This window comes from Streptomyces sp. NPDC048436 (assembly GCF_043200355.1).
Classification (GTDB): Bacteria; Actinomycetota; Actinomycetes; order Streptomycetales; family Streptomycetaceae; genus Streptomyces.
The window spans coordinates 1-55,986 of the sequence record NZ_JBICXP010000010.1; the positions used below are offsets into that span (position 1 = coordinate 1).

Below are 55,986 nucleotides of genomic sequence, written 5' to 3' on the forward strand. Positions count from 1 at the left end.
GACGGTCAGGTCATCGGCGAAGTGCCGGTCGCCGGTGGCGTCAGGCACGTACTTCACGGTGACAACGATCCTCAAGCTCACGCCGGCTCTCCTACTGCATCGTCTTTACTGGGCTGCTGCCTTGCTCTGGCCACTGCCTTCTTGCAGGCAGCATAGGCGCCTGAAGGGGCGGATCCCGGTCAGGGCGGCCCGCGCTCCGACCAGAATATTACTCGCCAGTACACCCAGTACATTCCCACTGAGCAAGCGCTTTGAACTGTGACCTTCCCAACGCTCTGTAATCAACGCCGGGAAGGTCATCCGGGAACTCTCAGTCGCGCAGGACGTTGAAGCGACCCTGGTGGTACAGCAGTGGCCGGCCCGCGCCCGACGGGTCCCCCACGACCGCTTCCGCGAGGACGATCCGGTGGTCACCGGCAGGCACGCGCGCCGCGACCCTGCAGACCAGCCAGGCCAGCGCCCCGTCGAGCACGGGCACTCCCTGCGGCCCCTCGTACCAGCGGGTGGGTGCGCCGAAACGGTCGGCGCCGCTGCGCGCGAAGGTCGCGGCGAGGTCGAGCTGGTGCTCGCCGAGTATGTGGACGCCGACGTGTTCGGCCTCCGAGACCGCGGGCCAGCTGGAGGCTCCCGTACCGATGCCGAACGAGAGCATCGGGGGCTCGGCGGAGACCGAGACGAGCGAGGTGGCGGTGAAGCCGACCGGCCCGGAGGGGCCCTGGGCGGTGATCACCGCGACCCCCGCCGCGTGCTGCCGGAAGACGGAGCGCAGGAGGTCGGGGGAGGCGAGCTGGGGCGTGCGGAGTTCGGGCGTGGCCGTCATGGGCTGTCCTTCTGCAGGAGGTACGAGCGGTTCCGTGGCTGCTCAGCAGCCCGGACAGCGCGCACTTGCATGACGGGCGAGGTCCACGTGGACGCGCTCGTAGAGAAGGAGCTCCGGAGGCATGGGAGCAGGCTGACGATAGGTGCCGCGTGCAGTCAAGTCCGTTCCGCGATGTGAAAGAGACCCCGCGACACCCTGCCGGTGCGTCGCCGTGACGTCCTGACCCCGCTCCATCGCCGTCTCCCTCCCGTGTGTCACTCCACCCCTCCCCCGTGCCACGCGGACTCACACGGCCTTGCCGAGGGCGGCGATCACATCGACTTTGCGCGGCTGCCCGGTCGCGCGCAGGACGAGCTGTCCGTCCGCGTCGAGCACCAGCACCGTCGGGGTCTTGAGAATGCGCAGTTCTCGTACGAGATCGAGTTCCGCCTCGGCGTCGATCTCCAGGTGGGAGACGCCGGGGACCATATCGGCCACTTCGGCGAGGACTCGGCGGGTCGCCCGGCAGGGCTGGCAGAAAGCGCTGGAGAACTGCACGAGCGTGGCGCGCTCCCCCAGCCGGTCCGCCAGCCGGTCCCTCAGCTGCACGTCAGTCTCCCGCCCCTTCGCCATGGTCCGACTTTCCCCGACTTCAGCGTCCGCGCGCCCGCAGAGATTCCCGGAGGTTCCCAACGTGACGAGAATCTCGCGGTTGCGGGGCACGATGGGTGGTCACCCGTCCGTTCTTGGGGCACGATCTGCGCAACGCCGAAAAACCTACGGCTGCGTAACTTCCCGCCGGGAACCCCCTCCCCAGGCAGAAACGAAGGGTCCTCCCCACCCATGGCAGAGCTTGTCTACCCTCCGGTCATCGGTGCCGCGAAAACCCTGTTCAAGGCATGGGACCTGAAGATTGACTGCAAAGGGTCCGAGAACATCCCACGCTCCGGCGGCGCGGTACTCGTCAGCAACCACATCAGCTATCTCGACTTCATCTTCGACGGCCTCGCGGCTCTCCCGCAGAAGCGGCTCGTGCGCTTCATGGCCAAGGAATCGGTGTTCCGGCACAAGATCTCCGGTCCGCTGATGCGCGGGATGAAGCACATCCCCGTGGACCGCAAGCAGGGCGAGGCGGCGTACCAGCATGCCCTCGAATCACTGCGTGCCGGGGAGATCATCGGTGTCTTCCCCGAGGCGACGATCTCTCCGTCGTTCACGCTGAAGTCGTTCAAGTCGGGCGCGGCGCGCATGGCGCAGGAGGCCGGGGTCCCGCTGATCCCGATGGCGCTGTGGGGCACGCAGCGGCTGTGGACCAAGGGCCAGCCGCGCAACTTCAAGCGCAGCCACATCCCGATCACGATCCGGGTCGGCGAGCCGGTGGAGGCCCCGAAGGACCAGTTCGCGGGCGCCATCACGCGCCGGTTGCGCGAGCGCTGCCAGGAGCTTCTCGAAGCCGCTCAGCGCGCGTATCCCGTACGCCCCAAGGGGCCGGACGACACGTGGTGGATGCCCGCGCACCTCGGCGGCACCGCGCCGACTCCCGCCGAGGTGAAGGCCGCCGAGACCGGCTGATCGACCTGGCCGAACCGACCAGCTGAATCGATTACTCCGGCGCGTGGACGGCGATCCGCGCGCCGGGGCTGAACTTCTCCAGCAGCTCCGCGAGTTCGGCGCCCGCGGCCTCGACGCCGGAGTCCGGCCCCATGCCTTCCAGCAGGAAGATGGCGTTGACCGACTCCTCCGTGAGGCGGGTGCGCGGTCCCTGGCGCCAGTTCCAGCGGCGGCACGTGACGCCTTCGTCGTCGCACCAGACGACCTCGCCCGTGTCGGGGTGCTCGACGGCCTGCTCCCCCGCGGCCATGGTCACGAAGTCCTCGCCGCCGGTGGCCCGCACCAGGCGCATGCCGCCCTTGATGTGGTCCAGGTCCTCGCCGCCGACCGGGATCAGATGGGCGACGCTGATCGCGTTGTAGATGTCGACGAGTGCGTTGATCCGCGGGAGCCCGCCGTCGGCGAGAGCGCGCTTGGCCAGCGCCTCGGCGGAGTTGCGCGTACGGGAGGGCTTCGAGCCGAAGGCCGTGTAGGCCGCGCGCCAGGCCGCCATGTGGGGGTCCTCGTGCGGGGCGCGGCCCCCTAGGCGCTCGGCGAGGCGGCGCGCGGCGCCGTCGAGGAGCGCCGAGGTCTCGTCGGTGCTCGGCCCGTTGGCGAGTCCGTATGCCTCGATGGCGACGTGGGTGAAGCCGGGCGCGAGGGCGCGCACGTCGTCGGACACGGTGATCTGGAAGGTCATCGTCTGCCTTGCGTTCGGGGTGCGGCGGTGTTCAGGGTGCGGCGGTTCAGAGTGCGTCGGGGAGGTTCTCCCACAGGTACGGCCGGTCCGGGGCGTCCTTCAGGGCGCGCAGGACCGCCGGGTGCGGTGCATCGTAGAGTACTGGATAGTCCACCTCACTGCACTTGTCGTCCGCCACGAAGGCCAGCCGCTCACCGCCGAGGGAGAACTGGGCGTCGACCCCGGCCTTGTTCCCCCGGCAGTCCTGCCGGTGCCAGGCGCCCTGGAAGCGGACGGCGACCATGCCGTGCACGACGTGCCCCGTACCCGCGTCATGTGTGAGCCGCTGGTAGCAGAACGCGGTGGGGATGTCCTCGGCGCGCAGCAGCGCGGCCAGCGCGTGGGCCTTGGCGTGACAGATGCCGGTGCGCTGCTCCAGGACATCGGAGGCCCGCCAGGTCACGCGGAGGTCGCCGCTGTCGGCGGAGTGCGGGATGGCGTCCCGCACATACTCATAGGCCGCGCGAGCGTATGCGTATGAATCGGCGGCATCGGAGGCGAGTCGCGTCGCCGTCTCGCGGACGAGCGGATGATGGTGGTCGATGACCTCGTCCGCGGCCAAGTAGGCGGACAGGTCAGGGTTCTGCTGGATCAGCTGCATGGCACGGGAGCATAGAAATGCGACCGACCGCGAGTCAATGCTTTTACGGTCGATCGCATATCTATGCAGTATTCAAGGAGACAGTGTTCAAGGGGGCAGTGGTCAAGAGAACCTAGCGCGCCATCTCTTCCTTCAGCGCCGCCACGAACCCGTCCACGTCCTCCTCGCGCGTGTCGAACGCGCACATCCAGCGGACGTCGCCCGCCGCCTCGTCCCAGAAGTAGAAGCGGTACTGCTTCTGCAGTCGCTTGCTCACGTCGTGCGGCAGCCGCGCGAAGACCGCGTTGGCCTGCACCGGGTAGAGGATCTCCACGCCATGGACGGCGCGCACCCCCTCGGCGAGGCGCTGCGCCATCTCGTTGGCGTGCCGGGCATTGCGCAGCCAGAGGTCCTTGGCGAGCAGGGCCTCCAACTGCACCGAAACGAAACGCATCTTGGAGGCGAGCTGCATGGACAGCTTGCGCAGGTGCTTCATGTGGCTGACGGCGTCCTGGTTGAGGACGACGACGGCCTCACCGAAGAGCGCGCCGTTCTTCGTGCCGCCCAGGGACAGGATGTCCACGCCGACCGCGTTCGTGAACGTCCGCATGGGGACGTCGAGCGACGCGGCGGCGTTGGATATCCGCGAGCCGTCGAGGTGCACCTTCATGCCGAGCCCATGGGCGTGGTCGCAGATGGCGCGGATCTCGTCGGGCGTGTAGAGCGTGCCGAGTTCGGTGTTCTGCGCGATCGAGACGACCTGCGGCATCGCCCGGTGCTCGTCGTCCCAGCCGAAGGCCTGCCTGTCGATCAGCTCCGGCGTGAGCTTGCCGTCCGGTGTCGCCACCGTGAGCAGCTTCAGGCCGCCCATGCGCTCGGGGGCGCCGCCCTCGTCCACGTTGATGTGCGCGGACTCGGCGCAGATCACCGCGCCCCAGCGGTCGGTGATCGCCTGGAGCGCGACGACGTTGGCGCCCGTGCCGTTGAAGACCGGGAACGCCTCGGCCGTGGGGCCGAAGTGGCCCCGGATGACCTGCTGGAGGTTGGCCGTGTAGTCGTCCTCGCCGTACGCGATCTGGTGACCGCCGTTGGCGAGGGCGATGGCGGCGAGCACCTCCGGGTGGGCGCCCGCGTAGTTGTCGCTCGCGAAACCCCGTACGTCGGGATCGTGATGACGGCGCGCGTCGGTCCTCGGAGGGTTCACGGCTTCTCGGTCAGCCACAGGCGGGTTCCGTTCACTTCTCCGGCGGGCCGCTCCCAGACTCCGGCGATGGCCTCGGCCAGCTCCTTGACGTCCGTGAAGCCCGCGAACTTCGCGCTTGGCCGCTCCGCGCGCATCGCGTCGTGCACCAGCGCCTTGACCACCAGGATGGCAGCCGCCGACGTCACGCCCTGCTCGCCCCCCGCCTTGCGGAAGGCGTCGCCGAGGGCGAGGGTCCACGCCTCGGCCGCCGCCTTGGACGCCGAGTACGCGGCGTTGCCCGCCGTCGGCTTGGAGGCGCCGGCCGCGCTGATCAGGAGGTAGCGGCCGCGGTCGCTGCGCTGCAAACCGTCCTGGAAGGCGAGCGAGGTGTGCTGCACGGTGCGGATCAGGAGCTTTTCGAGCAGGTCCCAGTCGGCGAGGTCGGTCTCGGCGAAGGAGGCGCTGCCGCGCCAGCCGCCGACGAGGTGGACCAGGCCGTCGATCCGCCCGAACTCCTTCTCGGTGCGGGTGGCCCACGCCCGGGTCGCGTCGAGGTCCAGAAGGTCGACCGTCTCGCCGATGACGGTGGCACCTCCGTGCGCGTAGCGCGCGGCGTCCACGGCCTCCGCGAGGCGCTCCACGTCGGCGTCGGACGCCACGACCGTGGCGCCGGCCTCCGCGAGCCTCAGCAGCGTGGCACGGCCTGCCGGACCGCCTGCCCCCGCGACCGCGACCACGGCTCCATCGAGTGCGGACATCGTCCTCGCCTCCTTGGTGCGGTCGCTCATGCGGCGACCTGCTCGGCGCCCGACGCGGTGATCCCCTTGGTGGAGGCGATCACGTGCTTGAGCTTCTTGGAGAGCGCCTCATAGAACATGCTGAGCGGAAACTCGTCAGGAAGCACGTCGTCGACGAGTTTCCTTGGCGGCAACTGTGTGTCCAGGGCGTCCGGGCCCTTGGCCCAGCGCGATCCGGGGTGCGGGGCGAGGTACTGGGAGACCAGGTCGTACGCGGCGAACCAGTGGACCAGCTTGGGGCGGTCGATGCCCGCGCGGTAGAGCTCCTCGATCTCGGCGCACAGCTGGTTGGTGACCCGCGGCGCGCGCTCCCAGTCGATCTTGAGCTTGTTGTCGGTCCAGCGGACGACGTCGTGCTTGTGGAGGTACGCGAAGAGCAGCTGGCCGCCGAGTCCGTCGTAGTTCTTGACGCGGTCGCCGGTGACCGGGAAGCGGAACATCCGGTCGAAGAGGACGGCGTACTGCACGTCACGCGCCTGCGGGACACCCTCGGTCTCCAGCTTCACGGCCTCCTTGAAGGCGGTGAGGTCACAGCGCAGCTCTTCGAGGCCGTACATCCAGAACGGCTGGCGCTGCTTGATCATGAAGGGGTCGAAGGGCAGGTCGCCGTGGCTGTGCGTGCGGTCGTGGACCATGTCCCACAGGACGAACGCCTGCTGGCAGCGGTCCTGGTCGCCGATCATCTCGCGGATGTCGTCGGGAAGCTCGAGGCCGAGGATGTCGACGGAGGCCTCGGTGACGCGGCGGAAGCGGGCCGCCTCGCGGTCACAGAAGATGCCGCCCCAGCTGAAGCGCTCGGGGGCCTTGCGCACGGCGATGGTCTCCGGGAAGAGCACCGCGGAGTTCGTGTCGTAGCCCGCGGTGAAGTCCTCGAAGGTGATGCCGCAGAACAGCGGGTTGTCGTAGCGCGTGCGCTCGAGCTCGGCCAGCCAGTCGGGCCAGACCATGCGCAGCACGACCGCCTCGAAGTTGCGGTCCGGGTTGCCGTTCTGCGTGTACATCGGGAAGACCACGAGGTGCTGCAGGCCGTCCTCGCGGTGCGCCGCGGGCTGGAAGGCGAGGAGCGAGTCGAGGAAGTCCGGCACCTTGAAGCCGTCATCGGCCCAGCGCCGCAGGTCCGCGCCGAGCGCCTGGTGGTACGCGGCGTCGTGCGGCAGGAGCGGGGCGAGCTGGTCGATCGCGGATATCGCGCGGTCGACGGCGAGCTCGGCCACGGACTTCGCCGGGGCGCCCTCCGCGTCGAAGTCGATCGAGCCGTCCGCGGACTGCCACGGGCGGATCTCTTCCACGGCGTCCTTGAGCATCGGCCAAGCCGGGTGCTCCACGACCCTTCCCGCGGGGGCACCCCCGCTCACGGGAGGAATCAAACCTTCCGTAACCCTCTGCACAAGAATTTCCGTCACTTGTCAACCTCCCCGGGAGAACCTCGCGTCAGAACACCGTAAGTGCGCGAGGTTCTCCACCACAAGGGGAGACTCGGGAAATTATCCTGTGATACCCCCAACATCACCGCTGTTTTTCCTGCCGGATGCGGTCGATGCGATCGCATCTGCCGCATCGGCCACCGCGGCCCGCGCATCGTCCAGGAGCCGCGGGAAGCCCAGGAAGCCGTGGAACATCTCCGGGTAGTGCCCCCGCGTCACCGGGACCCCCGCGAGGCGCAGCCTGACCGCGTAGGCGCTTCCCTCGTCGCACAGCGGATCGCAGCCCGCCGTGACGAGGTGCACGGGCGGCAGTCCTGTGACGTCGGCCCGCAGGGGTGAGGCGTAGGGGTGGGTGCCGTCGCCGTCCGGGCCGAGGTACTGCTCCCAGAACCAGCGCAGGTGCGCGGCCGTCAGGAAGTAGCCCGTCGCGTTCGACGTATACGAGTCGCTCCCCTGCCCGGCGTCGAGCACGGGGTAGATCAGCACCTGGAGCGCCACAGCGGGCCCCGAGCGGTCCCGCGCCATCAGGGCGGCGACCGTGGCGAGCCCTCCCCCGCTGCTGTCCCCGGCCGTCACGACCGCCCCCGGGTCGCCGCCGAGCGCCCCCGCCCGGGTCCGGGCGGCGGCCCAGCACAGCGCGGCGTACGCGTCGTCGGCGGCCGCCGGGAAGCGGTTCTCGGGGGCGAGGCGGTAGGCGACGGAGACCACGACGGCGTCCGCGTCGGCGCACAAGGTGCGGGCCGTGGCGTCGTGGGAGTCGAGGCCGCAGAGGGTGTAACCGCCGCCGTGGAAGAAGACCACGGTGGGGCGGGGCTCGGACGCTCGCTCGAAGCGCTCCGGGATGTAGACGCGTACAGGCAGGTCAGGAGCGTCGACCGGCCCCGGAATGGTCCGGTCCACCACCCTGCCCACCGGCACCACGGCCTTGCCCGCACCGGGCGTCGCCGCGAGGATGCGGCGGGCCTCGGCCGCGTCGGTGACGGCGGCGCCCAGGTCGGGGAAGGCGGCGCTCAGCGCGTCGACCAGCGCACGCGCCTCGGGGGCGAGTCGGTCGGTACGCGGCGCCACGCTCAGGCCCCCTGCTCCTGGGCGCGGAAGTACGGGATGACCTTCTCGCCCCACTGCCGCAGGGTCTCCATGCAGGCCTGCTGCGGGACGGTGCCCATCTGGATGAGGCACATGATCTCGTCGGCGCCCGCGTCGCGGAGCCGCTCCACGTACGCGATGGCGTCGTCGGCGGTCCCATAGGCGTGATCGGCGTTGAAGGTGGCCGTGGACGTGGGCCGTACCGGAATGTTGTGCTCGTGCAGCCGCGCGACGACCTGCTCGGCGGCCTCGCGCATCGCGGCCGCCTCGTCGGCGCCTTCGACGACGGCCTCGTCGGGGATGCCCGCGCCGCCGTACCAGTGCCCGATGGACTGTGCGAAGAACCGCTGCCCCCGGATGCCCACACGCTGGGCGGCGTCCCGGTCGTCGAGGACGATCGTCGGGCAGAGCACGGAGAAGTGGTCGTTGACGACGCGGGACACGAAGCGTTCCTCGCCACGGCCCGCGATCGCCGCGTCGTACGCCCTGCGCATCTCGGCGATCGACTCGGGGCCCGCGAAGCCCATCACCAGTGCGCCGACGCCCAGTTCGGCGGCCTGTGTCAGCGTCTCGGTCCTGCTGCAGGCCAGGAAGAGCGGCGGGTGCGGGGTCTGCTCGGGCCGGGGCAGGATCGGGTGCGGGGCGATGTCGAGCAGCGCGCCGTGGTGCTCCAACTCCTCGCTCTCCCAGGCCTTCCCGATGATCCGCAGCGCCTCCTCGACCTCTTGGGTCGTACGTTCCTTGTCCACGCCGCAGAGCGAGGTCTCCTGCACCGTGCCGCCGCGTCCCGCGCCGAGGTCGAGCCGCCCGCCGGAGAGCAGGTCGAGCGTGGCGGCGCGCTCGGCGACCCGCGCCGGATGGTTGAAGTTGAACGGCATGCAGACCACGCCGTGCCCGATCCTGATGGTGCTGGTGCGTGCGGCGACCCAGGTCAGGAAGATCTCCGGGGCGCTCATGTGGGCGTACCACTTGAGGGAGTGGTGCTCGACCGCCCAGATCCGGTCGAACCCCATCTCCTCGGCGAGCAAAGCCTGTTCGACGCTGTCGCGGAAGAGTTGATGCTCGCGCTCGACGGTGGGGTCGGCGAGCTGTGCCTCGAATATGACGGAGAACTTCACGTGCCCTCCCAGCATGGGGTCTCGTCTCGTATAACGATTAGTCACATGACTAGTCGTCACATCCTGAGAGAGCAAGGGACAGTGCTTGGTGAATTCATGGAGTGGGACTGGGCTCAGGGTGAGGGGCGGGGGGGCGGGGGGCCACGGCATCGACCGCGTGCCGGTCCAGTTCGTACGCCGTACGGATCAGCGGGACGTGCGTGAACGCCTGGGGGAAGTTGCCCAGTTGACGGCGCGCCCGCGGGTCGTACTCCTCGGCGAGCAGTCCGACGTCGTTGCGCAAGACGAGGAGCCGCTCGAAGAGTTCGCGGGCCTCCTTCTCACGGCCGATCAGTCGCAGCGCGTCCGCCAGCCAGAACGAGCAGGCGAGGAAGGCACCTTCACCCCCGGCGAGTCCGTCCGGTGAGCCGTCCTGCCCTGCCGGGTAGCGCAACACGAGTCCGTCACGCAGCAGTTCGCGCTGGACGGCCTCGACCGTGCCGATGACGCGCGGGTCGTCGGGCGGCAGGAATCCGGTCCGCGGGATGAGCAGGAGCGAGGCGTCGAGTTCACGTGAGCCGTAGGACTGGGTGAAGGTGTTGCGGTCCTGGTCGAATCCCTGGTCGCAGATCTCGCGGTGGATGCGGTCCCGGATCTCCCGCCAGTGCTCGACGGGCCCGGAACCGCCGTGGTCCTCGGCCATCCGCACCGCGCGGTCGAAGGCGACCCAGCACATCACCTTGGAGTGCACATACTGCCGCGGGGCGCCCCGCATCTCCCACAAGCCCTGGTCGGGCGCCGGCCAGGTCTCCTCCAGATGGTCGAGCACCTTGCGCCGCAGGGAGACCAGATGCCGCTCGGGGCGCAGTCCGCCGCACAGGGTCAGATGCAGGGTGTCCATCAACTCGCCCGGCACGTCGAGCTGTTGCTGGCCCACCGCCGCGTTGCCGATGCGCACCGGGCGCGAACCCTCGTATCCGGCGAGCCAGTCGGCCTCCCACTCCGGAAGCCGCCGCTCCCCCGCGATCCCGTACATGATCTGGATGTCCTGCGGCCGGCCCGCCACCGCCCGTTCGAGCCAGCCGCGCCAGGCGTCGGCCTCCTCGGTGAAGCCGCTGCGCAGCAGGGCCTCCAGGGTCATGCCCGCGTCGCGCAGCCAGCAGTAGCGGTAGTCCCAGTTGCGCGAACCGCCGATCAGTTCGGGCAGCGAGGTGGTGGGGGCGGCGAGGATGCCGCCGGTCGGCTCGTAGGTGAGGGCCTTCAGCGTGATCAGGGAGCGCAGGACCGCGTCACGGTAGGCGCCCTCGTACGAGAAGGGGCGCAGCCAGTCGGTCCAGTACGCCTCGGTGCGGCGCAGCGCGTCGAAGGCGTCCGTGTCCTCGGGGGCCGGCAGGTGGGAGGGGCTCCAGGTCAGGACGAACGGGATCTGGTCGCCGTCCCTGACCTGGAAGTCCGCGGTGTGCGCGCCGCGGCGGCCGGTGAGCGGCACGGGGGTGCGCACCCACACCGACTCGGGCCCCGCGGTCGCGGCGAGCCGGCCGCCCGTCTGGTGCACCCAGGGCACGACGTTGCCGTAGTCGAAGCGCAGCCGCAGGTCCATCCGCATGTCGACGCAGCCGGAGAGCCCCTCCACGAGCCGTACGACGCACGGGGCGCCGTCGCGGCGCGGCATGAAGTCGGTGACCTGGACCCAGCCCGTCTCGGTCTCCCACTCGGTCTCCAGGATGAGCGTGTCGCCGCGGTACCTGCGCCGGGTGCAGGCAGTGCCGTCGTCGGCGACCGCCGGTGCGATGCGCCAGCGGCCGTTGTTCTTGTCACCGAGGAGCGCGGCGAAGCACGCCGCCGAGTCGAAGCGGGGCAGGCACAGCCAGTCCAGGGAGCCGTCCCGGCCCACCAGGGCGGCGGTCAGCAGGTCCCCGATCAGCGCGTAGTCCTCGATGGCCGCCGTCATTACAGGAGTCTGGCCCCCCGCCTCGCCAGATACCTGACCGGGTTGATGTCCGAGCCGTAGCCGCGCCGCTTTCGGATCTCCAGATGGAGGTGGGGTCCGGTGGCGCGCCCCGTGGCTCCGCTGCTGCCGATCCGGTCGCCGGTGCCGACGCGTTCCCCTCGGCTTACCGAGATGCGGGACAGGTGCGCGTACAGGGCGTAATGGCCGTCCCGCAGCCGCACCGTCACCGCCTTGCCGTACGCCCCTGACCAGGCCGCGAGGACGACCGTGCCTCTGCCGACGGCGTGCACCGGGGTGCCCTGGGGGACGGCGAGGTCGATGCCGGTGTGGTGTCCGGCGATCCAGTTGCCGCGAATTCCGTAGCGGGCGCTGACGCGATAGCGCCTGCGCAGCGGCAGGGCGAACCTGCCGGGTGGTCCTTCGGGGGCGAGTGCGCGGGTTTCGGGGATGGCCTCGTCGGCTTCGGCGAGGGCTTCCTCGAACTCCGCGTCGTAGTCTGCGCCGCAGCCGTCGTCGGACTCGGCGGCGGCGTGCGGCGCGGGTCCCGCCACCGTGAAGGCGCCGCCTGCCAGGAGGACCGCGGCGACACTCAGTACGTCACGTCGTGTGGTGCCCGCTTCACGCGGGCTGTCTATGTCGTAGCCCATGAAGGCCAGCACAGTGCGGACGGGCCCGGCGCGCACTCCGACTGCGCCGCTTGGAGTAACCATCGGCACGGACGGTCGGCGGAGACACGGTCAGTCGGCGACCGGCCGGTAGACGGTGAGGGCTTCGGGCAGCTTGTCGAGCAGGAGCGCGCCGGGAGCGGGCGCGATCTCACCGTCGTACGCCATCTGCGTGTCCTCGGGCAGTCCGGAGATGACAAGGCGCTGAGCCTTGGCGGACGCGTACAGGCGGGTCTTGGCCAGCTGGCCGACCAGCGCCGCGACGAGCAGGCGGCTGCGCGCGAAGCGCCCGCCGTGCGCGATGCGGATGTCGAGCAGGCCGTCGGCCAGGTCGTGCCGCCGCACGGGGGCGATACCGGCGCTGCGGTAGGCGCCGTTGCCCGCGAAGAGCAGCCACATCGACCGGGGCTTGCCGTTCACCACCGCACGCAACGGCCGGCCCGTGTGCACGATCTGGGCGACCCCGAGCAGCGTGGCGGGCGGACCGCCGACCTTCGGGGACCATTCCTCCCTGATGCGTACGAGTTCGGGGTAGGCGCCGAGGCTGAAGGTGTTGAGGAAGTACACGGGCCCTGGATGCGTCCCGCCGTCCGCCCGGGCTCCGGCAAGTGGCCTTATCCGGCCGACATCGGCGCGTACGGCGCTGCCCTCGGCGAGGGCGGCGCAGGCGTCCGGGACCGTGTCGACGCCGAGGTCCGCGGCGAAGTGGTTGAACGTTCCGCCCGGCAGCACGAGCAGCGGCACGTCGAACCGCAGGGCCTGGGTCACGGCGGCGTTCACCGTGCCGTCGCCGCCGCAGACGCCGAAGACACCGCCGCGCCGGGAGGCGTCCCTGGCGGCTTCCTCCAGGACCTTGGGGAGCGGGCCCGCGTCCTCCTCGTACAGCACCACCTCGGCACGCGGCAGGGAGGTCTTCAACTGCCGGACCGGGTCCATGAGTTGCGGCTGGGCACCGGACGAGGGGTTCACCACCACGATGAGGCCGTCGCCGTCCGGCAGGGCGGGCGCGTCCGTACGGGGCCGGGCGGGCGGGGGCAGCTGCCCCCGCGAGGGCACCATGCCGCGCACCGCGTAGGCGGCGCCCACCCCGAGGGCGGCGCCGACCAGGACGTCGCTGGGGTAGTGCACGCCCGTGTAGACGCGGGAGAAGGCCACCGACACGGCGACCGGGGCCACGGCGGCGCCCAGGGTCCGCGATTCCAGCGCCACACCCGCGGCGAAGGCCGCCGCCGACGCCGAGTGCCCCGAGGGGAAGGAGCTGGTGATCGGCTGGCGCGCCAGATGCCGTATCACCGGCACCGTGTCCAGGACCGGCCGGGAGCGGCGCACCGCGCGCTTGCCCAGGGTGTTGACCGTGGCCGAGGCGAGGGCGAGGGAGGAGACGCCGCGCACCGCGGCGCGCCTGCCGCGTGCGCCGCCGAACGCCCACATTCCCGCGGCGATGCCGAACCACAGCACCCCGTGGTCGGCGGCCCGGCTGAGCCGCGGCAGGACCGGCTCGGCGGCCGGCCAGGAGCGGGCCGCCACGCGCTGGAACGCGAAGCGGTCGGTGGCGCTGAGAAGTCGGCGGACGCGCGGCCTCGGTAGATCACTCATGAACCCCCTATACCCCGGCATGCCGTCCCCACCGCACGGATCTTGCGCCCGCACCGTGAGATTCACTTCAATCAGGCCTATGGCAGCCCCTGGACCCACCTCACCGCAGCGGCCCGACTCACCGCGGCACCCCGGCGAGCTGCCACCGACCGCGTGGGCCGTGCTCGGCCTGCTCTCCTTCCCCGGCGAACGGACGGGGTACGAGCTGAAGAAGTGGGCGGACGCCTCGCTCGGCCACTTCTACTGGTCGCCCGCCATCAGCCAGATCTACGCGGAACTGCGCCGCCTCGAAGCGCGCGGGTACGCCACGTCGCGGCGCTCGGGACCCGAGGAGCCCCGCGCGAAGCGGTCGTACGCCATCACCGACGAGGGCCGTACGGCGCTCGCCGGATGGGCGCGGGGCGCCGGGGACGCGGGGCCGCCCGTCCTGAAGCACCCGCTGCTGCTGCGGGTCTGGCTCGGGCACCTCGCGACCCCGGACCATCTGCGGGCCCTGGTGACCGAGCACATCGCGCGGACGCGGGGCGAGTTGGAGGAGGTGCGGGACGCGCTCGCCCGCGCGGAGGGGGTCGAGGCGTGGACGCATCCGCAGATCGTCCTCCGCTGGAGCGGGCGGCGCCTTGAGGCGGAGATCGAGCTGGCGGAGGCGATGCTGGCCGACCTGTCGCAAGCGGCGGCGCCGGAGCGGCCGGCGGAAGCGGCGGGGCCCTCCGCCTCGCCCGGTCAACTCCCGGAGGACTCGCCCACCCAAGGGTGACGTGGCTCGCGGCGCGGGGCCGCCGCCCGGTAGGACGGGCGGGGTCAGCAGTCCCCGCCGTATGGAGCAGTGCACCTGTGACCACCCGTGCCGTCCTTGTCGCCGCCGTCCTCACCGGGCTCGTCCTCGGCATCGTGGGAGGCAGAGCGGACGACTCCGATTCCTCCTGGCACCCCGGCAGGAGCGGTTCCATCGCTGAGGCGGGCCGTTAGGCTTCGAGCTCCGAGCCGCCGTCGACGGAAGCGAGTGAACCTTGAACTTCCTCACCATCGGTCACCGCGGGGTCATGGGTGTCGAACCCGAGAACACCCTCCGGTCCTTCATCGCCGCGCAAGCCGCGGGCCTCGATCTCATCGAGCTCGATCTGCATCTGAGCAAGGACGGCGCCCTCGTCGTCATGCACGACGCCGACGTGGCCCGTACGACCGACGGCAAGGGACCGATCGCCGAGAAGACCCTGGCCGAGCTGCGGGAGCTCGACGCGGGACGCGGTGAGCGCGTCCCCGTCTTCGAAGAGGTCCTCGACGCCGTGAAGGCGCCGTTGCAGGCCGAGATCAAGGACGTGGCCGCCGCGCGCGCCCTCGCCGAGGTGATGCACCGGCGCGACCTGGTGGGCCGCGTGGAGGTGATCTCCTTCCACGACGAGGCGATCGCCGAGATCGCGCGCCTCGTCCCGGGCGTACGCACCGCGCTCGTCGCCAGCCGCTACGGCACCGACGTCGTGGAGCGCGCCACGACGGTCGGCGCCACCACCCTCGTACTGAACATCAGGCGCCTGACGCTCGAGATCGTCGAGCGTGCCAGGAAGGCCGACCTGCGGATCATCGGCTGGGTGGTGAACACCCAGGACGACCTGCGGCTCGTGCGCGCGCTGCAGCTCGACGGGGCGACCACGGACTATCCGGAGATCAAGCGGACGGGCCGCTTCACCGCGTGACCGGTCCCGCGCTCAGACCAGCGGCTTGACCAGCAGCTCGAACTGCAGGTCGTCCCGCTGCGGAATGCCGAAGCGCTCGTCGCCGTACGGGAAGGGCGTCATCTTTCCCGTACGGCGGTAACCGCGCCGCTCGTACCAGGCGATGAGGTCCACGCGTACGGAGATCACGGTCATGTGCATCTCCGTCACCCCCCACGCCTCGCGGGCGGTCCGTTCGGCCTCGGCGATGATCACCTTGCCAAGGCCCGCGCCCTGGAGCGCGGGGCTCACCGCGAACATCCCGAAGTAGGCGTGCTCGCCGCGGTGTTCGAGCTGGCAGCAGGCGACGACGACGCCGTCGCGCTCGACCGTCACCAGCCTGCTCGTGGGCGATTTGATGACGTCGATGACGCCCTGCGGGTCGGTCCGCTGCCCCTGGAGGATGTCCGCCTCCGTGGTCCAGCCGCTCCGGCTCGAGTCACCGCGGTACGCCGACTCGATGAGCGCGACGAGGTCGTCGATGTCCGCGTCGGTGGCGTCCCGGAAGATGAGGTCAGTCGTGGTCGGCCGCGGTGCGGTGTCCATGGCGGGGGTTCTCCGATCTTTCTGTCCGGCCCACCGCCGTCCGGCACGGGGTGAGCGGGGCACCGCCGAGGGTATCCCGCCACTAAGGTGCGGGTGCATGGTGCATGTACTGAGCAGCAGGATCCTTCTCCGCCCCACCGACCCGGAGCGCTCGCGGGCCTTCTACGGCGAGGCGCTCGGCCTCGCCGTCTACCGCGAGTTCGGTACGGGACCGGAGCGCGGCACGGTCTACTTCCTCGGCGGCGGCTACGTGGAGGTCTCCGGCCGCTCCCAGACCCCGCCCGCGCCCGGCCTCCAGCTGTGGCTGCAGGTGGCGGACGTGCGGGCGGCGCACTCCGAGCTTCTGGAGCGGGGCGTGGAGGTGGTGCGGGAGCCGGTGAAGGAGCCCTGGGGGCTTGTGGAGATGTGGATCGCGGATCCGGACGGCGTCAAGATCGTCCTCACCGAAGTCCCGGCGGACCATCCTCTGCGGTACCGGCCCGGCATCTGAGCCGTGCGCTAGGACCGCCCGCCGAACTGCCACCTGTGGACCTCGATGGCGGCGTAGCGGTCCTCGGTCAGGACGGCGCGTGCCACTTCCGGGTCCGGCGCGCGGACCAGCGCAGCGGTGCCGAGCCAGGTGGCGCCGTCGTCGGAAAGCAGCGGACCGTAGGCGATGACCTCGTCACGGCCGGGCGGCACGGCGAGGTCGGCCGCCTCTCCCGCGGCGAGGCCGAGCACCAGGTAGCGGTTGCCTTCGGTGTCGCCACCGGGGAAGTCCCACATGGTGCGCCCCAGGGTGTCGCTCCACCGGCGGAGCAGCACGTCCCGGTACACGCCGGCTTGGTAGCCCGGCTCGTCGAAGGCGAACGCGCGGGCGGCGCCGGTGTCCGGCAGGTCGAGGATGTGCAGGCTGCCGGTGGGGGTCTCCCCGTCCTCGGCGAGCGTCGGACCGCGGGCGATCATCTCTGTCGCGTACCGGTCCATGTACGACCAGTGCTCTTCCAGCAGTTCGTCGCGCAGCGCCAAGGATTCGGGCCGATCGCGGTGGTAGCAGAGGAACTCCATGGGCGCAGTGTTCACCATCGCTCGACTCCCGCGGTGACTACCTCCGGCTCAGCGGGGCAGACGGCTGTTCCGAGGGTTCGGGTGATCCGGATGGCCGGATGATCCGAGGGTTCGGGGGTACCCGGAGATCCCCGCCCGGCGCATCCGAGGTGCGCCGCCCCGACCCCCGACAGAGGATGAACCGGACCCCTCTCCGAGGAGACCCGCATGTCCCCGCCGAGCTCCCGCGCAGCGCCGCGCGGGACCTTTCGGTCGGCCGCCGGCCTCGACGCGCCCCGGCCGTCCGGACCGCACCCGACACAGTCCAACCCCTGGAGCGATCTCGTATGCAACCTCCCCGGATTCTGATCGTCGGCGGCGGATTCGCCGGCATGGAGTGCGCGCACAAGCTGGAGCGGACGCTCAAGGCGCAGGACGCCGAGCTTCGGCTGATCAGCCCGACGGACCATCAGCTCTACCTGCCCCTGCTCCCGCACGTCGCCGCCGGCGTGCTCACCCCGCAGTCCGTGGCGGTGCCGCTGCGCCGGATGCTGCGGCGTACGGCGATCGTGCCGGGCGGGGCCATCGGCGTGGACCCGCACGCGAAGGCCGTGATCGTACGGAAGATCAACGGCGAGGAGGTCGTGGAGCGTTACGACTACCTCGTCCTGACGCCGGGCAGCGTGACCCGGCAGTTCGACATCCCCGGAGTCGACACGCACGCCGTGGGCGTGAAGACGCTGGCCGAGGCCGCCTGGATCCGCGACCACGTCATCTCACAGCTCGACCTGGCGGCGGCCAGCACGGACCGCGCCGAGCGGGAGGCCCGGCTGCAGTTCGTGGTCGTCGGCGGCGGGTACGCCGGTACGGAGACCGCGGCGTGCCTGCAGCGCCTGACCTGTGCCGCCGTGAAGCGCTACCCGGGGCTCGATGTCTCGCAGGTCAAGTGGCATCTGGTCGATGTGGCGCCGAAGTTGATGCCCGAGCTGGGAGACCGGCTCGGCGAGAAGGCCCTCGCCATCTTGCAGCGGCGCGGCGTGGATGTGTCCCTCGGTGTCTCGGTGGCCAAGGCGACCGAGGACACCGTCACCCTCACCGACGGGCGCACGCTGCCCTGCCACACGCTGATCTGGACGGCCGGGGTCGCGCCGAGCCCGCTCATCGCGACGCTGGGCGCCGAGACCAACCGGGGCCGTCTGGTCGTCAAGCCGGATCTGACGGTGCCCGGACTTGACGGCGTCTTCGCGCTCGGCGACGCCGCGGCCGTGCCGGACCTCGTCAAGGGCGGCGACGCGATCTGCCCGCCGACCGCGCAGCACGCCATGAGGCAGGGCTGGGCCGCCGCGCGGAACGTCGCCGCGGCGCTGCGGGGCACGCCGCTGACCGCCTACCGGCACAAGGACATGGGCCTGGTCGTCGACCTCGGTGGCGCACAGGCCGTATCGAAGCCGATGGGGGTGCAGTTGACGGGCTTCCCCGCGCAAGTGGTCGCACGTGGCTACCACTTGGGGGCGCTGCGCACCCTGACCGCACGCTTCCGCACGGCCGCGAACTGGGGGCTCAACGCGGTCGCGGGCGACGACTACGTACGCACCGGGTTCCAGTCCCAACGTCCTGCCACGCTCAGGGACTTCGAGCAGACGGACGTCTATCTCTCGGCTGAGGAGATCCACGAGCGGGTGACGGCACAGGTGGCGGGGCGTTCGATGGCGCCGGAGAAGCCGCGGTTCGCATAACCGCGACCGGACCCCGTTCACGAGCGGCGGCCGGCGGCCGGTCGCAGGGTGATCGTCCGCCGCGTGTGCTTCTCCACCGCCTCGCGGGAGTAGAGGAGCGGGAAGGAGCCGTCGGCTGCCCAGCTCGCGAACAGGTCGTCGTAGTGCGGGCTGCCCGGAACTCCGGACTGCCCCGGCGAGTTCATCGCCACGGAGTCGTCCCAGGAGCCGACGTCCACGACGATCCGGAAGGTAGCCCCCGCGGTCTGCCTGAACCCCGGCCCGTAGCCGGCGGCTCCCACGGTGTCCCCGCTGCCGCCGCGCGGGGCGGGCCCCACGGAGGCCCACCGCGGGGCGGGGCCGTCGAGCAGGGCGGCGATGGGGTGGTGCGGGTGGGCGTGGTGGAGCGCGCCCCAGGCCCAGGCGGCGGGGTCGGCCCCCAGGAGTGCGGTGGCTTCCTCGACGGCAGCGCCGAGCGTGCTGAGCAGCAGGGCGGGGTCCGGGGCGGCGTCCAGGAGCTCAAGGTCGATGCGGGCGTCGGCTGCCGCGTCCTCGCCGGGAAGGACCCGCGCAAGGGCCCGGGCCCGCTGCTCCTCCCCCACGACCGCGCCGAGCGCCCGCTCCAGGAGGGCCGGGCGCAGGTGCCGCCGGTACCAGATCTCGAAGAGGGCGGCGGCCGGGGAGTCGGCGGTGAGGCGGGCGTCCCAGTCACGCAGGAGGGTGAGGGCACCTGCCACGGGACCCTCGCCCCGCAGCTCTGCGAGCAGCTTCTGGGCCCGGCGTCCCGGCAGGCTCACGTAGTCCGACTGCAGCCGTACGCAGTCCTCGACCGTCCAGGCCGCGTGCGCGCCCAGTTCCTCGCTGATGCGGTCGTGGCGTGTGGGTGCGTACCAGTCGTACGTCACCGTCTTCTCGGCGTTGGGATAGGTGGGCGGCAGGTTCAGCTGGTTGGCCGTGGCGAACCAGCCCTGGGCCGGGTCGCGTACCGAGGGGAGTTCCTCGACGTCCAGGAAGCCGTCCCACTCGTAGCGGCCGTCGCCGGGTACGGGGAGGGTGCCGTCCCAGCCGCGGCGGACCGGGACGCGGCCCGCGGGGCGCCAGCCGATCGTGCCGTCGGGCGACGCGTACACCTGGTTCTCGCCGGGGGCTCCCCAGCGGCGCATCGCCGCCACGAACGCGTCGGGGCTCGCCGCCCGCATGTAGTCCATGCTGCCCAGGTAGGGGGCCATGCCGGGGCCGAGCCAGGCGGCCCGGACGGCGAACGCGGCGTTCCGGGACGGGAGTTCGCGGATGACCGGGCCGTGGCGGGTGAACCACAGCTCGGCGGGGACCGCGTCGCCGCCGCGCACCGGGACCGGCTCCGTGACGCGCGTCATCGGCTCCCAGCGGCCCTGGTACCAGTACTCGTGCGGGTTGGCCGGGTTCGTGCGGTAGACGTACAGGTCCTCCTGGTCGATCGGGAAGATCGTCAGGCCGAAGGCGACGTGGCCGTTGTGGCCGATGGAGATGCCGGGCAGGGCCGGTTCGCCCGCTCCGATCACGTCGATGCCGGGCGCCGAGAGGTGCGCGAGGTAGCGCAGCGCGGGCAGGGTGATGCCGCGGTGCGGGTCGTTGGCCAGGAGGGGGCGGCCGGTGGCGGTGCGGGAGGGGGCGATGACCCAGTTGTTGGAGCCGTCCAGGCCCTGGCGGGGCGCCGCGCCCGCCGCCCACGGGGGCGTGGTGGCCATCTCGTACGCGCGGAGGACGTCGGAGGGGATGACGCTCAGGTCGAGTCCTTCGGGGACGCGCAGCCGGTGCGGCGCGGGTTCGCGGCGGCGGCGCAGGTCCTCCGCTTCGGGGCCGTGGTCGCGCAGGGTGAGGGCGCGGGCGACCTCGTCGTGGAGGTTGTACTGGAGGCCGTGGCTGCGGATGCGGGCCACGTCGGAGGGGCTCCAGTAGGCCGGTTCGTAGCCCAGGAGGCCGAATTCGGGCGGCAGTTGAGCCGGTTGTGCACGGCACAGGGACACGTACGCGTTGATGCCGTCGATGAACGCCGTCGTCACGCGCTCCGTGCCGGCTCCGTACGCGCGCCACTCCTCGGCCATGTCGCCGCGGTAGAGGAACAGCCGCGCCGCGCGGTCGTGTTCGGCGTACTCCCGCCCCAGCACCTCGGAGAGCAGGCCGAGGCCGCGCCGCCGCCACAGGTCCAGCTGGAAGAGGCGGTCGCGGGCCGCGTTGAAGCCCTGGGCGAGGAAGAGGTCGTCCTGCGACGCGGCGTACAGATGCGGGACGCCCCACCGGTCGATCCGTATCTCCACGGGTTCCCGGAGCCCCGGCACCTCGTAGAAGTCCCTGTCCGTCATTGTGGGCGTCGCCTCCATGCTCCGATTGTCTTCGTACGGGGCTCGCGCGCCGTGACGTCTCCGGCAGGGGCCGCGGCCGAGTTAACGTTCATGTGTGAGCAGCAATCATCCGCGTGAGTCCCACGATCTTGACGCCGCCGTGGTGGTGGCCTCGTCCGCAGGGGGAATCCAAGGCCTGCGGACGCTGCTGTCCGGCTTGGACGCCGGGTTCCCGGCGGCCGTGCTGGTGGCCCAGCATCTGCGCCGCGGCCGTGAGACGCGTATCGCCTCCATCCTGTCCCGGTCCACCACGCTCTCCGTCAAGCTGGCCGAGGACGGCGATCAGCCGGTGGCGGGGACCGTCTACATCGCCCCGCCCGATCACCATCTGTGTGTCCGGGACGGTGGAAAGCTGGCGCTGACCCAGGAGCGTCCGGTCAACTACGCGCGCCCGGCCGCCGACCCGCTCTTCGAGACGGCGGCGAAGACGTTCGGGCCGCTGGTGACGGCTTGTGTGCTCACCGGAGCGGACGGGGACGGCGCCCGGGGCGTGGAGGCGGTGAAGGCGCGTGGCGGCACCGTGATCGTGCAGGACCCCGATACGGCCCAGTTCCGCGGGATGCCGAAATCCGCGATCGAGACCGGCCGGGTCGACTTCGTGCTGCACGCCGAGGACATCGCGCCCCTCATCCGCCGGCTCGTGCAGGAACCCCGGGACTGAGCCGGTCAGGCCCCGGTGCGAGGCGGACCACCGACAGGAGTACGGCGAGGTTGGCGGCGAGCGCGATGATGCCGCCGTTCACGCCGTGGTACGGGTCGTTGTCCGTGGCCCACAGGAGCGTCATCACCGCCAGACCGGTCAGCATGCCCGCGACGGCGGCCCGCGCGGTCAACCGCCGCCAGAACAAGGCGAGGAGCACGACCGGGACGAGCTGCGCCAGACCCTCGTAGGAGAGGACGGAGAGCTCGACGAGGGTGTTGGGGTAGAAGAGGCTGCCCGCGAGGGCGATCAACCCGGCGATGACACAGACCAGTTGGGACAGCCGCTTGGTCCGCATGTCGTTCGCGTCGCCTGACGTGCCGGGCGCGCGACGGCGTGCCCGCGGGTCGGCGCCGTTGCCGCCGCCGAGGATCGTACGGCCCCACAGTGTGCCGATGGAGAGCATGAAGACACTCATCGGCACGATCGCCGAGAGCGCGCCCGCGACGCCGATGAGCGCGACGACGGGTGCGGGCAGCGAGTCGGTGACCAGGCTGAACAGGGCGAGGTCGGGGTTGCCGAGCGTCGGCATCACGAAGAGCGCCGTGGCGCCGACCACCATCGGTACGAACAGGAGCAGTTGGTACCAGGGCAGGAGCAGCGCGTTGCGCCGCAGCGCGTTCGGGCTCTTCGCGCTGAGGTAACCGGCCACGGTGGTCGGGAAGATGGTGATCGTGACGGCGTTCAGGACCACGGTGCTCAGGAACCACATGGCGTTGCGCCCGCCGGACTCGTGCCCGGGGAAGGTCAGCCACTCGGGCTTCTCGGTCACCATCCGCTGCATGAAGTCGCTGAACCCGCCGAGGTAGTGCATCGGGATGTACACGGCGAGGAACACCACGGCGACGATCACCAGCATGTCCTTGAGCACGCTCACCCAGGCCGAGCCGCGCAGCCCGGACACGAGGATGAACACCTCGGCCACGACGAAGGAGATGACGGCGGCGAGCTTGAGATCGACGCTGCCGTACGTCATCGCGTTCACGACGACGCCCATGCCCTGAATCTGCACCTGGATGTAGGGGACGATGAAGACCGTCGCGACGACGGCGACGAGAATCCCCACCGGCCGTGAGCGGAACCGGAATTCGGCGATGTCGGCGATCGAGATCAGGCCGTGCCGGGTCGCGTACGTCCACAGGGCGGGCCCGACGACGTACGCGACGGCGAAGCCGACGGTCAGATAGGCGACCAGGTAGAGGATGGGCGCGCCGAAGGAGTAGGACCAGCCCGCGGTGCCGAGGAACGAGAAGCTCGTGTACGTCTCGCCGGCCATGAGCAGCCAGATGAACAGGACGCCGAGTCCGCGGCTCGACACGGACCATTCGGCGAGGCCCTTGGACCGGCCGCGGGCGCTCCACACGCCGATCCCGATGGTGGCGACCATGGCGAGCCCGAAGACGGTGGTGGCGACGGCTGCGGAGCCGTTCATCGGCGGCCTCCTTCGGGGTCGGTGTCGGTGTGTACGAGATCGTCGGCGGGGATGGGTTCCACCGCGCCCGTGCGGTACGCCGGGTCGAGGCGGGCGGCGAGCCAGATCACGAGCGGGCTGATCACCGTGGCGGCGATGACCCAGGCGAGGAGGAAGGGGATGCCGAGGACGCGCGGTTCGATGCGGTTGGCCACGAACGGGGCGAGGCCGTAGAGCAGGACGGGGACGAGGAGCAGCCAGAGGGAGGGGCGGGCCACGCCGCGCAGGGTGGGCAGCCCGTCGAAGGGCGAGGCGTCGGAGGGGTGCGAGGCGTCGGGGGCAGCCTCGGCGGCTGCGTCTTCTTTCGGGCCGTCATCAGCTGTCGGGGGCATGGGGGGACTCCTTGGGGGCGGTGTGAGGGGAGCACCGGTGCGGCGTCGGCGAGCGGGAGGGTCACACGGAGGGGTCGTAACGGCCGTCGACCGCGGTCCAGCCGCCGTCGACGCTCAGCACGGTGCCGGTGACGAAGGTGGACGCGTCCGACACGAGATAGGCGACGGCTCCGGCGAGTTCGTCGGCGCGGGCCCACCGCTTGAGCGCGGAGGCCTGGGCGTAGGCATCGAACCATGCGGGGTCGGCGGCGATCTGGTCGGTGAGCGGAGTACGGACGACGCCGGGCGCGACCGCGTTGAAGCGCACGCCCTGCGGTCCCCATTCTGCCGCCGCGGTCCGCAGCAACTGGATCAGCCCCGCCTTGGACGCGGCGTACGGCCCCTGCCCGGGCTCCACCTGGAAGGCCCGCATCGAGGAGAACCCGACGACACTCCCCCGGCCGCGCTCGGCCATGCCGGGGGCGACGGCCTGGATGAGCGTGAGATAGGAGCGCAGGTTGAGGGCGATGACACGGTCGAACTCGTCGAGGCCGTAATCGGCGATGCGCTTGCGTACGTTGGCGCCGACGGTGACGACGAGCCCGTCCAGCGGCCCCCACGCGGCGACGGCGGCACGGACGGCTTCGGGGTCGAGGACGTCAAGGGGGTGGGTGACGGCGGTGCCGAGGCGGGTGCGGGCGGTGTCACCGGTGCCGGCGCTCGGGGCGGCCGGCTCCGTCGCACTCCCCGCCACCGCCAGCGCCGCCGTCTCCTGAGCGCCCTGCGTGTCCCGGTCGGCGACGATGACGTGCGCGCCCTGGGCGACCAGCGCGCGGGTGGCCTCACGGCCGATGCCGCTCGCCCCGCCCACGACCGCGACGCGGCGTCCGTCGAGCCGGAACAGATTCGCGTAATCCATGGTGGTGCTGCCTCTCTTACCGGGGGGCCTGCTTCTGCCTGACCCCGAGTCGGGCGTCAGGGCCTACGGCCGGATGACGGCCATCCGCGTCACCGTCATCTCCTCGATCGCGAACCTCGGGCCCTCGCGCCCGATGCCGGAGTCCTTGACGCCTCCGTAGGGGGCGATGTCGCTTCGGTAGCCCGGGACTTCGTTCACCACGACGCCGCCGACCTCCAGGCGGTCGACGGCCCACAGCGCCGCGCGCAGATCGCCGGTGAAGACAGCGGCGTGCAGGCCGTAGCGGCTCGCGTTGACCAGGTCGTACGCGGTGTCCAGATCCGGCACCGCGCGCAGGCAGACGACGGGACCGAAGATCTCCTCGTCCCAGGCCGGTTCGCCGTCAGGCACGTCCGCGAGCAGGGTCGGGGTGACGCACCGGCCGCCCGCGTCGCGGACTCCCCCGGCCACCACGCGCGCGCCCGCCGCCCGCGCCCGCCCGATCCAGTCGAGCACCCGCTCCGTCGCCGTCTCGTCGATCAGCGCCGATACGCGGGTCTCAGGGTCCCGCGGGTCACCGACCACCACATCCGGCAGCCGCCCCGCGAGCCTCTTCTCGAACTCCTCCGCGACCGCGGCCACGACGATGACCCGCTGTACGGAGATGCAGGCCTGCCCCGACGCGTAGAACCCGCCCCGCACCACCGCGTCGGCCGCCGCGTCGAGGTCGGCGTCGGCGGCCACGACGAGCGCCGCGTTGGAGCCGAGTTCGAGGACCACCTTGCGGGGCGCCGCGTCCCGCGCGATGCGGTGGCCGACGGCGGCGGACCCGGTGAAGGAGACCGCCGCGACCTCCGGGTGCGTGGTGAGCGTACGGCCGACTTCCACGTCACCCGTGACGAGCTGCACGGCCCCGGCGGGCGCGCCCGCCGCCACGAGCTGTTCCCGTACGAGATGGACGAGCCGCAAGGTGGCGAGCGGGGTGGCCGGTGCGGGCTTGACGATCACCGGGCAGCCCGCGGCGAGCGCCGGTGCGATCTTGTGGGAGGCGAGCAGCACCGGGTAGTTGAAGCCCGCGATGCCGACGACGACGCCGACCGGCCGCCGCGTCCAGAAGCCGAACAGGCCCTCTCCGGACGCCTGGAGGTCCAGCGGCACCGTCTCCCCGTGCAGATGGGCCACCTCGTCCGCTGCGGACTCCCACGTGGCCACGGAGCGCCGCATCTCGATGTCGCAGTCGATCCTCGGCTTCCCCGTCTCCAGGACGAGCAGGTCCACCAGCTCCGGCGCCGCTTCGGCCACCGCCGCCGCGACCCCGGCGAGCACCTGCCTGCGCACCCCCGCGGTCAGCCTGCCGACCTGTGCGCGGATCGACGCGGCGTGCTCGACGGCGCGGCCCGCGAGGTCCTCGTCGCCGACCGGCGCCGCGCCGATCTCGCTCCCGTCGTACGGAAAGCGGACGGCCTGGCTGCCGGGTGCGCTCACCCAGCCGTCCGCGATGGGCAGCCCTTCGGGATACGTCATCGTGCGCCTCCGGTGGCCGCGTTCAGGAACGAGCGGGCCGCCGCGGCGTACACCCGCGTGTACTCGACGATCTCGCGCACCTCCACGAACTCGTCCTTCTGGTGCGCGATCCACTTCCCGCCGGGGCCGTAGACGACCGTCGGCAGTCCGGCGTCGCGGGTGAGGATGGTGCCGTCCGTGGTGCCGGGCACGGCACCGAACGGCGGTGCGGCGCCGTGTACTTGACGGTGTCCGTCGACAAGGGCGGTGACCACCGGATGATCCTCGGGAAGCTCGATGGCGGGCCGGTCGTCGACGACCGTGAGCCCGACACCCACGCCCACACTCCCGGCCGCCTCAGCCGCGAACTCCCTTATACGTGCGATGAGTTCCGTGTGGTCGGTGCCGGGAATCGTGCGTACGTCGATGCCGACGAGCCCGTGGGCGGGGATGACGTTGAGCTGGTCCGGGTCACCGCCGTGCAGGACGGTGGGCGTGACCGTCACGCTCCCGGCGTGCGGGTGGGTGCCGTACCGCTCCTCGGCCCAGGTCTGGACGTGGCCGAGCGCCTCGACGATGCGGGCGCCCGCCACGATCGGGCTCCTGGCCTCCTGCGGCATGGCGCCATGGGCCATCACCCCGTCGAGATCCAGCCGGAGCCGGATGCCGCCGCGGGCGGATGTGCACACCTCGTACCCCTCGGGCTCGCAGACGATGACTCCGTCCACCTCACGCGCCAGGGGCGTCGCGGCGAACGCCTTCGCGCCGAGCATCAGCCCTTCCTCGTCGCACAGCACGCCGAGGACGATGCGGCCGGGGAAGGGGCCCGCGAGCTGGAGAGCCCGCACGCCGTAGATCATCGCGGCGACACCGGACTTCATGTCGGCGGAGCCGCGCCCCCAGAGTCTGCCGTCCCTGATCTCGGCTCCGTAGGGGTCGACGCTCCAGTCCTCCGGATCCCCTTCCGTGACGACGTCGATGTGCCCTTCGAACATGAGGGTCGGCCCGTCGCCGCCCCCGCCCTCGATGACGGCGACGGTGTTGGGCCGCCCGGGCGCGACCTCGACCACGTCGTACGTCCAGCCGAACTCGGTGAAGAGCCGGGCGACGAGTTCGGCGGCGGGTCGCTCGACCTCGGTGGCGCCGGCCGCGTTGACGGTACGCAGGCGGACCAGATCCTGGGTGAAGGCGACGACGGCCGCGGAGTCGATGTCCACGGCCGCGGCGGACGCGCTTGAGCTGGTGTGCATGGAACCTCCAAGTCGGCCGACCACAAGGCCAGTCGACTGGTCAGACCAGTTGAGTTCCCGTACTCTGCCTCCACGTTCACGGCCGGGTCAACCACCAGATCTTGGTTTTTCCGCGCCGCGACCGTGTGACGAAAACTCGCACTGTGGAGGGGGCGTACCGATGGCCGCCGACGACGCCGACCTGTTCCAGCCGGTCACACCGGTTCGTGCCTATCAACGCGTGGCCCAGCAGATCGAGGAGCGCATCCTCAGCGGCGACCTGCCGCCAGGCTCGCGGCTCCCTGCGGAGCGCGAACTGGTCCACCGCTTCGATGTCGGCCGCTCCACGGTCCGCGAGGCGCTGCGCGTCCTGCAGTCGGCCGGGCTGATCCGCTCCCGGCCCGGCGATCCGCTGGGCGCCGAGGTGCTCGGTGTCTCCCCCGACAATCTCAGCCAGGCCCTCGGCCGCCTCACCCGCTCCAGCGTGTCCACGCTCGGCGAGCTGGTGCAGTTCCGCATGCTGCTCGACGCCGAGTCCAACCGCCTGGCGGCGCGCCTGCACGGCGAGGACGATCTGGCCCGCATGCGCGAGCAGATCGCCCGCATGGAATCGCTCAGCGGCGGCGGCCCGGCGTCCCTGCACGCGTTCAGCGAGGCGGACGCGCTCTTCCACCGGGCGATCGCCGAAGCGAGCGGCAACTCGCTCCTCGGCCTGTGCGCACGCGCGGTGCACGAGGCGGTGGTCGAGGTCATCGAGAAGAAGATCGCCGGCGTCACGGACACCACGGCCTGGATGGCACGCTCCATATCCCACCACCGCGAGGTGCTTGCCGCGATCGCCGCGGGTGACGGCCCGCTGGCGGCCCGCCTCGGCCGCGAGGCGCTGCACGACTACTACGCCGAGCATGTGGAGCCGGAGACACGGGAGTTGCTGGCTGCGGCGGTCGAGGACCACTGAGGCCGCCGGGTGCGGGCGGGCGGCTCCGGCTCAGCCCCTCAAACCCGGCGACAACCCGAGCCGCCCCTCCAACTGCCCCAGCAACTCGCCGAGCAGCGAGCTGAGTTGACCCTGGCCGACCTCGTCGAGGCCCGCCAGGACCACCGTCTCGTAGGCGAGCTGGTCGGGCAGGATCGAGTCGACCAGGTCGCGGCCCTCGTCGGTGAGGCGGACATGCGAGACGCGACGGTCACGGGTGTCGGCGCGCCGGTCGACCAGGTCGCGCTCCTGGAGCTGCTTGAGCCGCTTGGTGACGGCGGCACCCGAGGAGAAGGTCTCGCGGGCCAGTTCGCCGGGCGTCAGCTCATGGCCGGTGCGGCGCAGGGCGCCGAGAAGGTCGAACTCGGGTCGGGTCAGGCCGACCCGGCGCAATGGGGCGTCCTCGGCCTGTTGCAGGAGGGCGGCACAGCGATTGATGCGCCCGATGACCTCCATCGGACCGGTGTCGATGTCCGGCCGCACGGCCTGCCACTGCCGCACAACCGCGGCGACGGTGTCGCGCGGCACGGGGGGCGTGCCGGAGGCGCCGGACGCGGTGGACGCACCGTTCGACGTGCTCGGGGTGCCGTCTTCCGTGCGGGAAACGGCGTTCGGCGCCGTGTCCCGTTCGCTCCCGTTCCTCATGCGTTCCTGTCCTCGCTCTTCGCGCCGTCCGGCCCGTCACACCCGTACGCGCTCGCCGTTCGCCATGCCACGTACCGTCGCCGCGAGCGTACGGTGTCCCGCCTGCTCGGAGGCCATCACCCGCTGCTCCGGCAGGGCGCGCTGCCACCACTCGCCCGCCGCCGCGTCATTGGCGGTGCGCAGGTCGACCAGCGCTGCCGTCAGGCGGCGGCGCGCGGGCCGCAGGGTGTCAGGGTTGCGGGACGGGGCCGACAGGGCCTGCTCGGCGTGGGCGCGGGCCCGGTCCGTGGCGTCGATGGCCAGCTCGATGTGGTCGGCGGCGCGCCGGTTGGTGACGGCGATCGCGGCGGCGATGCCGAGCAGCGCGCCCACCAGGGTGTCCACGATCCGGTCGAGCATCAGCTCTCCCGGCTGCTGGAACCTCGCGAACTCCGTGACGAGGAGCGCCATCGGCGTGACGCACACGCTGCCCAGCCAGTAGTTGCGGCCCATCAGCGCCTCGGCCCCGAAGGCCAGCGCCAGGCAGCACAGGATGAGCGCGGCGTGGCCGAGGTGGGCCACCGGCACGATCACGGCGAAGGCGAGCACCCCCACGAGGTTGCCGACCACGCGCTGTACGCCCCTGCTCCAGGTGAGCGTGACGTTGGCCTGGTAGAGCGAGGCCGCCGTGACCAGGGCCCAGTAGGGGCGGCCGACGCCGAGGGCCAGGGACGCGTACCCGGCGAGCGCGCACCCGACGGCGGTGCGCAGCGCGATGGGCAGCAGCGGAGATCCGGGGCCGAGGCGCCGCCAGAGGGAAGCCACCTTGGCCCCCTTGGACGCTGCCGCCAACTCGGCTTCCACTCCCAGGAGTTCGTCGTCCATATCCGGGCGTACGTCGCCGGGGCGGGGCACGGCGCCCGTGCCCCGCAGGCCCGCCGCCCAGGTGCGCAGCAGGGCGGGGTCCGCCGCCGATGGCTCCGCGAGGGCGTCCTCGGCGCGGATCACCAGGCGCTCCATCGCACGCCGCGCCGCCGTACGGGCACCGGTGGCGAACAGGGACTGCCAGGCCGCGTGCACTGCCGCGGCCGCCCCCTGCCGCGCACGCTCACGGCCGGGGCCCGCGGCATCGGCGTACACGGCATCGGCATAGGCGGCTGCCGCGTTCAAGGCGCGCGCGGTGGCCCGGCGCTCGGGGCCGTGCGGACGGACCAGAGCGGGGGCCATGCCGACAAGCCAAGCGACGGCGCCCGCGCCGAGCGTCAGGGCGAGGTGGCCCGGGACCTGCCCGATGGCCTGCGGCGCGAACAGCGTGGCCGAGCTGATGAAGGTGAAGATGAGGTGGCCGGGCGGGCCGACGCGGGTCGCGTCGCAGAGCGTCTTCTGGGCGGCGGCGAGCAACGCCCCGACGGCCACGAGCACCGCCGCGGACGTGGTGAGCGAGGCGGTGACCATGGCCACGGCGACACTGGCCAGCATTCCGGCGACGACCCAGGCGAGGGCGCGGGCGCGCGCGGCGTAGGGGAGGTTGTGGGTGTAGAGGGCACAGAACGATCCGGCCATCGTGTACATCACGAGGTCGAGGCGGCCGAGCGCGAGCAGCGTCAGATTGGGGATCGCGGTGGCGACGACCACGCTCGACGCGGGCTTGAACCAGATGTCGGACGGCTTGCCGGGGCGCAGCACACCGGCGAGCGGGAGTCGGCGGACCCGCGAGGGACGGGAGGGAGTGGGCAAGTGGGGTGAGGGTGACGGTGTGCTGCTCATACCTAGAACATTAGCAAGTGTTTTACTCGGAAAATGCTTTTCCCCTGAGGCCTCGAGGGTCTCCTCGGTCACATGCGTGGCCGATACCCTGGGCTGACTGAAATTCCGGTCAAGGCCTGAAACGGAGTGCGTGAACCCGATGCCCGACCCCAAGCCACAGCCCCAGTCCCAGTCGGAGTCATCGGCGAGGCCCGGCCGGCTGTCCGGCCGACAGGTCCTGATCATGGAAGCCGCGGTGCGCGTCATCGCCCGCAGCGGCGTGCGCGGGCTGCGGGTCGAGGAGCTCGCGGCCGAGGCCGGGGTCTCCACCGCGCTGATCTACTACCACTTCAAGGACCGGGCGGGGCTGGTCCGGCGGACCCTGGAGTTCATCAACGACCGCGCGACGGCGTACACGGACAAGGCGGTCGCCGAGGCCGCCGACGCCCGCGACGAGCTGGAGCAGCTGCTCCTGACGGAGCTCCAGGACACCCCGCAGGTACGCGAGAACAGCACGGCCTGGGGCGAGTTGAGGGCCAGCGCCATCTTCGAGCCCGAGGGCCTGCGGGACGCCCTGGCCCACGCCACCCAGGCATGGGTGAACGACGTCGCCGACGCGATCCGCGCGGCTCGGAGCGCGGCTGCGGCTTCCCCCGCGGCCGACCCGGTCGACTCCGCTGAGCGGCTCACGGCTCTGGTCGAGGGGCTCAGCGAGCGGTGGCTCAGCGGTTCGCTGCCGCTGGAGCGGGCGCGGGAACTGCTCAGTGGGGCGATCGCCCTCGAGCTCGGCGAACGGTAGGCGCAGGCAGCAGGCGAGAGGGCGGGAGAAGGGACAGGCCGAGGGACGTCTCCGTCCGCTCCCCCTGTGCTCCCCGCGTACCCCCGTGCGCTCGCATACGACTCCGCGTGCGAGGGCATCGACCCGACGACACCGTCGATCGTGTCGACCGTCGATCGGGGAGGTGCGCGGTGCACGGACCGGTGCAGGCCGGCTGGCTGCTCGTCGCGCTGTGTGCGGCGACCGGGTCCTACTGTCTGCTGCGCATGCGCAGCAGACTCGAGGAACAGCGCCGGGCCGCGGGCGGCGAGGCGCTGATGGGGTTCGGGATGGCGTTGATGGCGCTGCCCGCCGTCGTACTGACTCCGCCGCGGTGGGCCTGGCTGGGGTACACGGCCGTGTTCGGCGCGGCAGCGTGCCGCGCGCTCTGGGCGGCCCGACGGGATCCGCACCACCTGCATCACTCGGTCGGCGCCTGCGCCATGGTCTACATGGCGGTAGCCATGGCCGCGACACCGGCCGCCCACGCGGGCCACGGCGGCGGGGGCTCACCGGCGCTCACCGGCGCGTTGCTGCTGTACTTCGCCGGTTACGTGCTCTGGTCGGGGGTCCGCCTGCTGCCCGTACCGACGTCGACGGCGGTGGTGGAGGGGGGCCGGGGTGGCAGCGGCATGGTGGCCATGGGCTGGGCCGACCGTCCGGAACTGGCGATGGTGTGCCGTCTGTCCATGGGGATCGCCATGATCGCGATGCTGCTGACCCTGTGAGAGACACCCTCGACCGCCGTGGCGTGCGTCACTTGAGGCGATAGGTCATACCCTCCGGTAGCGCCGTCCTCATAGTCTGGGCGCATGTTGCTCCCTGTCGCACTGTTGCTGCTGGGCGCCCTCACCGCCGTCGTCGCCCCGCGTCTCCTCGCACGCGCCGACTGGCCGGAGCGCGAACCGGTGGTCGCGCTGTGGGCGTGGCAGTGCGTCGTGGCGGGTGTCCTGATGTGCTGCGTCTTGTCGATGACCCTGAGCGCCGCCGCCGCGTGGCAGGCCGTGCGCGGCCATGTCTTCGCCCCCGCGCCGCGCGATGTCGTCGAGGCGTACGCCCTCGGGGCCGGGGGCTCCTGGGCCGCGCCCGCCACGGCCGTGGCGCTGGCGCTGGGCGGTGTATGGACCGCGGCGATGCTGACCCGGGAGATCGCCCGGGCGCGGGCCCGGCGTCGCAAGCGGCGGGCCGAACTCCTCCTGCGCGCGCCGCTTTTGCCGGGCGAGGAGCCCGGCGCGGACCGTCTCGTCGTCCTGGAGGGCGAGCGCCCCGACGCCTGGTGGCTGCCGGACACGGCGCCCCAACTGGTCATCACCACCGCGGCGTTGCGTCGCCTGAAGGGGCGGCAGCTTGATGCCGTGCTCGCCCATGAGCAGGGTCACGCGCAGGCGCGGCACGACTGGCTCCTGCACTGCTCGGGCGCGCTGGCCACGGGGTTCCCGCAGGTGCCGGTCTTCGCGGCGTTCCGGGGTGAGATGCACCGCCTCGTCGAGCTGGCCGCCGATGATGTGGCCTCGCGGCGCTTCGGGCGCCTGACGATCGCCCTCGCCCTGGTCGAACTGAACGAGGACCGGGGTGTGTTCGGCCCCTGTCCCACCCCGCAGGCCCATGTACCGCAGCGCGTGCACCGTCTGCTGTCCGCCCGGCCCCGGCTCACCGCGGGACGGCGACTGCGCCTGACGGCCGCCGCGGCGCTGGTGCCGGTGGTCCCGCTCCTGGTGACGTTCGTGCCGGGGCTGCGGGCGCTGGGGTAGGGGTTACGGGCGCCGGGCACGGCACAGCCAGCACGGCACCGCATGACGCAGCACCGCACGGCACCGCACGCACGGCACCGCACGGCACGGCACCGCCCGGACGATCCCGCCCCGGGATGGCCTGCTCCGCCGCTCGTCGGGGAGGATCTCCCCATGCACCCCGCGCCACTCGCCTCGCCGCCCCGCCGCCCCCGCCCGCCCGGCTACCGCGCCGCGCTCACCGCCGTACTGCTCTGCGTCCCGTCCACCCTGCTGATCCTGCTGGTCGGGATGGAGTGGGCCCCGCTGCTCGGTCTCGACGACGACATCGCGCGCACCACGCACCGCTGGGCCGTCGCGGACGACGGCCTCACCCGCGCGAGCCGCATCCTCACCGACTGGGTGTGGGACCCGTGGACCATGCGCGCGCTGTGCGCCGTGACCGTGGTGTGGCTCGCCTTCCGCGGGGCGTGGTGGCTCGGGATCTGGCTCGCGGCGACCTGTGTGGTGGGCAGCGTGATCCAGCAGGCGCTCAAGGCACTGGTCGACCGGCCGCGCCCGCAGTGGCCGGACCCGGTGGACTCCGCCCACTACGCGGCCTTCCCCTCGGGACACGCCATGACGGCGACGGTCGTCTGCGGGCTGCTCCTGTGGCTGTTGCGTGTGTACCGCGTCGGGTCCCTCGTATGGCGTACGGGCCTTGCCCTCGCCGTGGTCTCCGTCGTCGGGGTCGGCCTGACCCGGATCTGGAACGGCGTGCACTGGCCTTCGGACATCGTCGGCGGCTGGCTGCTCGGCGCGCTGATGGTGGCCCTCGCGGTCGCGACGTACGAATACCGGCCGGGCGCCCGCGCGGTCAAGAGCGCCTAACGCGCCTGCTCGCGACCGCACTTGACCGCCCGTCGGCCGGTCCCGCAGGATCCTCCCCATGACGATCAAGGGCGCGCTCTTCGACTTCTCCGGGACCCTGTTCCGCATCGAGTCCACCCGGGCCTGGCTGCGTGCGGTGCTCGACGAGGCCCGACTGCCGCTCGCCGAAGCCGAGCACGAGCGGCTCGCCGCCGAGCTGGAGAGGGCGGGCGCGCTGCCCGGCGGGGCGAGTCCCGCCGAGTTGCCCGGCCACCTCGCCGAGTTGTGGTCCCTGCGCGACCGCAGCGCCGAGCAGCACCGCGCCGCGTACACAGGGCTTGCCCGCGAGGTCACGCTGCCCGATCCGTGCCTCTACGACGCCCTGTACGACCGCCATATGAAGCCGGAGGCCTGGCGCCCCTACGCCGACGCGCCCGACCCGCGCCTGTTCGCGGCCGCCTGCGAGGCGCTCGGCGTCGACCCGGCCGACGCCCTGATGGTCGGCGACGACCGGCACGCGGACGCCGGCGCCGCCGCACTCGGCTGCGCCCTGCACTTCGTGGACCATCTGCCCGCGGATCTGCGCCCGGACCAACTGCGCCCCGTCATCGGCCTCGTCGACCGGGGCTGAGATGTCAGCCGTGGCCGGACCGGTAAGCACCTGTGAGCAGGCAACACTCCCCCGCGGTGTTGCCTGCCCCAGGTCGTGCCGGACCGTGGCGGGCCCGCTGGGGGCCCCGGCCCGGGACGCACTGAGTATATTGGCTCGGAGCCAGTCAACGCAGGAGTTACAGAATGTCCCCGCGTAGCCCATCGGTCAATGAAGAGTTGCGAAGGCGTTCCAGGGAACGGCTCCTGCAGGCCACGGTCGAACTCGTGGGCGAGCGCGGCTATGAGGCGACGACGCTCGCCGACATCGCGGACCGCGCGGGCTCCGCCCGCGGCCTGGTGTCGTACTACTTCCCCGGCAAGCGGCAGCTCCTGCAGTCGGCGGTGCACCGTCTGATGCACCGCACGCTCCAGGCCGCGCTCGAACAGGAGCCGCGGACGGCGGACGGCGAGGAACTCCTGGCCCGTGCCATCGACGCGATCCTGGGCCTGGCCAGGGATCAGCCCGTCCTCATGCGTACGCACATGGCGGGGATCCTCCAGGCGGACGGGTTCGTGCGCTGCCCCGAGCAGCAGCACCTCGCCGAGTTGCTCCGCGACACCGTCGTACGTCATGGGTCGCTCGATGTGGAGAGCGACTATCCGCTGCTGCGCGCGCTCCTGATGGGCGCGGTCTTCGCGGTGCTGCTCCCTGGCGCGCCGATGCCGGCGTACGCGCTCCGGGCGGAGCTGTTCCAGCGGTACGGGCTCCCGTGGGAGCTCGGGGTCCCGCCGGGCGATGAGCCGTCCGGCGGGACAGGTCCTGTCAGCCGAAGTAGTCCGGCTGAGTCTGGACGTTGAGCTCACGGACGCGGACCCGCTCGGCGGGGTTTGTCCTCTTGTCGTCGATCTTCAGGACGTCGAAGCCCTTGGCGATGTCGTTCGAGTAGACGTAACCGTTGTAGTAGTACGCCGACCATGAGCCGCCGACCTGGATCGCGTCGGTACTCAGGGGGCCACGCTCGAAGTAGCCGATCTCCTTCGGCTTCGAGGAGTCGGTGAAGTCCCAGACCGAGACACCGCCCTGGTACCACGCCTGGACCATCAGGTCCTTGCCCTTGACCGGGATCAGCGAGCCGTTGTGGGCCACGCAGTTCTCGGTCGCGGCCTGGTGGCGCGGGATCTTGTAGTAGCTCTTGAAGACGAGCTTGCGGTGGTCGCCCTTGCCGGTGACGTCGTAGATGCCGTTGGCGCCGCGCTCCGGTCCTGTGGCCTCGTCGCAGGTGGCGCCGCCACCGCCGCCCAACTCATCGGTGAAGACGACCTTGTTGGCCTTCTGGTTGAAGGTCGCAGAGTGCCAGAACGCGAAGTTCTTGTTGTCCTGGACCTGGTCGATGACCTTCGGGTTCTCGGGGTCCTTGATGGAGAAGAGGATGCCGTCGCCCATGCAGGCGCCCGCCGCGAGATCCTTGGAGGGCAGCACGGTGATGTCGTGGCAGCCGGTGGTCTTGGAGACACCCGGGTTGGTGGGCCCGCCCGGGTTGCCGCCACCGTCGGGGCCTTCACCCGGGAAGAGCACGGGGAAGTTGACGACCGCCGCCTTCTGCGGGGCCTTGCGGGGCACCTTGATGACCGAGATGCCGTCGTGCGGCGGCTGGCAGTCCGGGAAGGTCGCGCTCGGGGAGTACGAGGAGACGTACACGTAGACGTTCTTCTTCTCCGGCACCAGGGTGTGCGTGTGCGAGCCACAGGCGGTCTCGACGGCGGAGACGTACTTCGGGTTGGCCTTGTCGCTGATGTCGAAGACCTTCATGCCCTCCCACGAGGACTTCTCGGTCGCGGGCTGCGTGGTGCTGGCGCAGGAGTTGTCGCTTCGCGAGGAGTCGGTGGAGAGGAAGAGCAGGTTCCCCGAGACGGAGACGTCGTTCTGCGAGCCGGGGCAGAGGACCTGGGATACGGTCCGCGGCTTCTTCGGGTCGCTGATGTCGTAGATGCGGAAGCCGTCGTAGTTGCCCGCGAAGGCGTACTTCCCCTGGAAGGCGAGGTCGGTGTTGAACCCCGGCAGCGCGTCCTTGGGGATGTTGGCGAGGTGCTTGATGTTGGCCGAGTGCACTATCTCGTCGGGCGCGGGTATCTCCCCGCTCTTGACGGCCGCCCGCGCCTCGGCGGCGTCGCTCTTCGACACGCTCTTGGGCGCAGCCGGCGAGTCGCCCGGGTCGGGCGTCGCTCCGGCGGGCGCCGCGCTGAACAGTGCGGCAATCAGACCGAGCGCGGCCGCGCCGACGCCGAAGCGTCTGCGCCGTGTTCGGGAATTGTTCAACAGGGTCACTGCGTCCTCCCTAGTCGCCGTTCGTAGTCGAACGGTTCACGGACACCCGCAGTATCGTGCTCCTCATGCACAGATCAACAGATGGCAACGTACCTGTAATGAAAGTTTTTGATCACTGGCGTGCGTAAGCGTGCTAGGACGGTCCTCAACTCCCCCGCGCGCCACAGGAGGCAGCCGTGCTCCACCGTCGTACGTCCGTCGTCGCCGTGTTCCTCACGGCCGCCGTTCTGGCGCTCGGCGCCTGTGATGCAGGAGGCTCCGACGCCGGTTCGGAGCCGGGGAAGAAGGCGGCCCCTGGCCCTTCGGTGATCGCTCCGGGGAAGCCGGGCGAGACGGCCGCGACCATGTCGGCGAAGGACGCGGCCAAGAAGAGAACCGACGACGACTCCCCCAACTCGGCGGACTTCAGCTACACCCAGATGATGATCACGCACCACGCCCAGGCCCTGAAGATGACCGAACTCGCCCCCAAGCGGGCCGAGTCCGGGAAGGTCAAGCGTCTCGCCGACCGCATCTCGGCGGCGCAGCGCCCGGAGATCGGCGCCATGAAGGGCTGGCTGAAGAGCCACGGCGGCGCGAGGAAGCAGCCGGGTCACCACCACGGGACGATGCCGGGCATGGCGACGGAGGGGCAGCTGAAGCAGTTGCGCGCCGCGAAGGGCAAGGCGTTCGACGAGCTCTTCCTGAAGCTGATGATCACTCACCACAGCGGCGCGGTCACGATGGCGACGGATGTGCTCTCCGAAGGCAACAACATCCAGGTCGAGGAGATGGCCAACGACGTGATCGCGCAGCAGACGTCGGAGATCAGCCGGATGCGCGAGATGTGAGGAGCCCAGGGTTGGGGCGGCTCAGGCGGGGGCCTGGGCGGCGTCCGGCTCCTTGCTGGGCGCGTGGTCGCTCCGAGGGAGCAGCAGCGGGGTCGCCAGCATGAGCAGGCCCGCGATCCCGACCGCGGTGCGCGGGCCGGTGACGCCGGCCAGCAGACCCCACAGGCCGGTCATGGCCGCGATGGTGAGCTTGCTGGTGACCGACCACGCGGAGAGGGTGCGGGCGATCCGGTCGGTCGGGGTGTGGTCGAGCCGGTAGGTGGCGAACACCGGGTTGAACACACCCATGCAGGTGATCAGACCGAGCTCTACGGCGATAACGAGTACGAGACCGGGGACACCGGGGCGGATGAACACCAGGCCGAGCAGCCAGCACGCCCGCAAGGTCCCCGCGGTGAGCAGGACCCTGTGCCGCCCGAAGCGCTCGACGAACCGGCGGGCGAGCCGCGCGCCGATCAGGCCGCCGATACAGGGCGCGGCGAAGGCGAGTCCGTACTGCCAAGGGGCGAAGCCCAGTTCGCCGACCATGAGGACGACGAGCAGCGGTGATGTCGCCATGATCAGGCCGCTGACCAGGACCGTGTTGAAGAACAGCGGGCGCAGCCCGGGCGTGGCCAGGATGTACCGCCACCCGTCGAGCAGGTCGCCCGGCCGGAACCGGGCCGGTGTGCCGGTGCGGACGGGATGCGGCTCCTTGCCGCCGATCGCACGGATCCCCAGGGCCGAGAGCAGATAGCTGATGGCGTCGGCCACCACGGTGAGGACCGGGCCGAAAAGCCCGATCGCGGCCCCGCCGAGCGGCGGCCCGAGCACGGTGGCCGTCCAACTCGTCGACTCGAAGCGGCTGTTGGCGACGAGCAGGTCCTTCGGCGGTACGAGCGCCTTGAGGCACGCGCCGCTCGCCGCGGTGAACGTGATGTCCGCCGCGCCGACGATGACCGCCACGGTCAGCAGATGGCCGAATTCGAGCCGGTCGAGCGCGAAGGCGACCGGAACGCTCGTCAGCGCCGCGAACCGGATCAGGTCCATCGCGATCATCACGTGCCGCTTGCGGCGGAACTCCACCCACGGGCCGAGCGGCACCGCCACGACCGCGCCCACCGCGAGACCCGCCGCCGCGAGGACCGACACCTCGGTGGGCCCGGCGTGCAGGACGAGAATCGCGATCAGGGGGAACGCGTCGAACGCGAGCCGCGTGCCGAACGCGCTGACCCCGTACGCCGCCCACAGCCAGCCGAACTGCCGGCCGAGAGATCGTCTGGCCCTCACACCCGTCCCCCCTCGTTCTGCCGCCGTCGGACGACCTCACGTTGCCCGCGACATCAAAAGCGGTGGCGGGCGCGCAGGTCAAACGGCCCCTCGTAGGTGAACCGGCGCGGGCCGGCGCCCGCCCCGGTCAACGCACCCCGCGCCGCACCTCCCCCTCCGCGCACCGGAGTGCGATGCTGAACTCATCTCCCGAGGCCGCCTCGCGGAAGGAGCACCGCCGTGCTGCAGGTCGCCGTCGTCGGATCGGGCCCGAGCGGGGTCTACACCGCACAGTCCCTCGTCCAGCAGGACCGTGTGCCGGGGGTGCGCGTCGATGTCATCGACCGGCTGCCCTGCCCGTACGGGCTCGTCCGTTACGGCGTCGCGCCCGACCACGAGAAGATCAAATCGCTCCAGAACAATCTGCGTACGGTCCTCGAACACGACCGTGTCCGCTTCATCGGCGGCATCGAGATCGGCCCCGGTGGCATCCCTCCCGAGCGGCTGCTCGGCCTCTACCACGCGGTGGTCTACTGCGTGGGCGCCGCCGCGGACCGCAAGCTGGGCGTGCCGGGCGAGGACCTTCCGGGAAGTTACTCGGCCACGGAGTTCGTGTCCTGGTACAGCGCGCACCCGGATGCCGCCGCCGCCGGTTTCGTACACGGTGTGGACTCCGCCGTCGTCATCGGCGTCGGGAACGTCGCGGTGGACGTCGCACGGATGCTGGCGCGCGGCGTGAACGAGCTGCGGCCCACCGACATGCCGCAGGCGGCGCTCGGCGTGCTGGCGGAGAGCCGGGTGCGCGAGGTCCACATGGTGGGGCGGCGCGGGCCATCGCAGGCGCGCTTCACCACCAAGGAGCTGCGCGAGCTCGGTTCGCTCCCGGACACCGAAGTCATCGTGGATCCGGCGGAGTTGGCGCTCGATCCCGCGTACGCCGACCCCTCCGGTCTGCCCGCGGTGGGCCGCCGCAATGTCGAGGTCATGCGGGGCTGGGCCGAGCGTCCCGCCCAGCGGCTGCCGCGCCGCATCCGGCTCCGCTTCTTCCTGCGTCCCGTGGCCGTGTCGGAGGCGGCGGGGCGGGTCGGCGGGGTGCGGTTCGAGCGGACGCTGCCGGACGGGCGGGGCGGGGTGAGGGGTACGGGGCAGTACGAGGACATCGCGGGGCAGCTGCTGCTGCGCTCGGTCGGCTACCGCGGGGTGCCGATCGAGGGGCTGCCGTTCGACCCCGTGCTCGGTACGGTGCCGCACGCGGCGGGGCGGGTGCTGCGGGCGGGCGCGGTCTCTCCCGGGGAGTACGTGGCGGGGTGGATCAAGCGGGGCCCGACGGGCGTCATCGGAACCAACCGCCCGTGCGCCAAGGAGACGGCGCTCTCCTTGCTGGACGACGCCCCCGATCTCGTACGCAGGGAAGTGCGCGACGACCCCCTGACCGCTCTCCGCGAGGCCGGACTGCACCCCGTCGAGTGGGCGGGCTGGCTGGCCATCGAACACGCGGAGGCGAACCTCGGCACATCGCTGGGCCGCGGCCCGGTGAAGATCCCCGACTGGCCTGGCCTACTGGCGGCGGCTGGCAGGGACGGGACCTAGCGCCAGGCGTTCCGCCGAGCGGTGATCATTGCCCCACGGCCTGCCCTGCGGTCCGCCCCGCGATACGCCCCACGATCCGCTCCGACTGCGCGTCCGCCGCACGAAGGACGCTGTCGAGCAGGCCCGGGAAGAGTTCGTCCAGGTCGTCGCGGCGCAAGCCGTTCAGCTTGGCCGTGCCGCGGTAGATCTGCTGGATCACGCCGCTCTCGCGCAGCACCCTGAAGTGGTGGGTGCTCGTGGACTTCGTCACGGGCAGGTCGATCTGCGAGCAGGAGAGCCCCGCGAGCCCGGCGTCCACGCCGGCCAGCTGCCGCACGACCCGCAGCCGCATGGGATCCGAAAGCGCGTGGAGCACGCCCTCAAGGCGGATGTCCTCGCGCGGGGGATGTTCGAGCGCACGGGTGCTGCTCGGGGGTGCGGCGGTCGTCATGGCGGCTCCACTTCGTCCTCGAAGGCCTCCATAGTACGAGAACCATCGTAGTTTGACATCTGCCGTACTACGCGGTCTACCGTACGGCGAGCACCCCGGAACCTGACGAATGGAGCCCGCCGTGAGCGCGCTGTTCGAGCCCTACACCCTGCGATCGGTGACCATCCCCAACCGCGTGTGGATGGCGCCGATGTGCCAGTACTCCGCCGGGGTGTCCGGGCCGGACGCGGGCGTGGCGACCGACTGGCACTTCGCCCACTACGCGGCTCGCGCCGCCGGCGGCACCGGCCTGATCCTCCTGGAGGCGACGGCCGTGAGCCCCGAGGGCCGCATCAGCCCCGCGGACCTCGGCATATGGAACGACACGCAGGTCGAGGCGCTGCGCCGGATCACGGGCTTCCTGAAGGCGCAGGGCAGCGTGCCCGGCGTACAGATCGCCCACGCGGGCCGCAAGGCGTCGACCGACCGCCCCTGGAAGGGCGGCGGGCCGCTCCGCCCGGAGGACCACGGCTGGCAGCCGGTGGCGCCCAGCGCGCTCCCCTTCGACGAGGGCCACCTGCTCCCGCACGAGCTCACCACGCAGGAGATCCACGAGGTCGTCGGCCAGTTCGCTGCCGCCACCCGGCGCGCCCTTGACGCGGGATTCCAGGTGGTCGAGATCCACGGCGCCCACGGCTACCTCATCAGTGAGTTCCTCTCGCCGTTCTCCAACCACCGCACGGACGAGTACGGCGGTTCCTTCGAGAACCGCTCCCGGTTCGCCCTCGAGGTCGTCGACGCCGTCCGCGCCGTCTGGCCCGAGGAACTGCCCCTGTTCTTCCGCATCTCCGCCACGGACTGGCTCACGGAGAACCCCGAGGACGAGCGCGAGGGCTGGACCGCCGACGACACGGTCCGCTTCGCCGACGAACTGCTCGCGCACGGTGTGGACCTCCTGGACGTCTCCACCGGAGGAAACGCTCCCCGGGCGCGCATCACCACGGGCCCCGGCTACCAGGTGCCCTTCGCTGCGCGGGTCAAGGCGGAGACCTCGCTGCCCGTCGCCGCCGTCGGCCTCATCACCGACGCCGGGCAGGCCGAGAAGATCCTCGCCAACGGCGAGGCGGACGCGGTGCTCCTGGGGCGCGAGCTGCTTCGCAACCCTTCCTGGGCCCGGCACGCCGCGCGCGAACTCGGCGGCGAGGTCGCGACGCCTCAGCAGTACCACCGGATGGTCTGAGGCCCCCGCCTCACGAAACGTGCGACCCGACCCTTGGCCAAGGGTCGGGGACTAGGGACACCCCTAGGTGACTCCCCGAAGCGAGGGGCGTGCGGAGGCTCCTAGCCTGACGCTGTCGCGATGTGTCACGGTTCGGGGCCTTCACCGGCCCTCGGGAGGGCGTTGTGCGCTACGTCATCGAGGTGTTCCGCTCTCCTGGGGGCGTGCATGGGAACGTCGTGGACGAGGACGGTCAGGACGGGGGCTCCGGCCTCTCCACGCCGTTTCATGGGTGGCTCGAACTGCTTTCGCTGCTCGAGCCACCCCCGGAGCACCCGGAGGCCGCGGAGACCCCGGCTCCGGAGGACGGAGAGCTCTTCTCAGCGACGGGTGACGACTCCTGTGACGCCTGAGCCCGCCGCGAGGTAAACGGCTCCCCACGTGTGGGGAATCGGCTTGTAACGAGAGCGGTTTCGGCACCATCGTGGACGGTCAGGGCCATGCGCCCGGCACGAGTCGCCGTCACAGTCCCGGCGTTCGTACCGGGAGCCGAACACGTGGGGGCGGTGTGACGTCCGGAGACACTCTCAACGGCCATGCCCACACACCGGCGCCCCATGAGGCGTTCTCCGGCCGTACACACGAACTCGCCGCGCTACAGGAGGAGTTCCGCCACGCGAGCGACGGCGTGCCGCGCCTCGTCCTGATCGACGGGCCCGGCGGCATCGGCAAGACCGCGCTGGTGCGCAGGTTCCTGGACACGGCGGGCGACGCCTGTGTGCTGCAGGCGAGCGGCGAGGAGAACGAGAGCGCGCTGCCCTGCGGGGTGCTCGCCCAGTTCGTCGGGCAGAGCCCGATCCCGCTGCCCGACTGCCTCGGCTCGCTGGTGCGCGTGCCGCGCTCGGCCCCCGGCACCCTGCCGGCGCTCGCGGCCGGTTTCGGGCTGCTCGACCTGCTGAGCGAGTTACAGGACAAGGGTCCTGTCATCCTGGTGCTCGACGACGCGCACTGGGCCGACTCCGCCTCCCTGAACGCCCTGACGTTCGCGCTGCGGCGGCTGCGCGTCGACAAGGTCCTCGCGATCGTCACGGCGCGCGACCCGCAGGCGGCCCAACTGCCGGACGGCATCCGCAGGCTGCTCGCCGACGTCCGCACCCGGCGCATCCCGCTCCATGGTCTCAGCCCGGACGAACTGTGCTCCCTCAGCGTCCAGTTGGGGTCCGATCAGCTTCCGCACTCCGCTTCCGTACGGCTGCACGACCACACCCACGGCAATCCGCTGCACGCCCGCGCGCTCCTCGACCAGGTGCCCTCGCACGTCCTGCGGGACGTCGCCACGCCCCTGCCCGCGCCCCGTTCGTACGCCATGCTGGTGCTCGCCAACCTCGCGGAGTGCGGGCCCCAGGCGCTGCGCCTCGTCCAGGCGGTCAGCGTGCTCGGTCTCTCCTGCACGCTGGGCGTGGCCGCGGCGCTCGCCCGTGTCACCGCGCCGCTCCCCGCGCTCGAACGTGCCGTCAAGGCAGGTCTTTTGAAGGAGACCCACCCGGGAGCCGCGCCCGAGATCGCCTTCCCGCATCCGCTCGTCCACGCCGCCGTCTACCAGGACATCGGCCCGGCGCACCGCGCGGACCTGCACACGCGGGCCGCGGCCCTGGTCGACGACGAGTACGCGAGCCTGCGCCACCGCGTGCTCGCCGCCACGGGCCCCGACGAGCACCTCGCCGCCGCCCTCGCCGCATGCGCGAGGCGCGAGGCCGCCACCGGGCAGTGGGCGGTCGCGGGAACGCACCTGCGGCACGCCTCGCGGGTGGCCACGACCGGCCTTGAGCGTGACCGGCTGGCCGTGGAGGCCGTCGAGGCGCTGCTGCTCGACGGGCGTGTGCACGAGTCGGCGGAGCTGGCGGCCGGGCTCCCGGCGGGCGCCGATCCGGCGTTGCGCGGCTACATCCGCGGCTATGTCGCCCGCGTACAGGGGCAGATGGAGCAGGCACAGACCCTGCTCGTCGACGCCTGGAACCAGTGCGACCACGAGAGCGATCCCTCACTGGCCGCGCGGGCGGCCGAGCAGTTGAGCTACGCCGCCGTGATGCGGGGGCGGGCCGCCGACGCCGCCCAGTGGGCGGAGCGTGCGCAGCGGCTCTCCACCCTCCAGGGGCCGAGCCGGATGCTGCGCTTCAACCACCTGCTCGCGCTTGGGCTCAGCGGGTTCGCCAAGAAGGGCATCGAGCTCGCCGGAGACCTTCCCGATCCTCTTCTCGTACCGCCCTCCAGCATCGATCTCCTGCTCGCACGCGGCCAGTTGAGGCTCTGGTCGGACGATCTGCCGGGCGCACGCGCCGACTTGCTCGGCGCCGTGGCCAACTGCCGCAAGGGGACGGTGCCGTTGCGTCTCCTCTCCGCCTCCGCGCTCGCCCAGACCCTGCACCGGCTCGGCGACTGGGACGAGGCGCTGATCCACGCGGAGGCGTCCGCGTCGATCGCCGACGACAGCGAGCAGTCGTGGCTGATGCCCGTCACCCACGCCATCGCCAGCTGGATCCTGTCCGCCCGCGGTTCCTGGGACGGCGCGTCGGTGCATCTGCGGCTCGCCCTCGACGCGCCGGGCTGCGACGAGAGCGCCCTGGCGTACGCGTACGCGGCGTACGCCCACGGAGCCTTCGCCGAGGCGCGCGCGGAGCCGGAGCGGGTCATCGAAGCGCTGCGGCCCCTCCTCGACTTCGCCTCGCACGACGGGGTGAACGAACCGGGCGTGGTGGCCTGGCGTGAGCCGCTGGTCGACGCGTTCACCCAGCTCGGCGAGTTCGACGAGGCGGAGGCGGTGCTTCGCCCCTACGAGGAGCGGGCTTCGGCGCGCGGACAGCACTCGGCGCTCTCCGCCGCGGCACGGGTGCGCGGCAATCTGCACGCGGCGCGCCGGGAGACGGACCGCGCCCAGGCCTCGTTCCTGCGCGCGCACGACCAGGCGGCGCAGGTCCCCTCACCCTTCGGGCGGGCCCGCGTGGAGCTCGACCACGGCTCGTTCCTGCGCAGGATCGGGCGCCGCTCGGTCGCCGTGGCCCAGCTCCAGGCGGCGTACACGACGATGAGCGAGCTGGGCGCCACGCCCTACCTGGCGCGGTGCGAACGGGAGCTCGACGCCTGCGGGCGTGCGGCGCCCCCGCGGCCGGCGCACGAAGCGGGGGACGCCGACTCCGCCGCCGACGGGCTGACCCCGCAGGAGCTCGCCGTGGCGCGTCTCGCGTCGCAGGGCTTCACCAACCGGCAGATCGCCACCGCGCTCGCGCTGAGCGTCAAGACCATCGAGTACCACCTGGGCCACACCTACACGAAGCTCGGCATCGCCTCCCGCATCGGGCTCGTGCACCACTTCGCCCCCCAGGGGCGGAGCGCCTCGTCCTAGGCGCTGTCCCTGGCCGCGCCCCCGGCACACCGGGGTTATCCCTGGGCGGTTCCCTGAGGCACCCCTGCCCCGCCCGGCGTAGTTTTTTGCCTGGTCAGGGGATGGGATGCACAACTGGGGGTGCGCGGAGATGGCTGTCACGGAATGTCCGGCGGTATGCGGTGACGCGCCACCGGCCCTGCGTCTGCGGCTGCTCGGGGGTTTCCACCTCAGCCGCGACGAGGGCGGCGGGCAGGTCGGCGTCTCCGCCAGCGGGCAGCAGTTGCTGGCCCTGCTCGGACTGCGCGGCCCCGCGACGCGTTCGGTGCTCGCGGGGACGCTGTGGCCGGACGTCGTCGAGGAGCGGGCGCGGGCCTGCCTCCGTACAGCCATCTGGCGTCTGAACGAGGCCAGTCCGGCCGTCGTCGACGCCCGGTCCGGTGCTCTCGCTCTCGGCGGGCACGTCCGGATGGACATCCAGGACTTCACCGCCACCGCACACCATGTACTCGCGGCCTCGGCAGAGGGGACCGGGGCCGCGTGCTCCTCACTGATGGGGATGGGGGAGCTGCTGCCCGGCTGGTACCAGGACTGGGTGGTGTTCGAACGCGAGCGGCTGCACCAGCTGCGGCTGCACGCGCTCGAAGCGCTCTCGGCACGGCTCGTCGCGCAGGAGCAGTACGCCCCCGCGCTCGAGGCCGCGCTGGAGAGCACCCGGATCGACCCGCTGCGCGAGAGCGCGCACCGGGCGGTGGTGACGGTGCACCTCGCCGAGAACAACCTCGCCGATGCCGTACGGCACTTCAAGGTGTTCCGGAAGCTGCTCCGCACGGAGCTCGGCATCGAACCCTCGAAGCAGTTCCTCACGATGGTGCGCCACGCGCTCGCCTGACGGGGACGCAAGCGGGTGGCGCACCTCGCGTCACCGCCGGCCTGCCTGTCCGTGTGCGCACGGGGGTGCACGGGCTGCGGGTCGTATCACCCGCCCCTGCCGGCCGCGTTGGGGGACGCGGCCGGCAGGCCAGGGACGTTCCGCCACGCTGGGTCACGGGGGTGCCGAGCGCGGCAACGGGAACGGGGAACGGCGAAGGCCGTCGGGAGACATCGTCTCCCGACGGCCTTCGCCGTTCGTGGCCTCACTCACCCTGCGGGCGCCTGAGTTCCTCGATGGCCTTGTCGACCGCCTTGTGCGGCATCCCGGTCCTGCGGCCCAGGTCCTGCGGCTCCATGCTGCTCAGTACGTCGTCGACGCTTCTGTTCTCGACGCGCGCGATCTCCCCTACGTAGCGCCGGACCCGCTCGACCGAGTCGGCGGCCCGGGACGGCTCCGGCCCCGGCCTGACGGCGTCCCCCGGCGCCGCGAGGCCGGGGCCAACGCGCGGCGCCGCGCCCGGCCGGTGCTCCTGCTCCAGCCAGGTCGTCCAGACACCACGCCCGACGAGATGCTCCGCCACGCTCTCCGCCGCCGAACCCTCCTGGAGAGTCCCCGGCCGTGCCGAGTCCGCCCGCACCAGAAGCCCGCAGGAGGCCGCGAGCATGGGCGGCGAGGCGACGGCGGTCACCGGTTCGCCGAGCAGGGTGCACAGCGCGGCGATGTCCGGATGGTCGGCGGCGTACGGACCGAGGCGCTCCAGGATGCTGCCGATGCGCCCCATGTCGGGTTGCTGATGCAGCAGCAGGGCATGGGCCCCGATGACGCCGAGCAAGGGATTGACACTCTTCGCGTCGAGCAGCCCAAGGAGTTGCCGTGCCGATACGAGGTCGATCCCCTGCCGCAGTCCCGAGAGCGCCGCTTCCATGGCGAGGTCGAGGGTGCGGTCCCTTGGCTGCCAGCCAACGCCCTGGCCCACCATCTGGACCGTGGCGAACTGCGGCTGCGGGCCCTGCGGTCCGTTGCTCACGAACACCAGGGACGTCCAGCCGTCGAGCACGTGCACCGCCTGCGCCAGCGGAAGCCCGTCGGCGGGCTGCCTGCGCAGCCTCAACCGGTAGCTGCCGGGCGGCAGTTCACCGCTCCAGGCCGACCACTCCTGCCCACCGGCCGACTCCCAGCCCCCGGCGCCGCCGTCCACGGGGGTGCCGTCCACGCCCGCGACCTCCAGGGCGAACGGGTCGAGCTGCCAGCCCCGGCGCAGATTGCGGATGAGGACCATCAGGTTCGGCAGGCCCCCGCCGTGCGTCGCCTCTGTGCTCCAGCGCATCGCCGCGGCGCGGTGGTCCTCCCGGGTCGTGGGGGTGCCCGCCACCGGGGTGGCCGTGGGCATGCAGGGCAGGGCGAGGCGTTCGACGAACGGCTCGGTGCCGACCTCGACGAACCGGCTCTCCACCTGGCCGCCGAACCGCTGCTCGATGCGGTAGATGCCGGGCGGCAGTGTGGTGTCGATGGTGCCCATGGCGTGCACCACCTCGAAGAATCCGCCGTCCCTGAAGTCCGCCGCGGTCACGCTCTCCGTAGTGACGCGGTAGAACCCCGGGGCGAGCGAGGATCATCGGCGCGCTGGTGCCCCGGATGAACCGCGCCTCCTGGGGGATAAGCCCCTGGGTGCGGTCCACGACATGACGTACGACATAGTCGGCGAGGCTGTCGGAGGTGACCGTGCCCTCCGGCGTCGCGCTCGCCCCGCGCAGCCCTTCGAGGAGCGCGGTCGTGAAGTATCCGCGCGCCAGGTCGGGATCGGGGTGCTGCTGTTCGTACGCCGGGTCGCCGAGCGAGGTGGCGAACCCGACGAGACAGTCGACTTCCTCGGGCGTCTCGGTGGTGTCGGTGAAGGGCGGCCCGAACGCGGCCACGCCGCCGAAGCGCGTACGGCAGCAGTCGGCGAAGAAGACGACCTCGTGGAACGGCGACGCCGACTCGTACCAGTTGAGGTACTGGCGTACGGCGATGTGGTTGCCGAGCAGGTCGATCGCGGCGTTGGCCATCAGGAGCGCGGCGTCACCGCCGAACGGCGCGATCCCGTGCCCCGCGAGGAAGACGTAGAGTCGGCTGCGCCGCCATGCCTCGTACCTCTCCTCCTCGGGCACGGCGCCCCCGATGGGGTCCACGAGCCAGTCGCGGAACCGGAGTGCGTCCCCCCGCGGCCCCTGCAGGTCGCCGATGGCCGGATAACGGTTGATGCCGACGACCACGGCGTGGTGCAGGTCGTTCATCGCGCTCTCCCCCTCGTTCTGTCCTCGCGCCGTCAGTCCGCGAGCATGTCGGCGACGCTGGCGAGGACCTGCGCATCACCGTCGAACGCCAGGTGACTGCGAGCCCCCGCACGCAGTCCGGGACCGTCGTCGCCGGGTGACCAGACGGTGCGCGCGGGCTCGGCCCGCAAGAAGCCGCGCAGTCCTACGGAGTCGGGTTCCTGGTCCGCCGCGTCGAGGAACCAGCGCTGCATGCCCGCGACCGGCACGACGGCGGAGTGTGCGTCGGACCCGCGCTCCAGGACTCCGGAGATGAAGTAGAGCAGCGACCTCGGGTACAGGAAGGGCACGAGGTGGTCGGCCCGCTCCGCCGTGTCCGCCATGGTGAACATGCGGAACCGGCCGAAGAGTTCACTCTGGCGGGCTACGACGGGCGCGAGCTGGGAGACCGTGCACGCGGGCGCCAGGAGCACCACGTCGCGGATGCGGAAGTCGGCGGGCAGGGGGTCGTCGGCGGCGGCGCGCCTGCGCACGAGGTCGTCGAGGAGGTTGCCGATGAACACGGCGCCCGCGCTGTGGCCGACCACGGTCACCTGCGGCCGGGTCCCGGAGGCGAGCAGCTCGGCGAACCGGTCGAGGAAGTACCGTCCCGCGCGGACCTCGTCATCCGGGGCGGTGAAGGTCTCGGCGGTCTGCCGCTTCATGGCGCCCCAGATCGCGGCGCCCACATTGGCGGCGTAGAACTCGCGGAGTATCTCCTCGACGACCGTCGGGTAGAGCCCGTGGTCGTTGCGTCGGCGGTAGCGGCCGACGACGGCGGCCACCACCCGCACGGTCTTGCGTACGAGCAACGTGGTGCTCACCAGGGCCCGTTCACCCCCGCCCGCCCTGTCCGCGAGGGCGGCCACGACGTCCGGTGACATCAGGGTGGCCGCCGCGGCACGCCCCCCGTTGACGTCTCGCGCCGCGGCGGCCGGTTCGGTGCCCCGAGGCTGGGGCCAGGCCTCGGGCAGCACCGAGTTCACGATCTCCCGGGTGCGCTCGGCCAGTTCGGCGTCCGCCGAGAGCTCGGCGGCGATCCGTGTCTGCTCGGCCTCGCTCAGCTGCCGCACGTCCGGCGGCGCGCTCAGCCGCGCGTAGGGCTCCAACCCAGCGCCAACTTGGGCGAGTTCGGCTTGCACAGCCCTCGGGGTGGGGGTGGCCACCGCCCCGAGGGCGCGTTGCCCCGGCTGTTGGAACACAAGGCCGGTGGCGTATCGGGTGACCCTGTTGAGCAGCGTCCGGAAGACGCTCTCGTTCAGGATCTGCGGCAGGTTGCCGCGCAGGGTCTCCAGGAGTCCGCTGCTCCACACGAAGAAGACGGGATCGGCGCCTGCCGCCTCGTACACGGGCGTGAGCCGCTCGGCGGTGGCGAACCCCAGCGTGTCGTCGATGAGCCCGCCGTGGAAGTGCAGTACGACGCGCGGCCGGTCCTTGAGCCCGGCCACGAGCTCGTCGATGTCCGCGGTGGTGGTCGAGGCGAGCCGACCACCCTGCCGGCTGTGGATGCACCGCTCACGGAAGGAGACCATGGCAACGAAGCTAGGACCGCGCCACCGCCCTGACCTCGGGGGCCATCTCAGGGATAACCCCTGCCTAGGAACCCGAGGGGGCGCCCATCCATTCGGCTTCGTATGCCGCGTACGTGCCGTCGTGCGTCGCCAGATGCGTGAACTGGTCGACGTACTCCTTGAACTGCTCGTCCCCGCGCGGCAGCGCGTACGCCTTCTCCGAGAAGGTGAAGGGCTCGTCCGGGTGCAGGGAGCAGAGTTCAGGGTGGATCTTCGCCTGGTAGCGGGTTTCGCTGGCGTCCGTCATCATCACGTCCGCGCGGCCCTTCACGATCTCCTCGAAGATCGTGGTGTTCTCCGGGTGCAGCTTGATGGTGGCCTGCTTGATGTGCGCGCGGGCGAACTGCTCGTTGGTGCCACCGGGGTTGACGATCACGGTGGTGCCGGGCTTGTCGATGTCCTTGAGCGTGCCCTCGCCGAACTTGTCCTTGTCCTCGCAGCGGACGATCGGTGTCTTGCCGTCCTCGCGGGTCGGCTCACTGAAGTAGACCTGGCGGGCGCGCGGGAGGGTGATGGAGACGCCGCCGACCGCGATGTCGCAGCGGCCCGCCGCGACGTCCTTGGTCAGGTTCGCCCAGGTCGTGGCCACGTAGGAGGGCTTGGCTTCGAGGCTCTTCGCCAGGTCCTCGGCCATCTTGATGTCCACGCCGCTGTACGTCCCGTCGGCGGGGTCGAGGTGGGTGAACGGGCGGTAGTCGCCGGTCGTGCACACCTTCAGGACGCCGGACTTGGGCACGGAGTCCAGGAGGCTGCCGCCGTGGTGGCGTTCCTTGCCGCGCCCCGCGTCGGGCGATGCGGGGGCGGCGGCGGTGACGGCGAGCAGGCAGACCAGGGCGGTCAGGGTGGCGGCACGCTTCATGGGGGCGGCTCCTTGGCGGGGATCGCGGGGATCGCGGGTGGGGCGCGGTGGGGGGCGCGGGGATCACCCTCGCAGAACGGTTCCCGCAGGTGAAGCCCCTTCTCAACAGGCGATCACCTGGAGAGCGGTGGCAGCTGGGTTGCCGTCAGGTCCGGGCCCGCCCCGGTGTCGTACGCGTCCTGGTCGAACGGGTAGAGCGGGCGCTCCACCCGGTGGTGGCCGAGCCGCGGCAGGTCCTGGTCGACGCCGCCGGGGGTGAGGGCGAGGAGCCAGTCGGCTGCCATGTCGTAGAGCTCGGGCTCCAGGTAGCCGATCTTCACGACGACCAGGTCGAAGGTGCGCGGGTCGATGCCGAGGCCGCCGTCCGCCGGGCCCATGAAGTCCGCGAGGGTGTGGAAGGGCTTGCGGCGCTCGACCAGGATCACGGTGACCCCGCCGGTCCGCACGGCCGCCATGTCGACGCCCCGGTCGTAGGCGCCGCCCTCCGCCCGGTCCTTCTGGTCGGCCGCGCGCTGCAACGCCACTACGGTTCCGGTGAGTTCGAGGGGGCCGCCGTGGTTCGCGTCGACCTTGCCGCCGACGCTGAGGGTGACCTCGGCGCCTACTCCGGCCTCGAAGCAATGGGCGACGGCGACGGGGTCGGTGATGCCGGGGTGGACCGCGGTGACCTTGCCCGTGCGGAGGTCGTCGTTCTCCAGGAGCTTGCCCAGCATGTACGCGAGGTCGCCGGCGCCGCCCGCCGTGGGGTTGTCTCCGGAGTCACTGATCAGGAAGGGCCGCTTGTCCGAGGCCACCGCCTTCTCGACGCACTCCTCCGCGCCACCTGTCGGGCCGACGAAGACGAAGTCCTTGCGGGCGTCCCAGTAGCGGCGGGCGAGCTTCTTAGCCTCGGCGGCGGCCAGTTCGGCGTCCTGGCCGGTGACGACGATCGCGGCCTTGCAGCGTGGTTCGTCCGCCCAGGCGTAGCCGACCCACATCGCGGCGTCGAGGATGCCGGGCAGTTTCTCGATGTCGGCGAGCGAGGCGTAGAGGGACTTGGCGGGCTCCAGGCGGGTGCTTGTCTTCTCGCCGGGCAGCAGCACGGGGACCTGCACCCAGGCGCGGTGCGGCCGGGTGCCCTCGCGCAGGCAGCGTACGAGATTGCGCGCGGCACGCTCGCGGGTCTCCCAGGCGTCCTCGTGCGGGGCGAGGCGGTGGGCCGTGAGCAGGTCGATGGGCTCGGCGAACCGGCGCGATACGTTGCCGTGCAGGTCCATGGCGGCCGACATCATGGGACGGCCGCCATCGGGGGTGCCGACGGCGTCGAGCGCGGCGCGGACGGCTTCCGTCAGGTCGGCTTCGGCGTCGGTCAGGCCGATGACGCTCATCGCGCCGTGGATGTCGTAGACCAGGCCGTCCAGGGGGCCCGCTTCCCGTATGCGGGTGACCAGTTCGTCCTTGAGGACCAGATACGACTGGGCTTCGACCGGGCCGCCGGGCAGCGAGGTCGCGTGCAGGAGGGGCACCCATTCGACCGTGGGGGCGAGGTCCGATTCCGGCCGGGTCCAGGTGTAGCGGTCCAGGAGGTCCTGGCCGCGGGTCTGGCGGAAGTCGTCCGTGGTGGAGCGGTGCGGGCAGAAGGTCGAGGACTCGATGCCGATGCCGCCGATCCCGATGCGGAGGCGACGCTGGTTCGTTGCGGGGGCGGTCATGCTTGGACGCTCTCTTCCTGGGTGGCGTGGGCTGCCGGGGAGACCGGGAGGTTCTGGCGCAGGGCGGTGAGACCGGCGCCGAGGAGGCCCGCGTCACGGCCGGTCACGGTGGTGGTGATCTCCAGATCCGCGGTGGCCAGGGGCAGGCAGCGCTCGTAGAGGACACCGCGTACGGCGGCGACGAGCGGCTCGGCGGTGGCGAGGACGCCGCCGAGGGCGACCGCCTGGGGGTTGAAGAAGTTGACGACGACGGACAGGACCGTGCCGATGTGCCGCCCGGCGGTGCGCACGAGGGTGGTGGCCTGCGGGTCGCCGTCGGCGACGAGCCGCAGGAGTTCGGTGGTGTCGGCCACCTCGACGCCCTGCCTGCCCAGTTCACGGATGAGGGCCGCGCCGCTGGCCACGGTCTCCAGGCAGCCGATGTTGCCGCAGCTGCACGGGCGGTCACCCGCCGCCTCGATGCGTACGTGACTGATGTCGCCCGCGGAGCCGTTCGCCCCGTCGTGCGGGCGGCCCGCCACGATGACGCCGCTGCCGATGCCGCGGCCCGCCTTGACCACGACCATGTGGTCGAGTTCGGGCCGTACGGTGCGGTGCTCGCCGACGGCCATCATCGTGGCGTCGTTGTCGACGGTGACGGGGATGCCGAGGCGCTCGGCGAGGACGTCGCGCAGCGGGTAGCGGTGCCAGCCGGGCATGCGGGACGGGCTGAGGACGCGGCCCTGGGCGGGCTGCACGGGGCCGGGGAAGGCGACGCCGAGGGCGCGGACGGTGCGGCCCTCCGCGCGCTGCCGGGCGCCGAGTTCGGCGACCTGGCCGCAGAGCCAGTCCACGGCGGACTCGGGCCCCGCGGTGATGTCGTGCGGCAGGTCGACGGCGTCGAGGACCGTGCCGCCGAGGTCGACGACCCCGATGCGCGCGTGGTGGCTGCCGAGGTCGGCGGCGAGGGCGACGCCGCCCTGCGCGTGGACACGGAGCAGCCGGGGGCGGCGGCCTCCGCGCGACGCTCCCTCGCCGGATTCGGTGAGCAGCCCCGCTTCGACCAGCTCCTGGACCCGCAGCGAGACGGTGGAGGCGGCGAGCCCCAACTCCCGTACGAGATCGGTCCGGGAGGAGGCGGCGCCCGAGGAGACGAGCTGCAGGATGTGCTGCGCGGACCCTGGTTCGCCTTGTGGTGTTCCGGTTCCTGCCATGTCGCCCCCAGTTGCTTCGCTCAGTTCGTGCAGTTACTTCGAAAAGTTGCTTCGACAACGACACGAACACTAAGACCAGACGAAGCAAGTTGGCCAGCCCTCCCCGACTTTGTCACTTCTTGCCGAACGAAGCTATTGACTTGCTTTTGTGGCCGGTTCTAGCGTTCAGGCGCCGCCCCGTCGATCTCCGGCACGGTCCGGCTCTCGCATCCTTGGAGGCCCTTCGCCATGCGCTCACGGCGATCTCGTCCCCGCGCGCGGCACCGCGCGCTCACGGTCACGGCGGCAGCCCTCGCCGCGCTCGCCCTCGCGGCGGTGACCGGCTGCACCCAGGAGGGCGGTCGCGTCGACATGGGCCCCACCGGCGGCACTCCGGTGGAGGGCGGCACGGCGACGATGGCGCTGCCGCCCGCCGCGACGCCGAACTGGATCTTTCCGATCGGTGCCCCCGGGTATGGCGCCTCGTACAACTACGGCATCCAGTCACTGCTCTTCATGCCGGTGTACGACGCCGTGCAGGACAAGGGCGAGCTGACCACGCACGGCCCGAGCACGCTCGGCCTTGAGCCGAAGTTCAGCGACGGCAACAAGACCGTGACCGTGCCGCTGCGAGAAGGCGTGAAGTGGTCCGACGGGAAGCCGGTCACGTCCCGCGACATCGAGTTCTGGTTCAACCTCGTCAAGGCCGACAAGGCGAGTTGGGGCAATTACTCGGTCGGCACGATGCCCGACAACGTCAAGCGCTTCGAGACCGTCGACGACCACACGGTGCGTCTGCACCTGAGCCGCGCGTACAACCCGGACTGGTTCACCGCCAACCAGCTCACGCTGATGCGGGCGCTCCCCCAGCACGCCTGGGACGTGAAGACGGACGGCGACAAGGCCGGTGACTGGGACCGCACCAAGGCGGGCGCCAAGGCCGTCTTCGCGCGGCTGACACGCCATGCCAAGAGCCTTGGATCGTACGGTTCGGATCCGCTCTGGAAGACGGTCAACGGGCCCTGGAAGCTGGCCGGATGGCGCGACAGCGGCCAGGTCACCATCGTCCCGAACGAGAAGTACACCGGCCCCAAGTCGCAGCGCCCGCACCTGGACAAGGTCGTCTTCAAGCCCTTCACCACGGCCGACTCCGAGTACAACGTCCTGCGTTCCGGGGGCGTCGACTACGGCTACATACCGCCGTCCGTGATGGCCCAGAAGGAGAAGTTCGAGGAGAAGGGTTACCGCACCGATCCGTGGGAGGGCTGGGCGGCGACGTACATCGTCTACAACTTCAACTCCACGCACGCGGGCCCGATGATGGACCAGCTCTACATCCGCCAGGCGATGCAGCACCTCGTCGACCAGAAGGCGATGAGCGACGTCATCTGGCAGGGCAGCGCGACGCCGACGCTCGGGCCGGTTCCGGTGACGCCGAAGAGTCAGTACCTCTCCCCCGCCATGGAGAAGAACCAGTACCCCTTCGACGTACAGAAGGCGCGGCGGCTCCTCACCGCGCACGGCTGGCGCACCCAGGACGGCACCGCACGCTGCGTACGCCCCGGGACGGGCGCCGACCAGTGCGGCAAGGGCATCGCGGAGAACACCCCGCTCGAACTGACCCTGCTCTCCCAGTCCGGCTCCACCGAGACGACGAACATGATGCAGGAGCTCAAGTCCTCGCTCTCCAAGGCAGGGATCGGCCTCACCGTGCGCCAGCAGCCGCTGAACTCGGTCCTCGGAAACTCCGTTCCCTGCAAGGCGAAGGACCCCGGCTGCGACTGGGACATGTCGTTCTTCGGGACGGCCGGCAGTTGGTACTACCCGCTCAACCCCAGCGGTGAGCAGCTCTTCTCCACCGGGGCCTCCGCCAACTTCGGCAATTACAGCGACAAGAAGGCCGACCGCATCATCCGTGGCGTGCAGTACTCGCCCGACATGAAGGCGATGCACGCGTACGGCGAGTACCTCGCCGAGCAGCTCCCGGTGATGTGGATGCCCAACCCGGCCTATCAAGTGTCGGTGGTCCGCAACGACTTGCGGGGCATCGACCAGAACCCGACCGTCACCTTCGCTCCGCAGGACTGGTACTACGTCAAGAAGAAGGGAGCCGACAAGTGACCGGCTTTCTGGTCAAGCGCTGCCTTCAGGCGCTCGTCGTGCTGTTCCTGGTCTCGGTCATCGTCTTCACG

General features: G+C 71.4%; 52 protein-coding genes and 2 pseudogenes (1 of these 54 only partly in view). 22 read left to right on the forward strand and 32 right to left on the reverse strand.

Features of this window, described 5'->3' with window-relative positions; translation table 11 throughout:
- From ACGFX9_RS29105 to ACGFX9_RS29115, 3 genes and pseudogenes are all read right to left on the reverse strand, one after another.
- Positions 1-81 (reverse strand): annotated as a pseudogene (locus tag ACGFX9_RS29105) (electron transfer flavoprotein subunit beta); the annotation flags it as partial.
- Between the two features lie 229 nt (positions 82-310).
- On the reverse strand, positions 311-820 hold the full coding sequence (locus ACGFX9_RS29110) for a flavin reductase family protein (protein ID WP_393478647.1): 510 nt from the start codon (positions 818-820) through the stop codon (positions 311-313).
- A 285-nt stretch (positions 821-1,105) separates the two neighbouring features.
- Entirely contained in the window at positions 1,106-1,432 is a 327-nt protein-coding gene (locus ACGFX9_RS29115) for a thioredoxin family protein (protein WP_393478651.1), read from the reverse strand.
- Between the two features lie 210 nt (positions 1,433-1,642).
- Here ACGFX9_RS29115 and ACGFX9_RS29120 point away from each other — a divergent pair, with 210 nt between their 5' ends.
- A complete protein-coding gene (locus tag ACGFX9_RS29120) occupies positions 1,643-2,371 on the forward strand; it encodes a lysophospholipid acyltransferase family protein (protein WP_393478655.1) in 729 nt (242 codons plus the stop codon).
- A 31-nt stretch (positions 2,372-2,402) separates the two neighbouring features.
- Here the strand turns inward: ACGFX9_RS29120 and ACGFX9_RS29125 are convergent, their stop codons facing one another.
- The 10 genes from ACGFX9_RS29125 to ACGFX9_RS29170 form a co-directional block, all read right to left on the reverse strand.
- Positions 2,403-3,089, reverse strand: coding sequence for a B3/4 domain-containing protein (locus tag ACGFX9_RS29125; protein ID WP_393478660.1), 687 nt, complete (start codon positions 3,087-3,089; stop codon positions 2,403-2,405).
- Between the two features lie 46 nt (positions 3,090-3,135).
- Positions 3,136-3,729, reverse strand: a complete 594-nt coding sequence (locus ACGFX9_RS29130) for a transglutaminase domain-containing protein (RefSeq protein ID WP_393478665.1) — start codon at positions 3,727-3,729, stop codon at positions 3,136-3,138.
- 112 nt (positions 3,730-3,841) lie between these two features.
- Positions 3,842-4,912 (reverse strand): threonine aldolase family protein, encoded by a 1,071-nt coding sequence (locus ACGFX9_RS29135; protein WP_393478669.1) that lies wholly within the window; start codon positions 4,910-4,912, stop codon positions 3,842-3,844.
- Positions 4,909-5,679, reverse strand: coding sequence for an SDR family NAD(P)-dependent oxidoreductase (locus ACGFX9_RS29140; RefSeq protein WP_393478672.1), 771 nt, complete (start codon positions 5,677-5,679; stop codon positions 4,909-4,911). The genes ACGFX9_RS29135 and ACGFX9_RS29140 overlap by 4 nt, the downstream gene beginning before the upstream one ends.
- Positions 5,676-7,091 carry a DUF6421 family protein gene (locus ACGFX9_RS29145; RefSeq protein WP_393478676.1) on the reverse strand — a complete coding sequence of 472 codons (1,416 nt, stop codon included), beginning with the start codon at positions 7,089-7,091 and terminating at the stop codon, positions 5,676-5,678. The genes ACGFX9_RS29140 and ACGFX9_RS29145 overlap by 4 nt, the downstream gene beginning before the upstream one ends.
- An 81-nt stretch (positions 7,092-7,172) precedes the next feature.
- Positions 7,173-8,180: an alpha/beta hydrolase fold domain-containing protein gene (locus ACGFX9_RS29150; RefSeq protein WP_393478681.1), complete on the reverse strand. Its 1,008-nt coding sequence runs from the start codon at positions 8,178-8,180 to the stop codon at positions 7,173-7,175.
- A 2-nt stretch (positions 8,181-8,182) separates the two neighbouring features.
- Positions 8,183-9,316 carry an LLM class flavin-dependent oxidoreductase gene (locus ACGFX9_RS29155; protein WP_393478685.1) on the reverse strand — a complete coding sequence of 378 codons (1,134 nt, stop codon included), beginning with the start codon at positions 9,314-9,316 and terminating at the stop codon, positions 8,183-8,185.
- A gap of 94 nt (positions 9,317-9,410) precedes the next feature.
- Positions 9,411-11,246 carry a glycoside hydrolase family 15 protein gene (locus ACGFX9_RS29160; RefSeq protein WP_393478690.1) on the reverse strand — a complete coding sequence of 612 codons (1,836 nt, stop codon included), beginning with the start codon at positions 11,244-11,246 and terminating at the stop codon, positions 9,411-9,413.
- Entirely contained in the window at positions 11,246-11,893 is a 648-nt protein-coding gene (locus ACGFX9_RS29165; protein ID WP_393478695.1) for a M23 family metallopeptidase, read from the reverse strand. Before ACGFX9_RS29165 ends, ACGFX9_RS29160 begins: the two co-directional genes overlap by 1 nt.
- 90 nt (positions 11,894-11,983) lie before the next feature.
- On the reverse strand, positions 11,984-13,507 hold the full coding sequence (locus ACGFX9_RS29170) for a bifunctional phosphatase PAP2/diacylglycerol kinase family protein (protein ID WP_393478700.1): 1,524 nt from the start codon (positions 13,505-13,507) through the stop codon (positions 11,984-11,986).
- Between the two features lie 70 nt (positions 13,508-13,577).
- Between ACGFX9_RS29170 and ACGFX9_RS29175 the strand changes: the two genes are divergently transcribed.
- From ACGFX9_RS29175 to ACGFX9_RS29185, 3 genes are all read left to right on the forward strand, one after another.
- The gene (locus tag ACGFX9_RS29175) at positions 13,578-14,264 is read left to right on the forward strand and encodes a PadR family transcriptional regulator (RefSeq protein WP_393479596.1); all 687 of its coding nucleotides are present in this window, start codon (positions 13,578-13,580) and stop codon (positions 14,262-14,264) included.
- Positions 14,265-14,341: 77 nt separating this feature from the next.
- Positions 14,342-14,476 carry a hypothetical protein gene (locus tag ACGFX9_RS29180; RefSeq protein WP_393478703.1) on the forward strand — a complete coding sequence of 45 codons (135 nt, stop codon included), beginning with the start codon at positions 14,342-14,344 and terminating at the stop codon, positions 14,474-14,476.
- 41 nt (positions 14,477-14,517) lie between these two features.
- A complete protein-coding gene (locus ACGFX9_RS29185) occupies positions 14,518-15,201 on the forward strand; it encodes a glycerophosphodiester phosphodiesterase (RefSeq protein WP_393478707.1) in 684 nt (227 codons plus the stop codon).
- Between the two features lie 12 nt (positions 15,202-15,213).
- Here ACGFX9_RS29185 and ACGFX9_RS29190 read toward each other — a convergent pair whose 3' ends face one another.
- On the reverse strand, positions 15,214-15,765 hold the full coding sequence (locus ACGFX9_RS29190) for a GNAT family N-acetyltransferase (RefSeq protein ID WP_393478711.1): 552 nt from the start codon (positions 15,763-15,765) through the stop codon (positions 15,214-15,216).
- A gap of 97 nt (positions 15,766-15,862) precedes the next feature.
- On the opposite strand from ACGFX9_RS29190, the gene ACGFX9_RS29195 reads away from it, so the two are divergent.
- Positions 15,863-16,255: a VOC family protein gene (locus tag ACGFX9_RS29195; protein ID WP_393478717.1), complete on the forward strand. Its 393-nt coding sequence runs from the start codon at positions 15,863-15,865 to the stop codon at positions 16,253-16,255.
- A gap of 8 nt (positions 16,256-16,263) precedes the next feature.
- On the opposite strand, the gene ACGFX9_RS29200 is transcribed toward ACGFX9_RS29195, so the two are convergent.
- Entirely contained in the window at positions 16,264-16,812 is a 549-nt protein-coding gene (locus ACGFX9_RS29200; RefSeq protein ID WP_393479598.1) for a YciI family protein, read from the reverse strand.
- A gap of 326 nt (positions 16,813-17,138) precedes the next feature.
- Here ACGFX9_RS29200 and ACGFX9_RS29205 point away from each other — a divergent pair, with 326 nt between their 5' ends.
- Positions 17,139-18,527 (forward strand): NAD(P)/FAD-dependent oxidoreductase, encoded by a 1,389-nt coding sequence (locus ACGFX9_RS29205; protein ID WP_393478725.1) that lies wholly within the window; start codon positions 17,139-17,141, stop codon positions 18,525-18,527.
- A 17-nt stretch (positions 18,528-18,544) separates the two neighbouring features.
- Here ACGFX9_RS29205 and ACGFX9_RS29210 read toward each other — a convergent pair whose 3' ends face one another.
- Entirely contained in the window at positions 18,545-20,848 is a 2,304-nt protein-coding gene (locus tag ACGFX9_RS29210; protein ID WP_393478728.1) for a penicillin acylase family protein, read from the reverse strand.
- A gap of 94 nt (positions 20,849-20,942) precedes the next feature.
- On the opposite strand from ACGFX9_RS29210, the gene ACGFX9_RS29215 reads away from it, so the two are divergent.
- Positions 20,943-21,548, forward strand: a complete 606-nt coding sequence (locus ACGFX9_RS29215) for a chemotaxis protein CheB (RefSeq protein WP_393478731.1) — start codon at positions 20,943-20,945, stop codon at positions 21,546-21,548.
- Here the strand turns inward: ACGFX9_RS29215 and ACGFX9_RS29220 are convergent.
- The 5 genes from ACGFX9_RS29220 to ACGFX9_RS29240 form a co-directional block, all read right to left on the reverse strand.
- Positions 21,514-23,019 carry a sodium:solute symporter gene (locus ACGFX9_RS29220; protein WP_393478734.1) on the reverse strand — a complete coding sequence of 502 codons (1,506 nt, stop codon included), beginning with the start codon at positions 23,017-23,019 and terminating at the stop codon, positions 21,514-21,516. The two genes, ACGFX9_RS29215 and ACGFX9_RS29220, sit on opposite strands and share 35 nt — an antisense overlap.
- Entirely contained in the window at positions 23,016-23,390 is a 375-nt protein-coding gene (locus tag ACGFX9_RS29225) for a DUF3311 domain-containing protein (protein ID WP_393478737.1), read from the reverse strand. Before ACGFX9_RS29225 ends, ACGFX9_RS29220 begins: the two co-directional genes overlap by 4 nt.
- A 61-nt stretch (positions 23,391-23,451) precedes the next feature.
- Complete coding sequence (locus ACGFX9_RS29230) at positions 23,452-24,288, reverse strand: SDR family NAD(P)-dependent oxidoreductase (RefSeq protein WP_393478740.1); 837 nt, start codon at positions 24,286-24,288, stop codon at positions 23,452-23,454.
- 63 nt (positions 24,289-24,351) lie between these two features.
- A complete protein-coding gene (locus ACGFX9_RS29235) occupies positions 24,352-25,791 on the reverse strand; it encodes an aldehyde dehydrogenase family protein (protein WP_393478743.1) in 1,440 nt (479 codons plus the stop codon).
- On the reverse strand, positions 25,788-27,020 hold the full coding sequence (locus tag ACGFX9_RS29240) for a M20 family metallopeptidase (RefSeq protein ID WP_393478746.1): 1,233 nt from the start codon (positions 27,018-27,020) through the stop codon (positions 25,788-25,790). Before ACGFX9_RS29240 ends, ACGFX9_RS29235 begins: the two co-directional genes overlap by 4 nt.
- Before the next feature lie 160 nt (positions 27,021-27,180).
- Here ACGFX9_RS29240 and ACGFX9_RS29245 point away from each other — a divergent pair, with 160 nt between their 5' ends.
- Positions 27,181-27,957 carry a FadR/GntR family transcriptional regulator gene (locus tag ACGFX9_RS29245; protein ID WP_393478748.1) on the forward strand — a complete coding sequence of 259 codons (777 nt, stop codon included), beginning with the start codon at positions 27,181-27,183 and terminating at the stop codon, positions 27,955-27,957.
- Between the two features lie 30 nt (positions 27,958-27,987).
- Here ACGFX9_RS29245 and ACGFX9_RS29250 read toward each other — a convergent pair whose 3' ends face one another.
- Together ACGFX9_RS29250 and ACGFX9_RS29255 are read right to left on the reverse strand one after the other, a co-directional pair.
- Positions 27,988-28,620 carry a MarR family winged helix-turn-helix transcriptional regulator gene (locus ACGFX9_RS29250; RefSeq protein WP_393478753.1) on the reverse strand — a complete coding sequence of 211 codons (633 nt, stop codon included), beginning with the start codon at positions 28,618-28,620 and terminating at the stop codon, positions 27,988-27,990.
- Between the two features lie 36 nt (positions 28,621-28,656).
- Positions 28,657-30,366 (reverse strand): FUSC family protein, encoded by a 1,710-nt coding sequence (locus tag ACGFX9_RS29255; RefSeq protein ID WP_393478757.1) that lies wholly within the window; start codon positions 30,364-30,366, stop codon positions 28,657-28,659.
- Positions 30,367-30,589: 223 nt separating this feature from the next.
- Between ACGFX9_RS29255 and ACGFX9_RS29260 the strand changes: the two genes are divergently transcribed.
- From ACGFX9_RS29260 to ACGFX9_RS29285, 6 genes are all read left to right on the forward strand, one after another.
- Positions 30,590-31,144: a TetR/AcrR family transcriptional regulator gene (locus ACGFX9_RS29260; protein WP_393479602.1), complete on the forward strand. Its 555-nt coding sequence runs from the start codon at positions 30,590-30,592 to the stop codon at positions 31,142-31,144.
- A gap of 170 nt (positions 31,145-31,314) precedes the next feature.
- Complete coding sequence (locus ACGFX9_RS29265) at positions 31,315-31,890, forward strand: DUF5134 domain-containing protein (RefSeq protein WP_393478762.1); 576 nt, start codon at positions 31,315-31,317, stop codon at positions 31,888-31,890.
- 84 nt (positions 31,891-31,974) lie between these two features.
- Positions 31,975-32,913, forward strand: coding sequence for a M56 family metallopeptidase (locus tag ACGFX9_RS29270; protein WP_393478766.1), 939 nt, complete (start codon positions 31,975-31,977; stop codon positions 32,911-32,913).
- 153 nt (positions 32,914-33,066) lie between these two features.
- Positions 33,067-33,762, forward strand: a complete 696-nt coding sequence (locus tag ACGFX9_RS29275) for a phosphatase PAP2 family protein (protein ID WP_393478769.1) — start codon at positions 33,067-33,069, stop codon at positions 33,760-33,762.
- A gap of 58 nt (positions 33,763-33,820) precedes the next feature.
- On the forward strand, positions 33,821-34,372 hold the full coding sequence (locus ACGFX9_RS29280) for an HAD family hydrolase (protein ID WP_393478777.1): 552 nt from the start codon (positions 33,821-33,823) through the stop codon (positions 34,370-34,372).
- Between the two features lie 164 nt (positions 34,373-34,536).
- Positions 34,537-35,190 carry a TetR/AcrR family transcriptional regulator gene (locus tag ACGFX9_RS29285; protein WP_393478782.1) on the forward strand — a complete coding sequence of 218 codons (654 nt, stop codon included), beginning with the start codon at positions 34,537-34,539 and terminating at the stop codon, positions 35,188-35,190.
- On the opposite strand, the gene ACGFX9_RS29290 is transcribed toward ACGFX9_RS29285, so the two are convergent.
- Positions 35,156-36,658, reverse strand: coding sequence for an LVIVD repeat-containing protein (locus tag ACGFX9_RS29290; protein WP_393478785.1), 1,503 nt, complete (start codon positions 36,656-36,658; stop codon positions 35,156-35,158). The two genes, ACGFX9_RS29285 and ACGFX9_RS29290, sit on opposite strands and share 35 nt — an antisense overlap.
- A 176-nt stretch (positions 36,659-36,834) precedes the next feature.
- Here ACGFX9_RS29290 and ACGFX9_RS29295 point away from each other — a divergent pair, with 176 nt between their 5' ends.
- Positions 36,835-37,488 carry a DUF305 domain-containing protein gene (locus ACGFX9_RS29295; RefSeq protein ID WP_393478791.1) on the forward strand — a complete coding sequence of 218 codons (654 nt, stop codon included), beginning with the start codon at positions 36,835-36,837 and terminating at the stop codon, positions 37,486-37,488.
- A 21-nt stretch (positions 37,489-37,509) separates the two neighbouring features.
- Here ACGFX9_RS29295 and ACGFX9_RS29300 read toward each other — a convergent pair whose 3' ends face one another.
- Positions 37,510-38,757: an MFS transporter gene (locus tag ACGFX9_RS29300; protein ID WP_393478794.1), complete on the reverse strand. Its 1,248-nt coding sequence runs from the start codon at positions 38,755-38,757 to the stop codon at positions 37,510-37,512.
- 219 nt (positions 38,758-38,976) lie between these two features.
- Here ACGFX9_RS29300 and ACGFX9_RS29305 point away from each other — a divergent pair, with 219 nt between their 5' ends.
- Positions 38,977-40,326, forward strand: a complete 1,350-nt coding sequence (locus ACGFX9_RS29305) for an FAD-dependent oxidoreductase (protein WP_393478797.1) — start codon at positions 38,977-38,979, stop codon at positions 40,324-40,326.
- 25 nt (positions 40,327-40,351) lie between these two features.
- On the opposite strand, the gene ACGFX9_RS29310 is transcribed toward ACGFX9_RS29305, so the two are convergent.
- On the reverse strand, positions 40,352-40,756 hold the full coding sequence (locus ACGFX9_RS29310) for an ArsR/SmtB family transcription factor (protein WP_393478801.1): 405 nt from the start codon (positions 40,754-40,756) through the stop codon (positions 40,352-40,354).
- Between the two features lie 121 nt (positions 40,757-40,877).
- On the opposite strand from ACGFX9_RS29310, the gene ACGFX9_RS29315 reads away from it, so the two are divergent.
- The 4 genes from ACGFX9_RS29315 to ACGFX9_RS29330 all read left to right on the forward strand — a co-directional run bounded on the left by ACGFX9_RS29315 (position 40,878) and on the right by ACGFX9_RS29330 (position 46,225).
- The gene (locus ACGFX9_RS29315; protein ID WP_393478805.1) at positions 40,878-41,975 is read left to right on the forward strand and encodes an NADH:flavin oxidoreductase/NADH oxidase; all 1,098 of its coding nucleotides are present in this window, start codon (positions 40,878-40,880) and stop codon (positions 41,973-41,975) included.
- A gap of 164 nt (positions 41,976-42,139) precedes the next feature.
- Positions 42,140-42,367, forward strand: a complete 228-nt coding sequence (locus tag ACGFX9_RS29320) for a hypothetical protein (RefSeq protein WP_393478809.1) — start codon at positions 42,140-42,142, stop codon at positions 42,365-42,367.
- Between the two features lie 155 nt (positions 42,368-42,522).
- Positions 42,523-45,354: a helix-turn-helix transcriptional regulator gene (locus tag ACGFX9_RS29325; protein WP_393478814.1), complete on the forward strand. Its 2,832-nt coding sequence runs from the start codon at positions 42,523-42,525 to the stop codon at positions 45,352-45,354.
- Positions 45,355-45,484: 130 nt separating this feature from the next.
- The gene (locus ACGFX9_RS29330) at positions 45,485-46,225 is read left to right on the forward strand and encodes a BTAD domain-containing putative transcriptional regulator (protein ID WP_393478819.1); all 741 of its coding nucleotides are present in this window, start codon (positions 45,485-45,487) and stop codon (positions 46,223-46,225) included.
- 244 nt (positions 46,226-46,469) lie between these two features.
- On the opposite strand, the gene ACGFX9_RS29335 is transcribed toward ACGFX9_RS29330, so the two are convergent.
- From ACGFX9_RS29335 to ACGFX9_RS29360, 6 genes and pseudogenes are all read right to left on the reverse strand, one after another.
- The gene (locus ACGFX9_RS29335; RefSeq protein WP_393479649.1) at positions 46,470-47,777 is read right to left on the reverse strand and encodes a hypothetical protein; all 1,308 of its coding nucleotides are present in this window, start codon (positions 47,775-47,777) and stop codon (positions 46,470-46,472) included.
- Between the two features lie 169 nt (positions 47,778-47,946).
- Positions 47,947-48,483, reverse strand: a pseudogene (locus tag ACGFX9_RS29340) (caspase family protein); the annotation flags it as partial.
- Positions 48,484-48,515: 32 nt separating this feature from the next.
- Positions 48,516-50,033 (reverse strand): hypothetical protein, encoded by a 1,518-nt coding sequence (locus tag ACGFX9_RS29345; RefSeq protein ID WP_393478824.1) that lies wholly within the window; start codon positions 50,031-50,033, stop codon positions 48,516-48,518.
- Positions 50,034-50,097: 64 nt separating this feature from the next.
- Complete coding sequence (locus ACGFX9_RS29350; protein WP_393478827.1) at positions 50,098-50,931, reverse strand: transporter substrate-binding domain-containing protein; 834 nt, start codon at positions 50,929-50,931, stop codon at positions 50,098-50,100.
- 113 nt (positions 50,932-51,044) lie between these two features.
- On the reverse strand, positions 51,045-52,622 hold the full coding sequence (locus tag ACGFX9_RS29355; protein ID WP_393478831.1) for a M81 family metallopeptidase: 1,578 nt from the start codon (positions 52,620-52,622) through the stop codon (positions 51,045-51,047).
- Entirely contained in the window at positions 52,619-53,815 is a 1,197-nt protein-coding gene (locus tag ACGFX9_RS29360) for an ROK family protein (RefSeq protein ID WP_393478836.1), read from the reverse strand. Before ACGFX9_RS29360 ends, ACGFX9_RS29355 begins: the two co-directional genes overlap by 4 nt.
- 228 nt (positions 53,816-54,043) lie before the next feature.
- On the opposite strand from ACGFX9_RS29360, the gene ACGFX9_RS29365 reads away from it, so the two are divergent.
- Together ACGFX9_RS29365 and ACGFX9_RS29370 are read left to right on the forward strand one after the other, a co-directional pair.
- The gene (locus tag ACGFX9_RS29365) at positions 54,044-55,915 is read left to right on the forward strand and encodes a peptide ABC transporter substrate-binding protein (protein ID WP_393478841.1); all 1,872 of its coding nucleotides are present in this window, start codon (positions 54,044-54,046) and stop codon (positions 55,913-55,915) included.
- Positions 55,912-55,986: the beginning of an ABC transporter permease gene (locus ACGFX9_RS29370; RefSeq protein WP_393478845.1), read on the forward strand. It continues 876 nt past the right edge of the window; 75 of the gene's 951 nt are visible here — the first part of the coding sequence; it begins with the start codon at positions 55,912-55,914; the stop codon falls past the right edge of the window. The genes ACGFX9_RS29365 and ACGFX9_RS29370 overlap by 4 nt, the downstream gene beginning before the upstream one ends.

Bases quoted from the DNA above. Each gene is read 5' to 3' on its own strand.
- ACGFX9_RS29110 (WP_393478647.1), bottom strand. From the start codon at position 820: ATGACGGCCACGCCCGAACTCCGCACGCCCCAGCTCGCCTCCCCCGAC.
- ACGFX9_RS29115 (WP_393478651.1), bottom strand. From the start codon at position 1,432: ATGGCGAAGGGGCGGGAGACTGACGTGCAGCTGAGGGACCGGCTGGCG.
- ACGFX9_RS29120 (WP_393478655.1), top strand. From the start codon at position 1,643: ATGGCAGAGCTTGTCTACCCTCCGGTCATCGGTGCCGCGAAAACCCTG.
- ACGFX9_RS29125 (WP_393478660.1), bottom strand. From the start codon at position 3,089: ATGACCTTCCAGATCACCGTGTCCGACGACGTGCGCGCCCTCGCGCCC.
- ACGFX9_RS29130 (WP_393478665.1), bottom strand. From the start codon at position 3,729: ATGCAGCTGATCCAGCAGAACCCTGACCTGTCCGCCTACTTGGCCGCG.
- ACGFX9_RS29140 (WP_393478672.1), bottom strand. From the start codon at position 5,679: ATGAGCGACCGCACCAAGGAGGCGAGGACGATGTCCGCACTCGATGGA.
- ACGFX9_RS29160 (WP_393478690.1), bottom strand. From the start codon at position 11,246: ATGACGGCGGCCATCGAGGACTACGCGCTGATCGGGGACCTGCTGACC.
- ACGFX9_RS29165 (WP_393478695.1), bottom strand. From the start codon at position 11,893: ATGGGCTACGACATAGACAGCCCGCGTGAAGCGGGCACCACACGACGT.
- ACGFX9_RS29170 (WP_393478700.1), bottom strand. From the start codon at position 13,507: ATGAGTGATCTACCGAGGCCGCGCGTCCGCCGACTTCTCAGCGCCACC.
- ACGFX9_RS29190 (WP_393478711.1), bottom strand. From the start codon at position 15,765: ATGGACACCGCACCGCGGCCGACCACGACTGACCTCATCTTCCGGGAC.
- ACGFX9_RS29195 (WP_393478717.1), top strand. From the start codon at position 15,863: ATGGTGCATGTACTGAGCAGCAGGATCCTTCTCCGCCCCACCGACCCG.
- ACGFX9_RS29200 (WP_393479598.1), bottom strand. From the start codon at position 16,812: ATGGAGTTCCTCTGCTACCACCGCGATCGGCCCGAATCCTTGGCGCTG.
- ACGFX9_RS29205 (WP_393478725.1), top strand. From the start codon at position 17,139: ATGCAACCTCCCCGGATTCTGATCGTCGGCGGCGGATTCGCCGGCATG.
- ACGFX9_RS29210 (WP_393478728.1), bottom strand. From the start codon at position 20,848: ATGACGGACAGGGACTTCTACGAGGTGCCGGGGCTCCGGGAACCCGTG.
- ACGFX9_RS29220 (WP_393478734.1), bottom strand. From the start codon at position 23,019: ATGAACGGCTCCGCAGCCGTCGCCACCACCGTCTTCGGGCTCGCCATG.
- ACGFX9_RS29225 (WP_393478737.1), bottom strand. From the start codon at position 23,390: ATGCCCCCGACAGCTGATGACGGCCCGAAAGAAGACGCAGCCGCCGAG.
- ACGFX9_RS29230 (WP_393478740.1), bottom strand. From the start codon at position 24,288: ATGGATTACGCGAATCTGTTCCGGCTCGACGGACGCCGCGTCGCGGTC.
- ACGFX9_RS29235 (WP_393478743.1), bottom strand. From the start codon at position 25,791: ATGACGTATCCCGAAGGGCTGCCCATCGCGGACGGCTGGGTGAGCGCA.
- ACGFX9_RS29240 (WP_393478746.1), bottom strand. From the start codon at position 27,020: ATGCACACCAGCTCAAGCGCGTCCGCCGCGGCCGTGGACATCGACTCC.
- ACGFX9_RS29245 (WP_393478748.1), top strand. From the start codon at position 27,181: ATGGCCGCCGACGACGCCGACCTGTTCCAGCCGGTCACACCGGTTCGT.
- ACGFX9_RS29250 (WP_393478753.1), bottom strand. From the start codon at position 28,620: ATGAGGAACGGGAGCGAACGGGACACGGCGCCGAACGCCGTTTCCCGC.
- ACGFX9_RS29255 (WP_393478757.1), bottom strand. From the start codon at position 30,366: ATGAGCAGCACACCGTCACCCTCACCCCACTTGCCCACTCCCTCCCGT.
- ACGFX9_RS29260 (WP_393479602.1), top strand. From the start codon at position 30,590: ATGGAAGCCGCGGTGCGCGTCATCGCCCGCAGCGGCGTGCGCGGGCTG.
- ACGFX9_RS29270 (WP_393478766.1), top strand. From the start codon at position 31,975: ATGTTGCTCCCTGTCGCACTGTTGCTGCTGGGCGCCCTCACCGCCGTC.
- ACGFX9_RS29275 (WP_393478769.1), top strand. From the start codon at position 33,067: ATGCACCCCGCGCCACTCGCCTCGCCGCCCCGCCGCCCCCGCCCGCCC.
- ACGFX9_RS29280 (WP_393478777.1), top strand. From the start codon at position 33,821: ATGACGATCAAGGGCGCGCTCTTCGACTTCTCCGGGACCCTGTTCCGC.
- ACGFX9_RS29285 (WP_393478782.1), top strand. From the start codon at position 34,537: ATGTCCCCGCGTAGCCCATCGGTCAATGAAGAGTTGCGAAGGCGTTCC.
- ACGFX9_RS29310 (WP_393478801.1), bottom strand. From the start codon at position 40,756: ATGACGACCGCCGCACCCCCGAGCAGCACCCGTGCGCTCGAACATCCC.
- ACGFX9_RS29330 (WP_393478819.1), top strand. From the start codon at position 45,485: ATGGCTGTCACGGAATGTCCGGCGGTATGCGGTGACGCGCCACCGGCC.
- ACGFX9_RS29345 (WP_393478824.1), bottom strand. From the start codon at position 50,033: ATGGTCTCCTTCCGTGAGCGGTGCATCCACAGCCGGCAGGGTGGTCGG.
- ACGFX9_RS29350 (WP_393478827.1), bottom strand. From the start codon at position 50,931: ATGAAGCGTGCCGCCACCCTGACCGCCCTGGTCTGCCTGCTCGCCGTC.
- ACGFX9_RS29355 (WP_393478831.1), bottom strand. From the start codon at position 52,622: ATGACCGCCCCCGCAACGAACCAGCGTCGCCTCCGCATCGGGATCGGC.
- ACGFX9_RS29360 (WP_393478836.1), bottom strand. From the start codon at position 53,815: ATGGCAGGAACCGGAACACCACAAGGCGAACCAGGGTCCGCGCAGCAC.
- ACGFX9_RS29365 (WP_393478841.1), top strand. From the start codon at position 54,044: ATGCGCTCACGGCGATCTCGTCCCCGCGCGCGGCACCGCGCGCTCACG.